Annotated in this window: 59 protein-coding genes, 1 tRNA gene and 4 pseudogenes (1 of these 64 running past the window's edge); 24 read left to right on the forward strand and 40 right to left on the reverse strand. The window is 45.4% G+C overall.

Translation table 11 applies throughout. The features are described 5' to 3' along the window. The 16 genes and pseudogenes from FE392_RS10005 to FE392_RS10080 form a co-directional block, all read right to left on the reverse strand. A pseudogene (locus tag FE392_RS10005) lies at positions 1–715 on the reverse strand (phage tail protein); the annotation flags it as partial. Beyond that, positions 712–1,320 (reverse strand): phage tail protein I, encoded by a 609-nt coding sequence (locus FE392_RS10010; protein WP_319930084.1) that lies wholly within the window; start codon positions 1,318–1,320, stop codon positions 712–714. The pseudogene FE392_RS10005 and the gene FE392_RS10010, both read right to left, overlap by 4 nt. Continuing rightward, positions 1,317–2,222, reverse strand: coding sequence for a baseplate assembly protein (locus FE392_RS10015; RefSeq protein WP_319930085.1), 906 nt, complete (start codon positions 2,220–2,222; stop codon positions 1,317–1,319). Before FE392_RS10015 ends, FE392_RS10010 begins: the two co-directional genes overlap by 4 nt. A gap of 4 nt (positions 2,223–2,226) precedes the next feature. Beyond that, positions 2,227–2,568, reverse strand: a complete 342-nt coding sequence (locus tag FE392_RS10020) for a GPW/gp25 family protein (protein ID WP_319930086.1) — start codon at positions 2,566–2,568, stop codon at positions 2,227–2,229. Further along, positions 2,565–3,197: a phage baseplate assembly protein V gene (locus FE392_RS10025; protein WP_319930087.1), complete on the reverse strand. Its 633-nt coding sequence runs from the start codon at positions 3,195–3,197 to the stop codon at positions 2,565–2,567. The genes FE392_RS10020 and FE392_RS10025 overlap by 4 nt, the downstream gene beginning before the upstream one ends. Further along, positions 3,194–3,643 carry a phage virion morphogenesis protein gene (locus tag FE392_RS10030; protein WP_319930147.1) on the reverse strand — a complete coding sequence of 150 codons (450 nt, stop codon included), beginning with the start codon at positions 3,641–3,643 and terminating at the stop codon, positions 3,194–3,196. The genes FE392_RS10025 and FE392_RS10030 overlap by 4 nt, the downstream gene beginning before the upstream one ends. A gap of 45 nt (positions 3,644–3,688) precedes the next feature. Further along, positions 3,689–3,832, reverse strand: a pseudogene (locus tag FE392_RS10035) (phage virion morphogenesis protein); the annotation flags it as partial. Then, complete coding sequence (locus FE392_RS10040; protein ID WP_319930088.1) at positions 3,829–4,284, reverse strand: phage tail protein; 456 nt, start codon at positions 4,282–4,284, stop codon at positions 3,829–3,831. The gene FE392_RS10040 and the pseudogene FE392_RS10035, both read right to left, overlap by 4 nt. A gap of 8 nt (positions 4,285–4,292) precedes the next feature. Continuing rightward, on the reverse strand, positions 4,293–4,760 hold the full coding sequence (locus tag FE392_RS10045) for a lysis protein (protein WP_319930089.1): 468 nt from the start codon (positions 4,758–4,760) through the stop codon (positions 4,293–4,295). Continuing rightward, positions 4,757–5,152, reverse strand: a complete 396-nt coding sequence (locus FE392_RS10050; RefSeq protein ID WP_319930090.1) for a structural protein — start codon at positions 5,150–5,152, stop codon at positions 4,757–4,759. The genes FE392_RS10045 and FE392_RS10050 overlap by 4 nt, the downstream gene beginning before the upstream one ends. Then, on the reverse strand, positions 5,145–5,468 hold the full coding sequence (locus FE392_RS10055; RefSeq protein WP_319930148.1) for a phage holin, lambda family: 324 nt from the start codon (positions 5,466–5,468) through the stop codon (positions 5,145–5,147). Before FE392_RS10055 ends, FE392_RS10050 begins: the two co-directional genes overlap by 8 nt. Before the next feature lie 8 nt (positions 5,469–5,476). Next, a complete protein-coding gene (locus FE392_RS10060) occupies positions 5,477–5,677 on the reverse strand; it encodes a tail protein X (protein WP_319930091.1) in 201 nt (66 codons plus the stop codon). Continuing rightward, positions 5,677–6,168: a head completion/stabilization protein gene (locus FE392_RS10065; RefSeq protein WP_319930092.1), complete on the reverse strand. Its 492-nt coding sequence runs from the start codon at positions 6,166–6,168 to the stop codon at positions 5,677–5,679. Before FE392_RS10065 ends, FE392_RS10060 begins: the two co-directional genes overlap by 1 nt. 101 nt (positions 6,169–6,269) lie before the next feature. Next, on the reverse strand, positions 6,270–7,058 hold the full coding sequence (gene gpM, locus FE392_RS10070; protein ID WP_319930093.1) for a phage terminase small subunit: 789 nt from the start codon (positions 7,056–7,058) through the stop codon (positions 6,270–6,272). A 44-nt stretch (positions 7,059–7,102) separates the two neighbouring features. Beyond that, on the reverse strand, positions 7,103–8,158 hold the full coding sequence (locus tag FE392_RS10075) for a phage major capsid protein, P2 family (RefSeq protein ID WP_319930094.1): 1,056 nt from the start codon (positions 8,156–8,158) through the stop codon (positions 7,103–7,105). A gap of 20 nt (positions 8,159–8,178) precedes the next feature. After that, positions 8,179–9,018 carry a GPO family capsid scaffolding protein gene (locus tag FE392_RS10080; protein WP_319930095.1) on the reverse strand — a complete coding sequence of 280 codons (840 nt, stop codon included), beginning with the start codon at positions 9,016–9,018 and terminating at the stop codon, positions 8,179–8,181. Between the two features lie 143 nt (positions 9,019–9,161). Here FE392_RS10080 and FE392_RS10085 point away from each other — a divergent pair, with 143 nt between their 5' ends. From FE392_RS10085 to FE392_RS10095, 3 genes are all read left to right on the forward strand, one after another. Next, positions 9,162–10,877, forward strand: coding sequence for a terminase large subunit domain-containing protein (locus tag FE392_RS10085; RefSeq protein WP_319930096.1), 1,716 nt, complete (start codon positions 9,162–9,164; stop codon positions 10,875–10,877). Positions 10,878–10,917: 40 nt separating this feature from the next. Beyond that, positions 10,918–11,934, forward strand: a complete 1,017-nt coding sequence (locus tag FE392_RS10090; RefSeq protein WP_319930149.1) for a phage portal protein — start codon at positions 10,918–10,920, stop codon at positions 11,932–11,934. Positions 11,935–12,396: 462 nt separating this feature from the next. Beyond that, positions 12,397–12,726 carry a hypothetical protein gene (locus FE392_RS10095; RefSeq protein WP_319930097.1) on the forward strand — a complete coding sequence of 110 codons (330 nt, stop codon included), beginning with the start codon at positions 12,397–12,399 and terminating at the stop codon, positions 12,724–12,726. Between the two features lie 94 nt (positions 12,727–12,820). Here the strand turns inward: FE392_RS10095 and FE392_RS10100 are convergent, their stop codons facing one another. The 12 genes and pseudogenes from FE392_RS10100 to FE392_RS10155 form a co-directional block, all read right to left on the reverse strand. After that, entirely contained in the window at positions 12,821–13,153 is a 333-nt protein-coding gene (locus FE392_RS10100) for a hypothetical protein (protein WP_319930098.1), read from the reverse strand. A gap of 5 nt (positions 13,154–13,158) precedes the next feature. Continuing rightward, entirely contained in the window at positions 13,159–13,845 is a 687-nt protein-coding gene (locus tag FE392_RS10105; protein ID WP_319930099.1) for a terminase large subunit domain-containing protein, read from the reverse strand. Continuing rightward, positions 13,842–14,099 (reverse strand): hypothetical protein, encoded by a 258-nt coding sequence (locus FE392_RS10110; RefSeq protein ID WP_319930100.1) that lies wholly within the window; start codon positions 14,097–14,099, stop codon positions 13,842–13,844. The genes FE392_RS10105 and FE392_RS10110 overlap by 4 nt, the downstream gene beginning before the upstream one ends. Continuing rightward, entirely contained in the window at positions 14,099–16,462 is a 2,364-nt protein-coding gene (locus tag FE392_RS10115; RefSeq protein ID WP_319930101.1) for a replication endonuclease, read from the reverse strand. The genes FE392_RS10110 and FE392_RS10115 overlap by 1 nt, the downstream gene beginning before the upstream one ends. Continuing rightward, a complete protein-coding gene (locus FE392_RS10120; RefSeq protein ID WP_319930102.1) occupies positions 16,456–16,779 on the reverse strand; it encodes a DUF5405 family protein in 324 nt (107 codons plus the stop codon). The genes FE392_RS10115 and FE392_RS10120 overlap by 7 nt, the downstream gene beginning before the upstream one ends. After that, a pseudogene (locus FE392_RS10125) lies at positions 16,776–17,781 on the reverse strand (phosphoadenosine phosphosulfate reductase domain-containing protein). Before FE392_RS10125 ends, FE392_RS10120 begins: the two are co-directional and overlap by 4 nt. Further along, entirely contained in the window at positions 17,778–18,596 is an 819-nt protein-coding gene (locus FE392_RS10130) for a DNA adenine methylase (protein ID WP_319930103.1), read from the reverse strand. Before FE392_RS10130 ends, FE392_RS10125 begins: the two are co-directional and overlap by 4 nt. Next, entirely contained in the window at positions 18,589–18,783 is a 195-nt protein-coding gene (locus FE392_RS10135) for a DUF2732 family protein (RefSeq protein WP_319930104.1), read from the reverse strand. The genes FE392_RS10130 and FE392_RS10135 overlap by 8 nt, the downstream gene beginning before the upstream one ends. A gap of 77 nt (positions 18,784–18,860) precedes the next feature. Next, complete coding sequence (locus FE392_RS10140) at positions 18,861–19,196, reverse strand: DUF5347 family protein (RefSeq protein WP_319930105.1); 336 nt, start codon at positions 19,194–19,196, stop codon at positions 18,861–18,863. Between the two features lie 149 nt (positions 19,197–19,345). Beyond that, the gene (locus FE392_RS10145; RefSeq protein WP_319930106.1) at positions 19,346–19,576 is read right to left on the reverse strand and encodes a hypothetical protein; all 231 of its coding nucleotides are present in this window, start codon (positions 19,574–19,576) and stop codon (positions 19,346–19,348) included. Positions 19,577–19,579: 3 nt separating this feature from the next. Continuing rightward, positions 19,580–19,798 carry a hypothetical protein gene (locus FE392_RS10150; RefSeq protein WP_319930107.1) on the reverse strand — a complete coding sequence of 73 codons (219 nt, stop codon included), beginning with the start codon at positions 19,796–19,798 and terminating at the stop codon, positions 19,580–19,582. 31 nt (positions 19,799–19,829) lie between these two features. Next, positions 19,830–20,120 (reverse strand): Cox family DNA-binding protein, encoded by a 291-nt coding sequence (locus FE392_RS10155; RefSeq protein ID WP_319930108.1) that lies wholly within the window; start codon positions 20,118–20,120, stop codon positions 19,830–19,832. Positions 20,121–20,230: 110 nt separating this feature from the next. Here FE392_RS10155 and FE392_RS10160 point away from each other — a divergent pair, with 110 nt between their 5' ends. The 3 genes from FE392_RS10160 (at position 20,231) to FE392_RS10170 (ending at position 22,078) form a co-directional block, all read left to right on the forward strand. Beyond that, complete coding sequence (locus FE392_RS10160; RefSeq protein WP_319930109.1) at positions 20,231–20,530, forward strand: helix-turn-helix domain-containing protein; 300 nt, start codon at positions 20,231–20,233, stop codon at positions 20,528–20,530. 198 nt (positions 20,531–20,728) lie between these two features. Next, positions 20,729–21,028 (forward strand): helix-turn-helix domain-containing protein, encoded by a 300-nt coding sequence (locus tag FE392_RS10165; RefSeq protein WP_319930110.1) that lies wholly within the window; start codon positions 20,729–20,731, stop codon positions 21,026–21,028. 66 nt (positions 21,029–21,094) lie between these two features. Further along, positions 21,095–22,078, forward strand: a complete 984-nt coding sequence (locus FE392_RS10170) for a phage integrase (protein ID WP_319930111.1) — start codon at positions 21,095–21,097, stop codon at positions 22,076–22,078. Between the two features lie 188 nt (positions 22,079–22,266). Here the strand turns inward: FE392_RS10170 and asnS are convergent, their stop codons facing one another. Next, positions 22,267–23,667 (reverse strand): asparagine--tRNA ligase, encoded by a 1,401-nt coding sequence (gene asnS / locus FE392_RS10175; RefSeq protein WP_319930112.1) that lies wholly within the window; start codon positions 23,665–23,667, stop codon positions 22,267–22,269. A 208-nt stretch (positions 23,668–23,875) separates the two neighbouring features. Then, positions 23,876–25,090: a nicotinate phosphoribosyltransferase gene (pncB, locus tag FE392_RS10180; protein WP_319930113.1), complete on the reverse strand. Its 1,215-nt coding sequence runs from the start codon at positions 25,088–25,090 to the stop codon at positions 23,876–23,878. 473 nt (positions 25,091–25,563) lie between these two features. On the opposite strand from pncB, the gene pepN reads away from it, so the two are divergent. The 3 genes from pepN to FE392_RS10195 all read left to right on the forward strand — a co-directional run bounded on the left by pepN (position 25,564) and on the right by FE392_RS10195 (position 30,239). Next, positions 25,564–28,182, forward strand: a complete 2,619-nt coding sequence (pepN, locus tag FE392_RS10185; protein WP_319930114.1) for an aminopeptidase N — start codon at positions 25,564–25,566, stop codon at positions 28,180–28,182. Positions 28,183–28,518: 336 nt separating this feature from the next. Beyond that, complete coding sequence (gene pyrD, locus FE392_RS10190) at positions 28,519–29,529, forward strand: quinone-dependent dihydroorotate dehydrogenase (RefSeq protein WP_319930115.1); 1,011 nt, start codon at positions 28,519–28,521, stop codon at positions 29,527–29,529. 158 nt (positions 29,530–29,687) lie between these two features. Continuing rightward, the gene (locus FE392_RS10195) at positions 29,688–30,239 is read left to right on the forward strand and encodes a cell division protein ZapC (protein ID WP_319930116.1); all 552 of its coding nucleotides are present in this window, start codon (positions 29,688–29,690) and stop codon (positions 30,237–30,239) included. Positions 30,240–30,458: 219 nt separating this feature from the next. On the opposite strand, the gene FE392_RS10200 is transcribed toward FE392_RS10195, so the two are convergent. Beyond that, entirely contained in the window at positions 30,459–31,571 is a 1,113-nt protein-coding gene (locus tag FE392_RS10200) for a YcbX family protein (protein ID WP_319930117.1), read from the reverse strand. A gap of 122 nt (positions 31,572–31,693) precedes the next feature. Here FE392_RS10200 and rlmKL point away from each other — a divergent pair, with 122 nt between their 5' ends. The 6 genes from rlmKL (at position 31,694) to rmf (ending at position 39,712) form a co-directional block, all read left to right on the forward strand. Beyond that, positions 31,694–33,811: a bifunctional 23S rRNA (guanine(2069)-N(7))-methyltransferase RlmK/23S rRNA (guanine(2445)-N(2))-methyltransferase RlmL gene (gene rlmKL, locus FE392_RS10205; RefSeq protein ID WP_319930118.1), complete on the forward strand. Its 2,118-nt coding sequence runs from the start codon at positions 31,694–31,696 to the stop codon at positions 33,809–33,811. 4 nt (positions 33,812–33,815) lie between these two features. Then, positions 33,816–35,726, forward strand: a complete 1,911-nt coding sequence (locus tag FE392_RS10210; RefSeq protein WP_319930119.1) for an ABC transporter ATP-binding protein — start codon at positions 33,816–33,818, stop codon at positions 35,724–35,726. Positions 35,727–35,775: 49 nt separating this feature from the next. After that, positions 35,776–37,059, forward strand: a complete 1,284-nt coding sequence (gene pqiA, locus FE392_RS10215; RefSeq protein WP_319930121.1) for a membrane integrity-associated transporter subunit PqiA — start codon at positions 35,776–35,778, stop codon at positions 37,057–37,059. Then, positions 37,046–38,710: an intermembrane transport protein PqiB gene (gene pqiB, locus FE392_RS10220; RefSeq protein ID WP_319930122.1), complete on the forward strand. Its 1,665-nt coding sequence runs from the start codon at positions 37,046–37,048 to the stop codon at positions 38,708–38,710. The genes pqiA and pqiB overlap by 14 nt, the downstream gene beginning before the upstream one ends. Then, the gene (pqiC, locus tag FE392_RS10225; RefSeq protein WP_319930123.1) at positions 38,710–39,345 is read left to right on the forward strand and encodes a membrane integrity-associated transporter subunit PqiC; all 636 of its coding nucleotides are present in this window, start codon (positions 38,710–38,712) and stop codon (positions 39,343–39,345) included. The genes pqiB and pqiC overlap by 1 nt, the downstream gene beginning before the upstream one ends. A 208-nt stretch (positions 39,346–39,553) precedes the next feature. Further along, positions 39,554–39,712 (forward strand): ribosome modulation factor, encoded by a 159-nt coding sequence (gene rmf / locus FE392_RS10230; RefSeq protein ID WP_319930124.1) that lies wholly within the window; start codon positions 39,554–39,556, stop codon positions 39,710–39,712. Positions 39,713–39,933: 221 nt separating this feature from the next. Here the strand turns inward: rmf and fabA are convergent, their stop codons facing one another. Together fabA and FE392_RS10240 are read right to left on the reverse strand one after the other, a co-directional pair. Next, the gene (gene fabA / locus FE392_RS10235) at positions 39,934–40,452 is read right to left on the reverse strand and encodes a bifunctional 3-hydroxydecanoyl-ACP dehydratase/trans-2-decenoyl-ACP isomerase (RefSeq protein WP_319930125.1); all 519 of its coding nucleotides are present in this window, start codon (positions 40,450–40,452) and stop codon (positions 39,934–39,936) included. 85 nt (positions 40,453–40,537) lie between these two features. Continuing rightward, positions 40,538–42,268, reverse strand: coding sequence for an AAA family ATPase (locus tag FE392_RS10240; RefSeq protein WP_319930126.1), 1,731 nt, complete (start codon positions 42,266–42,268; stop codon positions 40,538–40,540). Between the two features lie 203 nt (positions 42,269–42,471). Between FE392_RS10240 and matP the strand changes: the two genes are divergently transcribed. Continuing rightward, positions 42,472–42,921 (forward strand): macrodomain Ter protein MatP, encoded by a 450-nt coding sequence (matP, locus tag FE392_RS10245; protein ID WP_319930127.1) that lies wholly within the window; start codon positions 42,472–42,474, stop codon positions 42,919–42,921. A gap of 101 nt (positions 42,922–43,022) precedes the next feature. Here the strand turns inward: matP and ompA are convergent, their stop codons facing one another. Then, positions 43,023–44,138, reverse strand: coding sequence for a porin OmpA (gene ompA, locus FE392_RS10250; RefSeq protein WP_319930128.1), 1,116 nt, complete (start codon positions 44,136–44,138; stop codon positions 43,023–43,025). Positions 44,139–44,494: 356 nt separating this feature from the next. Continuing rightward, positions 44,495–45,103, reverse strand: a complete 609-nt coding sequence (gene sulA / locus FE392_RS10255) for an SOS-induced cell division inhibitor SulA (protein ID WP_319930129.1) — start codon at positions 45,101–45,103, stop codon at positions 44,495–44,497. A gap of 239 nt (positions 45,104–45,342) precedes the next feature. On the opposite strand from sulA, the gene FE392_RS10260 reads away from it, so the two are divergent. Next, positions 45,343–45,966 carry a TfoX/Sxy family DNA transformation protein gene (locus FE392_RS10260; RefSeq protein WP_319930130.1) on the forward strand — a complete coding sequence of 208 codons (624 nt, stop codon included), beginning with the start codon at positions 45,343–45,345 and terminating at the stop codon, positions 45,964–45,966. A 43-nt stretch (positions 45,967–46,009) separates the two neighbouring features. Here the strand turns inward: FE392_RS10260 and yccS are convergent, their stop codons facing one another. Further along, positions 46,010–48,199, reverse strand: a complete 2,190-nt coding sequence (gene yccS / locus FE392_RS10265; protein WP_319930131.1) for a YccS family putative transporter — start codon at positions 48,197–48,199, stop codon at positions 46,010–46,012. Between the two features lie 68 nt (positions 48,200–48,267). On the opposite strand from yccS, the gene helD reads away from it, so the two are divergent. Next, entirely contained in the window at positions 48,268–50,322 is a 2,055-nt protein-coding gene (helD, locus tag FE392_RS10270) for a DNA helicase IV (RefSeq protein ID WP_319930150.1), read from the forward strand. A gap of 47 nt (positions 50,323–50,369) precedes the next feature. On the opposite strand, the gene mgsA is transcribed toward helD, so the two are convergent. Next, positions 50,370–50,828 (reverse strand): methylglyoxal synthase, encoded by a 459-nt coding sequence (mgsA, locus tag FE392_RS10275; protein WP_319930132.1) that lies wholly within the window; start codon positions 50,826–50,828, stop codon positions 50,370–50,372. 155 nt (positions 50,829–50,983) lie between these two features. Here mgsA and FE392_RS10280 point away from each other — a divergent pair, with 155 nt between their 5' ends. Continuing rightward, complete coding sequence (locus FE392_RS10280) at positions 50,984–51,397, forward strand: CoA-binding protein (RefSeq protein WP_319930133.1); 414 nt, start codon at positions 50,984–50,986, stop codon at positions 51,395–51,397. Between the two features lie 67 nt (positions 51,398–51,464). Here the strand turns inward: FE392_RS10280 and hspQ are convergent, their stop codons facing one another. Then, the gene (gene hspQ, locus FE392_RS10285; RefSeq protein WP_319930134.1) at positions 51,465–51,785 is read right to left on the reverse strand and encodes a heat shock protein HspQ; all 321 of its coding nucleotides are present in this window, start codon (positions 51,783–51,785) and stop codon (positions 51,465–51,467) included. A gap of 224 nt (positions 51,786–52,009) precedes the next feature. Here hspQ and yccX point away from each other — a divergent pair, with 224 nt between their 5' ends. After that, complete coding sequence (gene yccX / locus FE392_RS10290; protein ID WP_319930135.1) at positions 52,010–52,288, forward strand: acylphosphatase; 279 nt, start codon at positions 52,010–52,012, stop codon at positions 52,286–52,288. A gap of 15 nt (positions 52,289–52,303) precedes the next feature. On the opposite strand, the gene tusE is transcribed toward yccX, so the two are convergent. Further along, entirely contained in the window at positions 52,304–52,693 is a 390-nt protein-coding gene (gene tusE / locus FE392_RS10295) for a sulfurtransferase TusE (protein WP_319930136.1), read from the reverse strand. A gap of 122 nt (positions 52,694–52,815) precedes the next feature. Between tusE and FE392_RS10300 the strand changes: the two genes are divergently transcribed. The 4 genes and pseudogenes from FE392_RS10300 to FE392_RS10320 all read left to right on the forward strand — a co-directional run bounded on the left by FE392_RS10300 (position 52,816) and on the right by FE392_RS10320 (position 56,166). Further along, positions 52,816–52,903, forward strand: a tRNA-Ser gene (locus FE392_RS10300). Between the two features lie 960 nt (positions 52,904–53,863). Continuing rightward, positions 53,864–54,322: pseudogene (locus FE392_RS10310) on the forward strand (Hcp family type VI secretion system effector); the annotation flags it as partial. A gap of 277 nt (positions 54,323–54,599) precedes the next feature. Next, the gene (locus tag FE392_RS10315; protein ID WP_319930137.1) at positions 54,600–55,775 is read left to right on the forward strand and encodes a hypothetical protein; all 1,176 of its coding nucleotides are present in this window, start codon (positions 54,600–54,602) and stop codon (positions 55,773–55,775) included. A gap of 1 nt (position 55,776) precedes the next feature. Further along, positions 55,777–56,166 carry a hypothetical protein gene (locus FE392_RS10320; RefSeq protein ID WP_319930138.1) on the forward strand — a complete coding sequence of 130 codons (390 nt, stop codon included), beginning with the start codon at positions 55,777–55,779 and terminating at the stop codon, positions 56,164–56,166. A 583-nt stretch (positions 56,167–56,749) separates the two neighbouring features. On the opposite strand, the gene FE392_RS10325 is transcribed toward FE392_RS10320, so the two are convergent. Continuing rightward, positions 56,750–57,290 carry the 3' portion of a PhzF family phenazine biosynthesis protein gene (locus FE392_RS10325; RefSeq protein WP_319930139.1) on the reverse strand. 350 nt of this gene lie beyond the right edge of the window, so 541 of the gene's 891 nt are visible here — the last part of the coding sequence; the start codon falls outside the window, past its right edge — the gene reads right to left on this strand; its stop codon occupies positions 56,750–56,752.

Consider the following 57,290-nt stretch of genomic DNA (forward strand, 5'->3'; position numbering starts at 1 on the left):
AAACCGAGGTTTTTCACAAACTCGTTTTTGTTGGGAATATCCGCCCCGTTCTTGGCTTTTTCGAGGGCATTATTGGCGCTTTGGTTGGCCTTGGCGGCCAAATCATACGCCGCTTTGACGGCTTTCGGTGTGGCGGCTTGTGTTTCGCTGTAGCTGTCCACGGCATTACTTAAGACCACAAAGCCTTTTTCCCTTAACGTGGCATCAGGGTGGCGACGGCTTTTTTCATGATCGCTTATCGCATTTTTCACCAACGAATCGGCATACTCCCGCGTTGCCAGTACCACGGACGGATCGATTTTCAACGTCACGGCTTCGGTATGGCTGACTATCAATACCATGCGGATGGTTTGCGTGCGGCCAGACCCTTCTTGTAACTGTGGCTTGTAGGTTTCTGCGCAGTTGCCCACGGCAATTAAAATGCCGTCCTTGTCAAACAAACCGATTTCCCGTATCCACCAACCGCCTTCGCTTTCCGGTATCACCTGCTCGGCAATAATCTGGTTGGTGTTTTTGGGGTCAACACTCAAAACATTAATGGCCGCCCGGCGGCGTTCGTTCACAAGTCGTGTTTGGTTCGTGTCCGGCGTGGGCAAGGTGCCGCCGCCATCCCCACGGCCATGTGGGTAATGTCCAATTTCGTGCCCAGCGCGGCGGCATTTGCCAGTTTGTCCGCCCCTAGCTGAGTGAGCAGGGCGAAGAATTTTGTGGTCATGGGGTGATCCTCATGTTGTCAATCACATGTATCGCCGCGCCGACTACATCAGTGCCGGATACGGTGATTGCTTGCGGTAAATAGGGGTAAACGGTCAACACATCCCCGTCATAGCAGGTTGCGGCGCAATAGACCGAGCCGCCCGTTTCCAATTGAATGGACAGCCCAGCCAAATGACGTGATGCGGGCTTGGCGTCAAAAATCAGCCGTTCCAGTTCAAAATAAGTCTCTTGGGTAATGCCGGTTTCCATCACGCCGATATCCAGCCGGAAGGTGCCGGGCGGGTCTTGATTCTGCCACCATTCCGTGACCCGAATTAAGTAACCAAACGGCTCAACCACGCGACGGATGGCCCCGATGGTGCCCTTGTGCTTGTGCACAAACATCGCCACCTTGATGGCTTCGCGTTTGGTACTTTCCGACCAGTCCATGTCCCAGCGGTCAACCGACCACGCCCACGCCAGATAGGGCAACAATCGCACCGGGCAACGGTCTGGATGCCACAGATCACGGATAGGCACGGGAATATCGGCCAGTGTTGATAAGGCTTCTGCGGCGGCCACTTCCAGCGGGGATGAACCTGTCGGCAGCAGGCGGTTATTCATCTGAGCCCCCCCATGGTGATTTGTGCATGGGTACAGAAACTGGCTTGCGTCTTGCTCAAAATAATGTCTTTTGCGGGTTTTTTCAGTTCAACCCGCTGGACACCGGGCACATGCAGCGCGGCAAAAATGGCACTGCGCACGATATCGCGGCCAAGTCGGTGCTGGGCAGCGGTATAGCGTGCCAGTCGCACGTTGGCATCCTGCAAGATAGGTTCATACTCCGGCGTCGGGTAGAGGTAAAGCACGGCCTCAATGGCATACTCGACAATCTTCGCCGATTGCACGGTCAGGCGATCGGCCACGGGGCGCACGTCCTCATCGTTGAGCGCCCGGCTCACAACCTGAATCAATTCCTCACTGGCGGCGCCGTTCCCGTCACGGGACAAAATACTGACCGTAACATAGGCCGGTGCCGGGCTGATGACGGACGCATCCGCCACCCGGCCGTCGGCACTGAGGGCATGGTATTCATAAGAGGCGACTGGCCCCGCAACACTCAACCCTTCGAATGCCTGCGGGATGCGTACCCGAAAATCGGCGTCGGTTTCCAGTACGGCGGGGACAGGGGGCACGGCCTGATTTTCGGCCGGCTGCAATACCAACCGGCTAACGTTGTTATTGGCGCCCAGTTGGTCGAGATCGGCACCTTGGGCAAAGGCCACCATTGACGCCCGCGCCGCTTCATTGATGCGCTGACGCAATAACAGTTCGCGATAGGCATTTTCCTGCAACAATTTGGTGATGGGTTCCGACTCCAGCGCCAACGTACGGGTAATGGCATCGCGTTGCGCCGGCGGATAAAGGGCAATCAGGGCGGCTTTACGCTCGGCAAACAGGGTTTCAAAATCCAGCGGCTCGACGACATCTGGCGGCGGCAACTGACTTAAATCTATCGTCGGCATCGTGTCACCTCACCGGAATGGACAGGGATAACGGCGCGTCGTTTTGGACATTGACGCCACTGATTTCAACCGACAGCGCCCCTTGGTCGGCATGCTGGTAACGGATGGTTTGCAAGCGGATGCGCGGCTCCCAGCGCAACAGGGCCATGTAGCACGCACTCATGATTTTGAGCCGCAGCGCCGGGTTTTGCGGTTGGTCAATCAGGTTCGGCAACAGGGAACCGTATTCCCGGCGCATGATCCGCGACCCGATGGGCGTCATCAGAATGTCGGCGATACTCTGGCGAATATGGTCGCTGTCTGACAGCGCACGGCCTGTATGGCTGTCCATACCGAGATAATTCATGAAACCGGCCCTCCCGTGGTGCTGTCACCACTGCGCACGCCACTATGGCGGTGCGCATCAACGATAACGCCGTTAGAACTGAACTGGCCGCCGGTATGGGTGATAGTGCCCTGCATCGTGCCGCCTCTTTTTACTTCGAGACTGCCAGTTGTCAGGTGGTGGGTGCAGATCACGGTCGGTGTATCCAACGTAATTTGTTGTCCGGCTGTACAGGTGATTTGCGGTGCGGTGACATGCACTGACACTGCGGCGTTCACAACGGCGGTGTTAATGCCCGTGACGGTTAACGCACTGGTTTGTGGCTCGTATTCCATCACCGCCCCGTCAGGAAAAGTCAGGTGTACCGCCTCCGCCGAGGCTGACGGGGCAGCATGGGCGGCAGAATACAAGGCGCCAACCACAAACGCGGTGGTCAGTTCGCCGCCGATGGCCAGCACCACGACCTGCTCCCCCGGACTGGGTGCCCACCATGTGCGCGACGTGCCGGCACGCTGGGCTGTCCAGCGCAGCCAGTCAGTTTGCAAGCCACTGATGTGCACGCGGCAACGCTGGTTTTGCAGGTCAACGGCGGATACCGTGCCCACACGCACGACATTCATCAGTAATCGGTAAAGTTCGGCCAGTGTCATGGTGCCTCCGCCAAATCGTGATAAATCAGCTCAATCAGTTTTAATTTTTCGTGCTCGCTCAGCCCCAGCAATTCGCGTTGCGGATAGCGCGTCCGCGCCAGTGCGTTGATGCTGCCTTCCAGCCCGTATTGATGCTGTCGGGCAATGGCGGCGGCTTTTCCCTGAAACCCTACGACCGCCGCATCGGCGGATGAGCGCATTTGTAAAAACTTGGCCGTTCTCAGGCGCGGGAACATCGGATCTCGTCGTGACGTGGTTTTGCGGGTTTCGCTGCGGTCTATCGCCAGATAGCGATCAATTTCACTGCGATAAAATGACCGTACCGCGTTTTTATCCTCATCAAAGCCTGTCACCATGCGCCCCCGACGGCCGCGGGTCGCCCGCCAGTTTTTCAGGCTGCGCACGCCCCCGTGATAGATAAACCGGATACTTTGTTGTGATCGCAACACCCGGCGGCGACGCGGGGCATAGCCGGAACCATCGGTATTTTGCTGGCTGCGGATGCGCTTTTGCTGGTCAGTGCGAATCGCCGTGGCCAATTGACGCGCCAACCGACTGCGGTAACCGGGCGTTGTCGTCTTCAGCAGGCGTTGTAATTCGTTTTCCAGTGACAGCAACAGGTGCGATTGACTCATGCGACCCCCTCATCATTTGCCAGCACATCCCAGCCCGCCAGTGACGGTGAGGCCTGCGGCGGTTCGTCAAGATGGGTCAGGCTCAATTGGCCCGCTTCCCGGCTGACGATAACCCGCTCAGACACCGGCAGGGTAAACAGGATGTCCGCCGTGTCGTTATTGAGTAAATCCACTTCAAAGCGAAAGCCGTTTTCGCGGCGGTCAGCATTGAACAACAAATCAGGTTGATGCCGCCGGGCCCATGCCAGGATCGGCAGGCTGAGATTATCGAGCGCATTCGGGTAATCCAGTGCCAGTACCTCCAGTTGGTACTGGTAGAGAAAAGCAGCAGATTTTGTCCCTGTCGCAATCAGGTTGCCCTTGGTGACAAACACTTCCAGCCGATCCGGATTCTGTCTGAAGAAAGGGTCATGACTGACAATCATTTCACGCAATAAATTCGGCTTGAGCATGGTTCACCTTATTGACAGTGTGTTTTGATATAGTCCTGCAACCCCTGCATCATGTGCTCGGAGGTGGCAATGCGATCTCGGAGTAGCCAATAATTTCGGACAGCGGCGTCTGTAGGTCGGGCGGTGGTTGCATCAGCCATGCCGGTGCCGGCGGGGGCGGCGGTTTCAGGCACGGGACATTTGGCCTTGATGTACACCCGCTCAGGATGAGCCAGAGAAGCGGTATGCAAACGTGCAATTTCAGATTTGGCATGCGTCAGCTCCTGAATACGTTTGGCATCTTGCTCAGCGAGATGCCGCAATTGCCCTTGCTGATGGGCAAGCAGGGCGGCTTGTTCGGACAGCGACCGATTCAACGTCGCATTGGCCTGTATTAACCGCCCATTTTCCACATACACGCCATAGAAGGCTTTGACTGACCAACCCAGCAAGGCCACGCCAACCATCACCCCAATCACTTTCACTCTCCACGTCATAGCAATTCAAATGCGCGGGCAATGAGGGCATCGGAATACGGCTGCTGGCCGTTCTCCATCTGGATAATGGCTTTCACCACTTTGCGCATCGTGGGTTCGTTGTCCACATCAATCACCACACTGCTGGCGATGCCCACTTTCCCGCACACGTAGGCGATGTAGCCTTCGGTATCGTTTTCATTGGGCGGCGCCCAGCGGGCAATCATCTGGCGTATCGTGTTATAGCCGTACTTGCGTTCGTAATTGCGCAGAATTTTCAGCATGGCGCGAATGCCCCATTCCGGCGCGATAAATTGGCAAAAATCGGGGTCGGTCTGGGTGTCACGCAACCCTTGCCATTGGTCGCCGTGGCGAATATTGCCCGGATTGTGGTTACGGATACCTTTACTCATGCGGTTTGTCTCCCAAACGTTTATTGATGGCGCGAACGGCAAACTCACGCAGTTTTTCCACGCCGATAAAGCCAATGGCGCCCCCCAGTGCCGGTGATACCGTGCCGGGGATGCCGAACACTTCCAGCCCGCTGGTGATGCCCCATGACAACGCCCCGCACAACAGCGGTTCAACCCAACGGTTGCGGCGCTCTACGCCGTCGTAAATCAGCCGGCCATAGCAAATCAGAACCGCCAGTCCGGCGCCGGAAATCTGTGGCCATGCATTCTTCAGGCCATTTACCATCTCGACCCATAAATCAGGTTGGTCTTTCATTGTCCGTGTCAGTCCCATAATTGAATGATGTCCTGATGGGGCGGTGGGGTGATGTCCGGCAGCACGACCCATTGGCCGGCGGCCAACTGGGTACTCAGGCAGAGACCGGGATTGGCGTCGAGCACCTGCTCTACCACGCCTTGCGTGCGGCCATAGTGACGCCAGCACAGCAAATCCACCGTATCCCCCTGAAATGCCCTGACGCGCATCAGACCAACTCCGCAACCATGCGACTTTTGCCGAGCATGTCCCGGATGGCGTTCTGGCCATCCCGTCGCAGGTCATCAATTTGTGTACTCAGTGCCTCGGCGTGCTTTTCCCCGTCACGTGTCGTGTCAATGTCACGGTAATTTTCAATCAGCAGGGCTTTGGTAAAGCTGTACACCGCATGGTGATAGCGAAACACCTGTGCTGTGGTGTCATTGATGGTCGGTGAGGGCACGGCATCCAGTGAAGCAAAGCCGTGTTGTTCCTGTACCTGCTGCCATGTGGCCAATTGTTGATTGACAGTCAGCACCGCCTCGGTGGTCATGTGCATCAGGCGGGCAGTGGTCACTGCGCCGTTTAAACGCATGGCGTTACGCAGGTCAACCAGCCGTATCACCGGCCAAAAGTCGCCTGATTTCACCTCGGCGCCCCCGTCATTGATATCGACTGGTGAAGCCATTGGGTGGGCTTGTTTGGTGGCCACTAAGCTCATCATTTCCCCTTTTTGAAAGAAAAACGGCGGTGAACGGCATAACAATGCCATCAATACAGAACTGTGATGCCGTGCCGCCGTGGCACGCGGGGTGCATTCGGTTAGCGGGAAGCCTTAGTCTTCGCCGCGGTTGTCTTGGTTTTGCCCTGAGTCGGTTTTTTCCCGGTCTTGGTCGGTGCCGTCTTTGGGGGCGAGGTCGCCGGGTTTTCCTGTCCCTCCGGGGATTTTTTCAGCGCCCGCTTCAGCGTTTCAATGTCTTTTTTCACCCCGATATTGGCAAACAGCAGCAAGGCTTGTTGCATCAGGGACAGGGCGCGCTCTTTGTCGGCCTGTTGTTCGCTGTGGCGCAGGGTATACGCCAGTGCCTTGAACAACTTGGCCCTGACCTGATTCGGCATGTCCAGCGGCTCAACCAATTCGGCCAATTGTTCCAATATGACCAGCGGCACACGCTCAATAGCCGCATCGCCAGCGGAAAGCAGGGGCAATGCCTTGTCACAAATCTCGTCCACCAATAACGTCCCGACCGTGCGACGGTAGCGATCCGGTAACGGCAGGTTATGGCGGATAACATACTCAGCCAACGTCAGCGCGCGCGCATAATCGCCTGTGTCGATGCGCCAAATCATGATATGCGCCAGCACCTCATCCGCCTGTCCGGTATCCGCGGCCAGTACGCCGTCAATCCAACTGTCATAAAAGGGCATCACCTCGCGCTTGTAATCCGCTTTGCGCTCCGTGGATTGCAGATCAGACAAACGGGCCTTATCAATGCGCAGACGGTGTAACATTTGCTCATAGGCCGTCAGCGTTTCCGCCAAAAAATTGTCATCGCCACGGCGGGAGGCCATGACTTGTTGCCAGTGTTCTTGTGCCGGTGTCAGCATCATTCCCCCTCGTGCTGTGCCGGATACACCGGCACGTGCTCAATCAGTTATTCGTTGCTGCCTTCTGCGCCCGCAAAGGAAATATCTTCAATCAGGCAACTCAGGCCGAAATCTTCAATGGCATAGCCGTCATTGCTTTGGGCATAGGTGGCGATGCGGTTGTATTCCGGTTCATTTTTGACGTAACGGTTGTATTTCCCTTTCTGCCAGTAAAGTGACAGGTTTTTCAGGGTGGTGATAAAAATCGCCCCGTCAGGGAAAAACGGCACGCGGAAGACTGGCAACCCGCCCAGCGTGCTGAGCTTCATCAGTTCATTGCCCGCCAGCAGTTCCATGTTGGGGTTCTGCTGACTGTGCTGGTTCAGAATTTTGAAATTCTTCTGCGTCGTCAGGCGTGCGCCAGTGATTGCAATCAAGCCGGGGGCATTTTGGTGCCACGGATCGAGCAATGAGTTCACCGCGTCGTACACCATCGCATCATAATTGCCGTATTGGCCTTTCTTGATGATTTTCCCGTCTTCATCGCGGCTGGTCAGGGTAATGCCCTTCATCACCCGATGCGGGGCGGCGTTGCGCAGATGCTGCAACCAACCAATATTGATGTCCTGTAACAGCGGGTTTTGCTCCCGATCAGACTTCACAGCCACCGACGTGCCGTTAAAGCCAATCATCAAACGGTCATTGGCTTCTTGCTGAACAATTTGCTGGCTGATCAGCTGTTGAAATTCCGGGTGTCCGGCCCACGCATCAATTTGCGTATAGCTGATCGCGGTATCAAAGTTCGTTTGCTCGCAGCGGTAGCGGTTCGCCTTTAAATCATGCACGTCAACCGGTTCCCGGCGCTCGGTGGTTGAGGTATTGCGACTGGCAATCGTGCGACGGATACCGACCCCGACTTTTTCCCCTTCCTGCTCGTTTACCCCGAATGAATTGATTTCTTTCAAAAAGGGGCTGGACTCCATCTTGGCTTTTTCCAGACGCTGCTGAACCGCCGGATCGACCGAGAGCTGAATGCTGTCGCCTTCACGCTTCACCCCGTTTAATTTGCCCTGCTGGTCGAGGTAGGACAGGTATTGTTGACGCCCTTCGTTACTGAGTGACATGGGTAATTTCCTGTAATCAATTAATAATCGGCCAACATCTGGGTTGAACCGTCCGCCTGTGGTCGCTGGGATGATGAGCTGTCCTGCTGGCTGAGCTGGCTTTTCAGCGTGGACAACTCATTTTTCAGTGCCGTGATGTGTTCTGACTGTTTGGTGATTTGTGCTTCCAACGCAGACAGTTTTTGCCCCTGATTGAGGGCTTCACCGCATTTTTCTGCCGTTAACTGCACCATGTCACGCAAGGTATTCAGTTCCGCACTGTGATGTTCGCGGTGCATGCCCAGCGCCTTCTTCACGGACAGCACAAACTTCTCCCCAAGGGATTTATCCGTGGCCGCGTGTTGTTCCGTGCCTGCCAACGATTCAATCATGGTTTCCAATGACGCTGACAAATAGCGATCCCCACTGGCAGGCAGGCCGCGTTCCTGCACACTCAACTTGATTAATTCCGTCCCGACAGCCGCCGGGGTATCCGTCAGCGCAATGCCGGTCAGATAAGCGCTCTGGGTCTCAGGAAAACGCGAATAAAACTCAATGCTGGAAAAAATCTTCTGCCCGCTCTGGTTCAGCCTGATGAGATCCGCGTCTTTCTCTTCATCCAGTTCAACCGTTGCCTCCAGCGCCAGCTTGCCCTGTAACGGGCCGTCTTGAATTTCGTAAGCGCGGGCGGACTGCACCAGCGCAAACTGGCGAAATGTACTGTCCGGGTACGGGCTTTTGATGTGTTCCAGATTTAAACGGGCGGCATACAGACGCGGGTTATAGCTCTCCGCCATCTGTTGAATTTGCTCACGGGTGACGGCAAATCCGTTCAGGGTCATGCCCTCGGTACAGACCGTCAATTTAATGTTTTTTGGCATGGTGCTCTCCAACGCCGTGCTGTTGAGTTGATGCCGTTATCTTCGCAATCCCTTGCGGCTGACTCAAAGCATTGGGTCTGTCGCGGGCGGGCGACAACGGGCAGTCATGGCAGTTCGCGCGCGGGCTGTGGGAAAGTAGCGGCATGATGACGACAGAACACGACCTCCGACAAACCGCCAAAAGTTTATATTGGCAGGCCTACAGCGTTGCGCAGATAGCAAAACGGCTGGGCATCAGTGTGAACACCCTTTATTCATGGCGCCGGCGGGATAAATGGGATGAAGCCAACCCGATTGAACGGGTCAGTGGCGAGCTGCACGTCAAAATCCTGCAGATGCAGGCCAAGGACACGCTGACCCCGCACGACTTTAAAACACTGGATTTTCTTTATCGCCAATTGGAACGCTTCGACAAACTCGACACCAAGAAGGCTGAAAAGAAAAAGGCCAAGACGCCAAAGAACCACTTTAGCGAAGAGCAAATCCGCGACCTGCGGGCGTTGGTGCTGGATTCCCTGTATGAGTACCAGCAACGCTGGTACAAGCAGAAAGAACGCCGTAACCGCATGATCCTGAAATCGCGGCAGATTGGTGCAACATGGTACTTTGCCCGCGAAGCGCTGATCACGGCACTGGAAACCGGCAATAATCAGATATTCCTGTCGGCCAGCCGTTCACAGGCGTACCAGTTCAAGAAGTTTATCCAGATAGTGGCGCGACAGGTCGGGGTTGAACTCAAGGGCGGCGATGAAATTATGCTGTCCAACGGGGCGACACTCTATTTTCTCGGCACGTCGGCCGCCTCCGCGCAGTCCTATACCGGCGATCTCTATTTTGATGAATTTTTCTGGGTCAGCAACTTTATGAACCTGCGTAGAGTGGCGGCCGGGATGGCAACCCATATTGGCCTTCGACGCACCTATTTTTCCACGCCTTCCAGTGAAGAGCATGAGGCTTACCCGTTCTGGACAGGCGAGTTTTTCAATCAGTCCCGTCCCCACAAAAAACAGATTACGATTGATACCCGCCATGAAGCCTTGCAGTCCGGCGCGTTGTGTGGGGATAACATCTGGCGACAAATTGTCACTATCCATGATGCCCTTGACTTGGGGCTGGATCGGGTCGATTTGGCCGAAATCGAGAGTGAAAATAGCCCGGCGGATTTTGACAACCTGTACCGCTGCCACTTTGTGAAAAAGGGAGAGCGGGCCTTTGATTACAACGAATTGATCCGCTGCGGGGTTGACGGCTATAACGAAGACGTCTGGCCAGACTGGAAACCCTACGCCTTATGGCCATTGGGTCATAAGCCTGTCCATATCGGGGCTGACCCCACCGGCACCGGCGGCAACGGGGACGGACTGGGGCTGGCCGTACTGGCACCGCCGTCGATCAAAGGAGGCAAGTGGCGGGTGATTGAAGCGCTGCAATTTCGCGGCATGGCCTTTGAAAAACAGGCCGAGGAAATCCGCAAGCTGACCGAACGCTATCACGTGCAAAGCATCACCATTGACGGCACCGGCGGCACCGGTGAAGCCGTACACGAACTGGTCTGCCACTTCTTCCCGGCTGCAACTTTATTGAAATATTCCGCGCCGCTTAAGCGCATGCTGGTCATGAAAGCCCAAATGCTGATCCGTGCCGGGCGGCTTGAATATGACGCCGGCATGCAACAGGTGGCCACCTCGTTTATGTCCATCAAGAAAGTTATTACCCAAGGCGGTGTCGTGACCTATGCCGCTGACCGCGTGCGCGGCATTGATCACGGTGATATCGCATGGTCAGTGATGAATGTCCTTCATGATGAACCGATAGCCAGTGATGCCGGCGGGCACGAATCCTTTGTGACGGAGTTTTAAATATATGCACACTTTTTTGCCGGCTGAATCCCAGCCTGACATGACGAACACAGCGAACCTTCCTGACGGCGCGGCCCAGTGCGCGGCGTTTACCTTTGACAACCCCACGCCGATTATCTCCGGCTGGGATTTGTTGGATTGCATGGAGTGCGCCAAAAATGGCCGCTGGTATGAAACCCCGATTGATTTTTTCGGGCTGGCGCGGGCGTTTTCGTCAGCGGTCTATCATCAGTCACCTCTGTATTTTAAACGCAATGTCATCATGAGCTGCTTTCAACCGCACCCGCTGCTATCCCGGCGGGACATGGCCGCCTATGTACTGGATTATCTGGTCTTTGGTAATGCCTATCTGGAACGACGTACCCATCGGCTGGGCGGCTTGCTGGCCCTGAAACATGCCCCGGCCAAATACACCCGACGAGGCGAACAGGCCGGTCAATACTGGTTTGTTGAAAGCTGGCTCAAGGAATTTGAGTTTAGGCCAAACAGCATCTTTCATCTGATCAACCCCGATATCCATCAGGAAATTTACGGCTTGCCGGAATATCTGGCGGGGCTGCTGTCGGCCAACCTGAATCGCTCCGCAACGGCGTTTCGCATGAACTACTACGATAACGGCAGCCATGCCGGGGTCATTGTCTACCTGACCGACCCGCTCACGGACACCAAGGGCGTGGAGAACCTGAAAAACGCCCTGCAAAAATCCCGCCGGGATGGGGCGTTTAAGAACCTGTTTGTGTATGCGGCCAAAGGCAAGAAAGACGGCTTGCAAATCCTGCCGTTCAGCCAAATCAGTGCCAAGGATGAATTCAGCAACGTCAAGGAAGCGACCCGCGACGATCTGCTGGCCATGCATCGGGTGCCGCCGCAACTGATGAGCGTGATGCCATCGGGCAATGGCAACTACGGGGACGTTGAGAAAGCGGCGAAAGTGTTTGCCATCAATGAACTCAATCCGATTATGGAAAGCCTGAAATCCGTCAATGACTGGGCAGGGGAGGAAGTGGTGCGTTTTGCTCCCTATGCCTTGCTGGATGCCCTGACCGGTACGTCATAACACCATCAAATCCACATCCGCCAAGCCTGCATCGCCGATTAGTGTCATTCAATCGCGCGGTGCGGGTTTTTCTTCGTTAACCGTTTCCATCCTGACTCACACGCCAAACGGGCGGCTGCGTGCTGTTTACCGTGGTATGAAAACCTCTTTTGTGATGGTCGCCATTCTTCCCGGAAAGCTGACCGATCATCACCCGTTGCGCGCGCTTGCTCCCCCGCCTCGCCCGCACACAAAAGGGGGGCGTTTTTGTGCAGTTATGCAGGGGCAGGGAAACCTTATCCGTGCTGGTCTTGCGTGGGGCTAGAATGTCAAGAAAAACTGTGCAAATTTGTGAGGAATTGTCTGGTGTTTTTTGGCAAAAACATGGTATTAAAATGGAGAGTTCGATTGACAGTTATATTTCGGTTGACATTTTTTCAGATATTATTTTTATTTTAATCATATCTGTCATGAGGAGTATTTATGTCTGGGCCAATTACCGTTCATGACCGCATCAGAAATTTTGTTAATAAGGAAAAGACTGAGGGAAGGCACTGGATACAAGGCTATCATGGGCTTGTTTTGGCTTACGATGGCTCTACAACCTTTGGAATCTCTGGCCGTAGTTTGTCTCTTCCTTGTTTGTACGTATTATTTGATATGCGTAGCTTCATAAAAAATATTGCTTATCATCCTGTTTCAGGCCCGCCGCTGATGTTATATGAAAACTCCAATTGGAATAACGCCAATTTAGCAACTATTCCCCCTGATATGCGTGACATCGCTAGAATAAGGGTATTCGACAGTTGGTAGCTGACATAGATAGCACTAATATTTATGTATTAAATCATTATCCATCCCGTCTATCCAAGACGGGATGGGGCTAGTGGTGTGACATGTCACGCCATCACAATTTTATCTCATGCCAGCCCAGCGTATTCCAACAAGCTGCCTCACCAGAGAAACAACATTCCGCAACAGGAAGCGTATCTCCACACTTTTCACATTGCCGCGTTGATAACATCTGCATTTGGTTCTTTAACTCAGCATCATCTTTACGAATAAGCAACGTCATATATTCAACCACATCATACGGATCACGGCCCGGTCGCCTTAACTCACAATTGCGTTTTAACATATCCAGTTCTTGATTATCGAGCAGCAATTCTATTTTGGTCACGCCAGAATTTCTCTGGCGTTGACGCTGGGCGGCTTTACGTTCTGCGGGAGATTTAGCCATTGGATTTACCACCGCTCATGAGGAAAACGGCACAAAAACAGTTCTTCAAAATCCTTGCGTGACCATGCCTCCTTCAGATTTTCTTCATCCAAAAAATTATCACTATTAAACAATGTCACCGTATCGGAAAAAGTGGGCGCACCCATAATACGATCCCGAGTAAAAAATTTTTTATAAGCCTCCTCACCGTTATCCCCTGAACCTCGGGAAGAATAAAACGTTCTCTTCCATTTATCATGCATTGATAGGCTTAATGCCAGTTGCACCAACCGAACGGGATTATCCGACCATGCCCACTCGGACACATAGACATCACCACAAAGAGCTGCAACATGGCTGTTCTCATGTACAAAGCGGATTTCAGCGCCATTACTGAGTGTCAGTAATCGAATTTCTTCGGCATTTTCGATTAAATATTCTTGTTGCTGTAGGAAATACTGCGCAACGTAGTGAACAAAAATCGGCAGCAATTCCTTATTAGACATAAAAAACTTATTCCGACCCGTCCGGCAGGCATCATTTAACGCTTCCAGCACGAAATAATAATCAGCACCTGCCTGTCTGCATTTATGCAAAAAGCGATTACGGTGATGTTGATTGTCTTTCCAGCGTTCTTGCCAGAGAAATAAACCCGAATCGAATTTATTTGTGATATTACTAATGACTTCTGGGGTTAAATTTAAGACGATCATCCGGCTACCCTCGTGGCAAAATCTGCCGCAATTTCTTCGATTCGTTCACTGAGTTGCTGCAATGTTTTTATATCATTGCTATCTAAGCCCATCCTGATCACGTCTCGAACTAAATGTGATAACTGGGTGTAATATCTAAATGGCGTCAAACTCTCGCGGCCTGCATTTTCACCCTTCAGTGATATTGTCTTTTTATTCAGTGTGTATGCCCTGTTGTCCGATGTAATGACATATTTACCTAAATCAATTCTCATTATTTCCTCACTTCACTAAGTTTCATAATCCGCTGCCGCAACGCATCGCGGCGCGCCTTTTTCTGGGCATCAAATTCGCGCAACCTTTGCACCCGCCCGTCCTCTGTCTCCATCAACCGGACTTCACCATCAACAAACCGCATAATCTGGTCATCAAAACTGATGCTCATACCTTTCATAAACATCATGCCGACCGTTCTGCGTTCGATGGGGTAGCCGGTTACCGCTGTAAATTTCATGATTTCCGGCAACATCGCTTCTTCTTGCCGGCTTAATGCAATGCGGGAGATAACCCGCTGACCTGAAACACCGATTTCCGCGTCTTGTACGTCATTCTCAGCCGCGTCTAAATTTGTTGAAGCGCCCCATTCCAAGATATCCGATAGCGCCTTGGTGCTGAGATTTGGCGGTAAAAAGGCGCTGTCCTTGATACCCTGCCAATGACCTGATCCACAGTTATTGACAGGACTCCGAGGCGCGCCGAAGGCGCTTTTTAAAAGATCAAAACCCGCGCCTGATTGTTCAGGCGTTGTGCTGTGGCTCTCGCGTTTTTTGACGATGCGATACTCGCGCTCGCGTGTTTTCAACACGCCGGCGCGGGGATTGAGTTGGGCGTAAATGCCGACCACTTTTGAAACGGCTTCGTCATAGGGATTAGGTTCGTCGGCCAGTTCACGGGCGACGCGAATAGTCTGCTGGTCACGCGGGGTACACGGGCCACCTTGTGACAGAATGTACTGTTCAAAGTCACCGACATCGGCGGCTGCCCGCACCTTCTCCGCAATCTCGCCCATCTGTTCAGCAATGTTGATGCTGCGCAAACGACGGCATTCGCGATACGCGCCTTTGGAGGGCAAGTTATAAAAATGAAACTGCGGAATGCGCCACGTTGACGCCCATGCAGTGACTGCTGCCGCTGCATCGGTTAAAGGTCTGCCCGTTTCATTATCGATTTGCCCCGCCAGTGCATAACCGTCGATATTCTTGGCAATGTACTTTGCGATATACCCCACGGCACCGCCGTGGTTCATGTGCTTACATTCAAAACGGTACTTTTTGGCGCCGCGTTCGTCGCCGTCTTCCTGCAAGGCTTTTTTTCGCATGATTTCGACTGCTTCCGCGCGGCTGGCCTTGTCGGTGAATAACAACAGATGCCAGTGGGGCGTACCATCATGATGAGGCTCAACAACACGGACACCGTAAACATTCAGCCCCGCATCCTTAAATGCCGTGCGGATTTTTGCCCAGACCCGTACCAGATAGCGTTGGCCGTCTTTCGGGGTATAGGCTTCATTGGCCCAGTTGCTATTCAGCACCGCGATTTTGTCTTCACCTTTTCGGGTGAGACGGGTCGGATGATATTTTGACGGTGTGGTAATGGTGATAAACATGCCAATGTCACCGCGTGCTAAAGCCACCTTCTGAATCCCGGCAACTTGCGCCATCAATTCCATCCGGCGGATCTCCGGGTTGGCAATGCTTTGCATCACCTTATCAACCAAATTAAAACGCTCGCCGGTTTCCACGTCCTCAATATCCATCGCTTGCAGATATTGCAGGTTGGACAGACGTTGTGATTTCACATCTTGTATGGCCTGACGGCTGGCATAAGGAGAACGATTTTTATTGACCGCCATCGCCGCAATCAACAGGGCTTCACGCCAGCGAGTGCGATGCGCCTTAAGCCGGCGATACCAAAAATCATCACTGACCAGACGCGAGACGGCAGAAACCACATGCTCCGTTCTCAGTAGCCCTTTGCAGTAGCGTTGGTAATAGACAGGCGTGACATGCAAACCTTGGGCAATCTTTGCCAATGCGCCATAAATCGGGTGCAGGTTGCGCATTTTGTACAACGCGGTTTTATCGCCGTTCTCACGGGCAATGCACTGATCGCCATATTGCTCAAACAGATTGAAGAACCCGGCTGCGATTTGCGTCGCCAGCGTTTTGAGTTGTTTGTTATGGAGATCGGGCAACCGGTTAAACTGGCTGATATCGGTTGATATTCTGGTTGTTGCGGTCAAGGTGGATTGAGCATCCATTTCAAAACGACGGGTCACCGAGACAATGCGCGGCCAAAGTTCATGATGAAAACGAAAATAAAGAAAATCCTGGGCCTTATGGATACCTTGCTCTTTGAGTAGCGTTTCATAACGCTTGCGGTAGGGATAACGCAGGAGTCGGGGTAGGGCTTCAATATCGGCCAAAATCGCTTGCCCCTGAAGCATTCTTTCACGGGTAAGCGGTCTTTCAAAACCGGCAACGGCCTGATGGCGCGGCGCATTCCACCAATAGGCATACTGCCCATTGGCGGGTTCAGTTTCGGGCAGGACACTGAAATCAATCGGGCGGTTCAGCATGCGACAGCACCGCCGTAGGTTTCAGGGTTCAGCAGATTAAGCGCGGTCTGGCAGCGTTTGCCTATCACATTGACAGTATCCAGATAATCTTGAACAGTGTTCATCCGGTGCTTGATATGTGACACATGCAGGCTCACCAGTTCAGTGACCAATGAGATACCGTTATCATGCCAGCTTACCAGTGAATAACCGTAGCGCTTGCTGGCTCCCAACAACGCCAGCTTGCCGGGATGTTTCTCATGGGTCGCAATGGCGAAACGTGTTCCGGTCACATAAACCCCATTGCGGGGATCGAGCCTTATTGCTTCATTATTCATTCGCAAACTCCCGCATATACAGAGCTGCACGCCTCATGTGAATTTTCTTCGGCCAATAAGTCAAACTGACGCCCCCCCCCTAGAAGTTAGCGCCCAATCGCGATAAGTTTCGATGCCGTGTGTTTCTAAGGTCACACAGTCGATACGACGTTCCCGTTTCATTGGGTCTTGATGGGAAGGGAAAAAAGTGGAGTTGCCATGGCGGGAGCACGCAGCAACCATTCTTTCCCAACGGGCAACGCGGGCGATTTCTTCAGGGAAGCGCGAGTATATTTCGGCCAGTTCAGATTTACGGGCATGAATGCAGGGCATACAACCGACGCGTGAACAACCTTGCTGATAAAGAGGGTTAGGTTTGATACCGTGCCTTTTCGCCAAGGCAAAAACTTGCTCATGTGTCCATGACAGGATAGGGCGATAAACGGATAATCCGGCAGTATTATCAACATCGGATTCCCATTCAGGCAACTTCGCCCGTGCTGGTGATTCTTGCGCTCTGACACCTTGCCATAAAATCACATCATCAAACTCGGTTAACAGAGGTTGGATAACCTGCTCAGCAATAGGTTTATGTTTAAGCTCGAAAGTACAAAACCGTGCTTTTGTTGATGGAAAACGGCCCTTTAACATGCATAAGTCTAAGAATGGATTATCCGTAGGGAATAAAGTCTTGAGTGCCGAAATAGTGCGTTTTTGTGCTTGGATTTCTGTCATGCCACATTCGTTAACCAGACTGATCGGCCAACGGGTTTTGATAAACTCACGTTTGTTTTTAATCTGGCTGGCAAAGTCCGCTTTAACCCGCTGAATCTTGCCTAGCCGATTTTCCAAATAATCCAGATATTCCATTGTTTGCGGATGTTCATGGCCGGTATCAGCAAAGGCAACTGTGTGCTTTACGCCGTTCTCGATGGCTAATAGCCAATCCGCCAAGCTATCTTTTCCACCGGAAACAGAAATTACGTTGATGGTGTTTTCTGCATGACATCTGATATCAATCATGCTTGCCCCCTCAGCGTAGCAATAATCTCTTTCGCCGGCTGACGGTTGCCATTGGCGGCAATGGAACGCGGGGCGTATATTTCGTGAATGGTGAAGCCAAGATCGGCATACAACTCTTTGGCTTCGATAGAATTAGATACAGTAACCGGCACACCGATATCGGCGTTCAGGGTGTGTAAAATCACCGCCAACAATTCATGATCAGCCGAGGTGAAATTAGTTTGATGATATTGGGTAAATGCCCCGTCCCAAGTCAGGTAAGGTGGATCGCAATAAACCACGTCGCCATAGTCAACGAGGGTTAATGTGTCCTGCCATTCCAAATGCAATAGTTCAGCTTTCTTTGCTTTTTCTGAAAATGCCGTGATTTCAGCTTTGGGAAAATAGACGCTTTTATAGTCTCCATAAGGCACATTAAATTCGCCTTTTGAGTTATAACGGCATAACCCTCTAAACCCGTGGCGATTCAAATAAAGAAACAAATGTGCTTTATCAGCACTACTGATGGCAACATGACGCTCATTGAAAATGTCTCTGTAGCTGTAATAATCCTCTTCAAGATTGTGACAATTAAACCAATCGTCGGCTTCACAAAGAAATAATCCGACGGGCACGGAATTAATTTCTTTGTACAAATTAATCAAATCTAGATTCACATCTGCAATTAAATACGACTCATAATCCGTATTCATCATTACCGCACAGGAACCGGCAAACGGTTCAACCAGCCGTTTACCGGCTGGCAAATGAGGTAGTAACTTATCCATGATGCGGACTTTTGAACCGGCCCATTTCAGAATAGTTTTGTTAGACATGATCCAGCTCCTGCGCTTCGTGTTCGTACTTTTCTGCTTCAGCGACCAACAGCGCAGCGGATGCGGCATAATCCAGTTTGTGATTCAGGATATGTGCCGCGAGACTGTCCAAACGAGATGCAGAACGAAACGCCAGTGTCTTGCGTTCGTCTTCCCGGTTTTGTTTTATCAGTTGCTCTGTATTCATTTATCTATTTCCTGTTTTTAGGTAATAAAAAGCCCTGACGGTCTAACGTCATAAAAATGTTTTTTTGTGTTTTTTAATTAAAAGGCGATGCTTTCAGGCATATAAGACACAGCAGCTTTAAACTGAAACATGGCCTCTATAAATGCTTTTTTTTCATCGTAGGTGAAACTTTCATAGGGTGTATCGTATTTTGATTTAGGAAAACCGGCCAAATGAAAAATGTAATGCAAAACTCTTTCATTGTTTCGAGTGCGGTTATTGGTGCGGTCGCGCATGTTTTTAATAAATTCAGTAATCGCTTTATCACTATCTCGCTTAAAAACATGGCTTTTTACATGCGCTGTATGCAGCATACCGTCGATTTTCTCATCCAACGTTAAAATAACAGCGCGATATGGTTCAGTATTTGCCATTGCTTTACCCTCATAATAAGGACAATAACGGGGTTAATATTGTTGTTGCTAAACCCAGTGAAACCAACGTCATTAATAAAGGCTTTTCTTTCTTACTATTTGTACCAGTGGCTTTAATATTTAAAAAATCAGCACTGGTAACTTTATATTTATGTTGCATCCTCTTTAGATTGTTCATGAATTTTTATCCTGTAGAGTTGTCGGCAATGCATTAATGCTTGTTCACGAGAAGCAAATTTACCGTAGCAATATTCGCTGTCTTCAACCTGATAACGTGTAAGTGGACAAACAATGTTTTGACGTAATGGGCGAATTAATAACGTCCCGAATTTAATTCGCCCTTTATTTAATTCCTCTGGTATTGGCAGCACATTTCGCATGTTTTATTCAACCCCTTGTTTTAAATCCCCATCACCAATACGAACAGATTTAGAAAGATAGTAACTATCACCCGTTGCCAATTGCATATATTGTTCCAACGTGTTCTGAATAAATGCCGGGGTGATTTCAATATCGTTTTTCACATCGTCAAAAACATCTTGAAGACGGGAAAACATTGTTAATTGCAGTTTTGAACGTTCCAGAGATATTAATTGTTTCATTTCATTACTCCGTAATAGTTTTTATTGATTGTTATTGTGTTGCTGGTTCACCTAAACCCAACCATGTTAGCCATCCATCACGAATCTCTTTAGGTCTGGATTCGTAAGCTAGCTTCAATCCTTCATTCCAAGCAGGTAAGTAGATCCAGTTTTCTGAGCGAGGAGAATCAGGCTTCTCTTTCATTTCAATAACTGGAAGTTTTCCTTTCTGAATCATTCCCTTTACTGCTTCAGGTGTTTTCCCAATTTCCCGCGCAAACTCCTGATAAGGGATTGCGTCTGAAATACGCGTTATCTGTTGTATTTGTTTATGTTTCAACATTTGCTAACCTCCCATCGGATACTCATTAATTTCTTACAGCATCTATCAGTTTTTTGTAGATATTGAGTTGAGATACCAAATACTTAATAAATCATTGAGGACTCGTTAATATGCCATCTGCAATTGGTGAAAAAATTAAACTCATCCGTGAATCTGAACGACTTAACAGGAGACAATTATCTGAATTAGTGGATATTCCATATTCATCATTGACTTATTATGAGTCAGGGAGAACTGTTCCTGATGTCACTGTTGTAATGAAAATTTTCAATCAACCAAGGTTTAAAAAATACACAATGTGGTTCATGGTTGACGAAATTTCACCTGAAGCTGGGCAAGTTGCTCCGGCTCTTGCATGCATTAAATTAGAGGACATAAGCTCTACCTGCTCAGAGCAGGAAATTGGTTGATACTGCCTCTGATAAAGGGGGGTGTCTGAAATAAGAGTTATCTGTATTCGCTGTTTTATTTGTTTATGTTTCAACATTTGTTAATCTCTTATCTAGATCTAGTTAATTTTCTACAGTGTCTTGTGGGTACTTGTAGGTAAGTTATCTTGATCATTTATTTATCTCTACATAATTTATAAATTAAAGGATCTAGATAAAATGTCAAGTTTAATAAGTGAAAAATTATCTTTGATGAGAGAATCCGAACGTTTGAACAAAAAGCAATTCGCTGAAATAACAGGAGTTCCTTATACATCGCTCACATATTATGAGAGCGGAAGAACAACTCCTCCTACAGATGTCACTATGAAAATTTTGAGCCATCCCCGGTTTAGTAAATACACTATGTGGTTTATGACTGACCAAATCGCACCGGAAGCTGGCCAAATTGCACCAGCTCTCGCACACATTGGGCAAGAGCCAACAAATTATACCCGCTCAGATCAGGAAACTGGCTAACGCTTCATTTAGCGTTTTGTCAATTTATTGATTCTCAAAGTCTTTGTGCCGTTGGAGGGCTGTCTTATGACAATTAAGAAGCTCGAAGATGGTCGATATGAAGTGGACATTAGACCGACTGGCCGTAACGGAAAGCGGATTAGGCGGAAGTTTAGCAAGAAGCATGAAGCAGTAGCATTTGAAAGGCATATTGCCGCAAATCATACTTCAGAAGAATGGTTGTCAAAACCTAAGGATATACGCCCGTTATCGGAGTTAGCTGCATTATGGTGGAAATATCATGGGATAAATAATTCACATGGACACCATAGGCAGAATGAACTAAACCGAGTTATTAGGCATATGAATGACCCTGTACCATTCCAGATAACAAATACTTCATTGACATACTATTGCAATGAACGATTAGCATCCGGAGTAAAGGCGTCAACGATAAATCGTGAATTAGCTCAACTTAGCGGAATGTTTACTGTTCTGGCAAAAGCCGGGCTATTTTTAGATGTTAATCCATTGGCGGGATTCTCATGGTTACGGGAGGAAAACGCAGAAATGTCCTACCTGACCAGAACTGAGATAGATGATTTGCTATCAACGTTAACAGGGGATAATCATCTAATTGCGATTCTATGTTTAAGCACGGGCGCGCGTTGGGGAGAAGCACTGAAGCTGAAAGCAGAGCACATAATTCACAACCGTGTCACATTTGTAAAAACAAAAAACAGTAAATTGCGGACTGTTCCCATTTCCTCGGAGACTAACGAATTTCTGGTTAGTGGAAAATCCGGCTTTTTGTTTCCAAATGTTGAATACACAGAGTTTCGAAAAATTCTGAAGGAAGTGAAACCCAACTTACCGCACGGTCAATCTACTCATGTGATGAGACATACTTTTGCGACTCATTTCATGATTAACGGCGGCAATATACTGACACTGCAACGTATATTGGGTCACTCAAAAATAGAACAAACGATGAAGTATGCTCACTTTGCGCCTGACTTCTTGAATGATGCAATTAGGCTAAACCCAATCACATACAGGGGAGGGAATTAGAAGGTTTTAAACGTCCACATAGTGTCCACACATAAGACGCTATAGGGCGCTTATAATGCCTTTCAGTTATTGCCATATCTTAGACTATCAATAAGTTAGCTGAAAACAGGCTCACTGAAAGGCTGAAAAAGCCAACTTTCGCTGGCTTTTCATTAGTTCAACTATAGCTCATATTTTGAGCTGATTCATTAGAAACTTGCGTTTCTTGGTGTCCGTGGGAATGGAATAACATCACGAACATTGGGCACACCAGTAACATAGGCCACCAGACGTTCGAAGCCCAAACCAAAACCGGAATGAGGAACGGTGCCATAGCGACGTAAATCACGGTACCACCAATAATCTTCTTTTTTCAGGCCCATCTCTTCCAGACGCATATCCAGCATATCCAAGCGTTCTTCACGCTGAGAACCACCGATAATTTCACCGATACCCGGAGCCAGAACATCCATCGCAGCAACGGTTTTGCCGTCTTCATTTATACGCATATAGAATGCTTTGATGTCTTTTGGATAGTTTTTCATGATAACCGGCGCTTCGAAATGTTTTTCTGCCAGATAGCGCTCATGCTCTGATGACAAATCAACACCCCAGAAAACCGGGTTCTCAAATTTCTGACCGCAATTTTCCAGAATTTCTATCGCATCGGTGTAATCCAACTGAATGAAGTCAGAATCGACGAATTTTTCCAGACGCGTGATAACGTTGCTATCAACACGTTCTGCAAAGAATGCCAAATCATCTGCACGCTCTTCCAACGCTGCCTTGAACACATATTTCAGCATTTCTTCGGAAAGCTTGGCGATATCATTCAGATCAGCAAATGCGACTTCTGGTTCAACCATCCAAAACTCGGCCAAGTGGCGGCTGGTATTGGAGTTTTCTGCGCGGAAAGTTGGGCCGAAGGTATAAATTTTGCTCAATGCAGAAACGTAGGCTTCCCCGTTTAACTGGCCAGATACGGTCAGATATGCTTCACGACCGAAGAAATCTTGGCTGAAATCAACTTCACCTTTATCAGTGCGTGGCAGGTTTTGCAGATCCAGCGTAGAAACGCGGAACATTTCGCCCGCACCTTCGGTATCTGATGCAGTGATCAGTGGCGTTGAAACCCAGAAGAAACCTTTTTCATGGAAGAAACGGTGCAGGGCTTGAGCCAATGTGTGACGAACACGTGCCACTGCGCCGATCAGGTTGGTGCGTGGACGAAGGTGTGCGACTTCACGCAGGTATTCGATACTGTGGCGTTTAGCTGCCATTGGGTAAGTATCAGGGTCATCAACCAAGCCAACCACAACAACTTTAGTGGCTTGCAATTCGAATGACTGGCCTTTGCCTTGTGATTCAACCACTGTACCAGTGACTTCCACAGAACAGCCGGTGGTTAAATGTAATACTTCATCCTGATAATTAGGTAAATCATTATTAACGACGGCCTGTAATGGATTAAAGCAGGAACCGTCATGGACGGCGAGGAACGAGATACCAGCTTTAGAATCTCTCCTTGTACGTATCCAACCGCGAACGGTGACTTCACTGCCAACCGGAACACGGCCTTGCAGTACATCGACTACAGGCGCTACGCTCATAAATTTCTCTCTCTTTATATTAGTGAATTAGGTTTTTAGATAGATTTACCATAACTGTCCCCCCATCAGGGGCAGATCCTCTATCTTACTTGTCATCTCTCAGGAAACAAGAAGAAATTTCAGGTCTTAGCGGGGAAATAGGGAGAAAAATCGCTTTTTACTCGCGTAACCAGCATAGAGCTGGTTACGCAAGGGTTAATCAGTAGAATTATACCGCTTTTTCTATGTAGGGAATGTCAAATGCACGACGCAGCCTATCGATGAATTCATCATCTTCACAGATAGTTTTTCCGGGGCTGTCTGAGAGTTTTGCAACGGGTTTACCATTGCACTCAACCAGTTTTATAACGATATTGAGCGGTTTCACGCCCGGAATATTACAGGTCAATCGTGTACCAATGCCGAAAAGGACATTAATTCTTTTGTGGAAATGGCGATATAGCGCTAATGCTTTTTGCAAATCCAAACTGTCAGAGAAGACCAATGTTTTTGTCATTGGATCGATACCCAAAGATTGGTAATGCGCTATCGCTTTTTCTCCCCAGTCAATGGGATCACCGGAGTCATGGCGCAGGCCTTGGTAAGCGGTAGCAAATGGTTTATCGAAATCCCGCAGGAAAGCATCCATAGAGATGCAATCTGTCAGGGCAATGCCCAGTTGATTGGGATATTCGTCCAGCCAAGTTTGCAAGGCTGCTCGCTGACTATTCGCCAGCTCAGGGCTTATTTGCTGATGCGCCTGAAACCACTCATGTGCCTGAGTACCCAGAGGAGGAAGGTCAAGCTGCTCTGCCAGTTGGTAATTGCTGGTTCCAATTAAATAAGGAAAACTGTTTTTCAGTTCGTTGATAATGGCGTATTGTACTTCGTGTGAAAAACGACGACGGGTACCAAAATCCATTAATTTAAAGCCAGACAGATCAATATGTTCTTCCGCAGCATCTTTGTAAAACAGCTCAATGAGTTTTCTAAGCTGAATAACTGCATCTTCTGGCGTGATTTCTGGGGTATGATGGCGATGAACCAGTTCGCTTATCAAGGCAAGTAAAGGAACTTCCCACAAGATAACTTCATGCCACAAACCAGAAATACGGATAGCTAATTGCCCTTCATCAGTAACAGAGACTTCCACTTGTTCAGGATTGAAGCGGAATGTTTTACACCAATTCAGGTAATCCTCTTTAAAGAACGGAAGGCTTGAAAGATAGTCTGCTTCACGTTCTGTCAATGCAAGATCAGCCATCATGTTAATTTGATGGCGCAATGTCTCGGCGTATTCTCCGAGCAACTCATCACCACGGCAACGGAATTCCGCAACGACAGGAATGTTTCTGTAATGGTGGTACACCGCTTGCTGCATATGAAACTTATAGGCATCAGTATCAAGCAGTGATTTGATAATCGGGGTAGCGTCTAAAGTCATGGCGCGTAGGCATCCTCACGGAGCGTATTCATATCTGCTAAATCGATAAAGTTGGGAGAGTATACCGTGAATATTGGGTTATTGAAGCCATATCCAAATATATTTTCCCGGCCTTAAAGATTAAGGTTAATCCATTTGTAGATAATATCATGTTAAATGAGATATGAGATGACAATTAGCACGAAAGTACTAATATATCGGCTACATTCTTTATACCTTTATTTAATAACTTATTAACATGAGGAAAAAGGATTTACTGATTGAAAGGATGATTGCTCTATGGCAGCGTTAGCAGTTTGAATGTTTCTATAGAAACGCAATATGCTAGGCATTTTGTTAGTACTTGTCATCACGCTTCTAAAAATGGGTTATATAGATGTTATTAACGGTAACTAGGGCTACTAACTATATCAATTGTTACTGATTGTACCCATCAAAACATACCTGTTAAAAGTAATGGAAAAGGTTCACTTATGACACAACAGAGACTCGTTAAGCACCGTCTGGATTATAAAACGCCAGATTATACAATTACGGATATTGATCTTGATTTCGATCTGAATGCTGATAAAACAACAGTAACAGCTACCAGTCAGATAAAACGTTTGGCCAATGACATAACTCCACTGGTTTTGGATGGCGAAAATCTCACTTTAAAAAGTATCTATATAGATGATAAATCGTGGGAACATTATCGTGAGCAAGATGGAAAGTTATGGATTGAGCAGCTTCCAGCCCAGTTCACTTTGAAAATTGTGAATGAAATCAATCCGTCGGCAAATACAGCACTTGAAGGGTTGTATGTATCTGGCGATGCTTTATGTACTCAATGTGAAGCTGAAGGTTTCCGTCACATCACTTATTATTTGGATCGCCCGGATGTACTGGCGCGCTATACGACCCGCATTACCGCGGATAAATCCAAATATCCATTCTTGCTCTCCAATGGTAATCGCATTGAACAAGGCGAGTTGAGCGATGGACGTCACTGGGTGAAATGGCAGGATCCATTCCCAAAACCTTCTTATCTCTTTGCACTGGTTGCCGGTGATTTTGATGTTTTATACGACAAATTTGTAACGCGCAGTGGCCGTGAGGTTGCACTGGAGCTGTTTGTTGACCGTGGTAATTTGGATCGTGCTGGCTGGGCTATGACATCCCTGAAGAATTCGATGAAATGGGATGAAAATCGCTTTGGTCTGGAATATGACCTCGATATCTATATGATCGTTGCCGTTGACTTCTTCAATATGGGGGCAATGGAGAACAAAGGTCTAAATGTTTTCAACTCCAAATATGTGCTGGCAAAAACGGAAACAGCGACAGATAAAGATTATCTTGCCATTGAAGCTGTTATTGGCCACGAATACTTCCATAACTGGACAGGAAACCGCATTACATGCCGTGACTGGTTCCAATTGAGTCTGAAAGAAGGGCTGACAGTATTCCGCGATCAGGAATTCAGTTCTGACTTGGGTTCACGTTCCGTTAATCGCATCAATAACGTACGTGTCATGCGTGCAGCACAGTTTGCTGAAGATGCCAGCCCAATGGCCCACCCAATCCGTCCTGACCATGTGATGGAAATGAATAACTTCTACACGTTGACCGTTTATGAAAAAGGTGCGGAAGTGATTCGAATGATCCACACATTATTGGGAGAAGAACAATTTCAGGCAGGTATCCAGCTTTATGTCCATCGCCACGATGGCAGCGCGGCAACCTGTGATGATTTTGTTCAGGCAATGGAAGATGCATCAAACGTCGATTTGACACTATTCCGCCGTTGGTACAGCCAATCAGGGACACCTGTACTGACTGTCCGCGACGAATACGATGCAGAAAAACAACAATATACTTTGCATGTCAGCCAAATGACGCCAGCGACGGCAGATCAGAAAGAAAAGCAGCCACTGCACATTCCATTGGATATCGAGCTTTATGATGAAGATGGCAATATCATACCGCTGCATCGTGATGGTCAGCCTGTGCATCATATTTTGAATATCATCAATACAGAGCAATCATTTGTCTTTGATGATGTCCCATCACAGCCGGTTCCTTCTTTACTGCGTGAATTCTCTGCGCCAGTCAAATTAGATTACCCATACAGCGATGAGCAGCTTTCATTCTTGATGAAACATGCGCGCAATGAATTCTCACGTTGGGATGCGGCCCAGTCATTGCTGACTAATTATGTGAAATTAAATGTTGTCCGTAACCAAAAATCTCAGCCACTGGAATTGCCAATGCATGTCATTGATGCCTTCCGCGCGGTGTTACTGGATAAAAACATTGATCCGGCCTTGGCTGCATTGATTCTAACGTTGCCATCTGAAAACGAGATAGCAGAACTGTTCACCGTGGTTGATCCTAAAGCTATCCACGATGTCATTGGAGATATGACCCGGAAGTTGGCCAATGAAATGGCGGACGAGTTTTCTGCGGTTTATCACAGCCTTCATACCGGCGCATATCGTGTGGATCATCAGGACATTGCAAAACGTGATTTACGCAATACCTGCCTTTACTATCTGGCTTTCCTTGATGATCAAGAGCAGGCGGATAAATTAGTGGCTGCACAATATTATCAGGCAGATAATATGACGGATAACATCGCTGCATTGCTTGCATCTGTGTCCGCTGAATTGCCTTGCAGTTATCAATTAATGGATGAATTTGATCAACGCTGGCATCAAGATGGCTTGGTCATGGATAAATGGTTCAGATTGCAAGCGACTAATCCGGCCTTTGACGCACTGGATAAAGTACGTGGCTTGATGAAGCACCGCTCATTCAGCCTGAACAATCCAAACCGAGTTTATTCGTTGCTGAGAACATTCTTTACCAGCAACCCAGTGGCTTTCCATGCTGAAGATGGTAGCGGCTACCAATTCCTGGTGGAAGTTCTGACGGATTTGAACAGTAGAAACCCACAGGTGGCATCCAGCTTGATTGATCCCTTGATCCGTTTGAAACGCTACGATGAAAAACGTCAGGGATTGATGAGAGCAGCGTTGGAACAGTTAAAAGGATTGGAAAACTTGTCTGGTGATCTGTTCGAAAAAATCACTAAAGGGCTTGAAAGTTAATCGACATTGCCTTTATGGGTTTCAGCATACAGCCAATAAAGAGGCAGTTTGCAAGACGAAGTGTATAGTAGGTGTAATATATCCTCCGGCTATGGCTGGGGGATATTCAACCGCCATTTTTGATTATCGCTTTTGATGAATTCAACTTTATGCCATTTCCTCAGTCCTGCCGTGAGAATACTTTTTTGTTCACTCATATAATGATAAATTAGCGCTCTTTTCCCATATATCAAAGCAGCGAACATAAATTACATCGTATGGGATTGTGCATATTTCGAGATGCACAACCGACAACGCTCACGAATAAACAAGCATAAAAACAATAGGTTAATCTAAATGTGTTATTCTCTAGTACGGAAGGCATTGTTCCAGCTTGATCCAGAACAGGCCCATGAGCTTACTTTCAATCAGCTCAAACGTATCACCGGTACTCCTTTCGAATTTCTCATCCGCCAATCAGTTGCCACTAAGCCCGTTACATGCATGGGGCTGTCCTTCAAAAATCCGCTAGGTTTAGCTGCTGGTCTTGATAAAAACGGCGAATGCATTGATGCATTTGGTGCAATGGGCTTTGGTTTTGTTGAAATAGGTACAGTGACACCTCGCCCACAGGCAGGAAATGATAAACCAAGATTATTTCGTGTCGTTGAAGCTGAAGGCATTATCAATCGAATGGGTTTCAATAACCTTGGCGTAGATAATCTGGTTGAAAATGTTAAGCGGGCAAAATACGACGGGATTATTGGCATCAATATTGGTAAAAATAAAGATACTCCGGTTGAGAATGGAAAAGACGATTATTTAATTTGCATGGATAAGGTTTATCCCCACGCAGGTTATATCACGATTAATATTTCTTCGCCTAATACTCCGGGTCTGAGAACATTACAATATGGCGATGCATTGGATGATCTTTTATCCGCGATTAAAAATAAACAAAATGAGCTACAACAAAAGTTCCAAAAATATGTTCCTGTTGCTGTAAAAATTTCCCCGGATCTTTCTGAAGAAGAATTAATAAAAATTGCTGATAGTTTAATTCGCCATCATATTGATGGAGTTATCGCAACTAATACAACTTTGGATAGAAAAATTATTGAAGGGCTTAATCACAGTCAGCAGGCTGGTGGGTTAAGTGGTCGCCCTGTTCAATTGCGTAGCACCGAAATTATCCGCCTGCTTGCGCAAGAATTAAAAGGCGAAATACCCATTATTGGCGTGGGTGGAATTGATTCACTTGTTGCTGCCAGAGAAAAAATGGAAGCAGGTGCATCATTGGTTCAAATATATTCTGGTTTTATCTATAAAGGGCCAAAACTCGTCAAAGATATTATTAATCATATCTGATTATTTGCTGCAATTTGTGGTTGGGGGTTTATTTCTGCCCCCAACTCGACTATATTTTGTTAGATAGATTAATTTTTATCATTTTTTTTGATTTTTTATTTTGGTGGTGATGTTTATTTTCAACCAAAGAAGCTATTTTGAGCATAAAAGGGTAATCAATGAAAATTAGACCTGATGATCAGTGGCGCTGGTATTTTGATTTCGAGCATAGTCGAGTAATGCTCGATCTCGCTAATGGTATGGTTTTTCGTTCCCGTTTTCCTGCCAAAATGTTGACCGATTATGCCATGACAATGACAGAAATGTCTTTCTCTGTTGACGATGCTGCACTTTATTATGCCTTTGAAGAGCAAGCCCGTCGCATTAATATTGCCTCGGCGCTCAGGGCTGAATTAGCTTTGAATGGCGTGGTTGCATTCCGTTTTATAAAACCACAGATGCCTAAGAGCTGGTATTTTTCCAATTTTTCTTTGGTAGAGAAACCAGAACATGGCGAAATTGTTCAAGTTCGCTTACAAGACAGTGGAATAGAGGCGCTGTTTATGGTGGCAGAGGTTGGCGACAATGCAAGTTTATGCCTTCTGGCGCAACAAAAATTAGAATTGAATGATCGTGTGATGAGCTTTTGTGATCCTATTAAGGTAATGAACGATCGTTTTATGCCCTATACAGAATCAAACCAAGCACCTTTATATGACAGAGCGATTTAATACGGCTAAATGCTATTTAGTGAATCCATGCTATTGAGTTCACGCTCGCTTACGTTCCTCATTAATTAACCTGACAGTGCTCAGTCAAACACCTTTTGCTTCTGAACATTTTTTATCTGAAAAATATCTGGGAATGAATAACAAATATGGATATAAGAATCAGACGGGTATATTGTTATTTATACTACCTGATCCTTATGAAAGCGTTACTGCTACGGCTTATTTTAATTCAATAACTAAGTTATTTTTGGGGATACAACTACACGCCAGAATTTTTCCGTTATCTTTTATTGCTGCCGAATTCAGAGGCATGACTTCACCTTCAATCAACGATATCTTACAAGAACCACAAATACCGGCACGGCATGAATAAGGAATTTTAATACCTTGGCTTTCGAGCTGCTCTAAAATAATGTGCTGATTATTCCCAATAAAACTCTTCCCATTGAACTCAATAGAAACAAATTTCTCAGTTGCTTTCTGTATATTTAAATTCTCTGTTTTCTCTCCGCAACGATATTCCCGTGGTGTTTTCTTTTCTAAAACAGTGACTCTGTCTCCGACGCGAATAATACCGCTATTGCGGGCAATGGCATTTTGACCGAAATCAACGTCATTACTTTCTTTGGCTGTTCTGAACGATTGCAAAGTAGCCAGTGGCTCACCTTTCGGATTTTTACGCCCTTTTTCCGGGCTGACGGTTGTCAAAATACAACGGCTGCATGGTTTTGGCAGATCAAAAATAATATCGCCGATCTGTATAACCTGCCAGCTATCCTCTTCAAAAGGTTCTGCACCAGTGACAATTATATTGGCGCGAAATTGTTCTATTTTAATACTGGCGGGGCAACGTTTTTGCAAGGAATGAAAAGAAGCTTCATTGATAATTAAATAAGGATAGCCATCCGCGAATGACAGCGAGATTTCAGGGAATTTTTTTACTCTCCGGGTTAATTCTTCACTGAGCCAACGAAGCTGTACCGGCGTTTCAAAGAAACCACTTAACCAAGTATTTATCCATTCAGGGGCGACTAACGCAGTGAAATGATTGCCCCAAACTTCGGTAGGGAAGCGTTCTTCTTGAAAATCAGTGTAAAGAATTGTTGCACTTTCTCCGTTTGGGGCCCGCAAATACAAGCCGTTATTGAGCATGGTTGGGGTAAATAACAACATTTGCGGGTATTGGCGGCCGGTAATAAATGTCCCGTCCAACGTGGTTATCATAAAATTGCGATCAAACATGAGGCCGCTTTCATTGACAAGAGAATGTGAAAGTTGAAGACCTCGCATGGATTTGACTGGGTAAGTGAAGAGGCGAGACAGAGTTATCATCCATTAATCTCCAGAATATTTTTATTTTTGGGATCGTATCAGCAACTTTAGGATATGTCGTTGGTATTGGCTATAATGTGCAACAATTTTTTTGGTGGTGGATTTTTGTGGTGATTAATAATATGAATGCTCTCTTTGCCAGTACAGCTCGTGGACTGGAAGAACTGTTAAAAAATGAACTGGAAATGTTGGGAGCGCAATCCTGCAAGATCGCGCAGGGTGGGGTTCATTTTCAAGGTGACGATCGGGTTATGTATAAAAGCTTGCTATGGAGCAGGCTAGCATCTCGCATCATGATGCCGCTTAACGAATTCAAGGTTTATAGCGATCTGGATCTATATCTTGGTGTCCAATCAATTGATTGGAGCGAAATTTTTTCAATCGACAGCACGTTCTCCGTTCATTTCAGTGGCACAAATGAAGAGATCAGAAATACGCAATATGGTGCATTGAAAGTCAAGGATGCGATAGTTGACAGCTTCATGCGTAAGTTAAATCAACGTCCAGATGTTGCCAAGCAGCAGCCTGATGTCCGCATTAATGTGTTTTTGAATAAAGAGAAAGCCACAGTTTCACTCGATTTGAGTGGGGACAGCCTGCATATCCGAGGCTACCGTGATTTGGCCGGGCAGGCACCACTTAAAGAAAACCTTGCGGCGGCGGTGATCTTACGTTCTGGCTGGTGCGCTGAAACACCTATGGTTGACCCAATGTGCGGTTCAGGGACTCTATTAATAGAAGCCGCCATGATGGCAGCCGACTGCGCTCCTGGTTTGCACCGTACACACTGGGGATTTAAGTCATGGTTGAAATTTGATGAACATATCTGGCGCGAAGTGACAACAGAAGCACAAGTGCGTTTCCGTAAAGGGTTACAGGAAACGACTTCTCGCTTTTTCGGCACAGATATTGATCGCCGCGTTATGGACATGGCACGTTCGAATGCGCGCAGGGCAGGTGTTGCACAATTAATCCAATTCCAGCAGGGGGATGCAAGTAAGCTGGAAAACCCACTGCCGGAAGGTGTGGTGGGAACGATATTGAGCAATCCGCCTTATGGTGAGCGTCTTGAAAGTGAGCCGGCGCTGATCGCACTGCATAGCGTATTCGGGCGTGTGGTTAAAAGTCGTTTTCCTGGCTGGCGGTTGTCCCTGTTCAGTGCTTCACCAGAATTATTGAGTTGTCTGCAATTGCGGGCAGAGCGTGAATTCAAGGCCAAAAACGGCCCGTTGGATTGCGTTCAGAAAAATTATCAATTGTCAGATAAGCCACAGTTGATGGATACCGGCATTGCTGATGATTATGCCAATCGTCTGCGTAAAAATGAGAAGAAATTCAGTAAATGGGCAAAACAGCAGGGCATTGATTGCTATCGCTTATATGATGCTGATTTACCAGAATATAATGTTGCTGTTGATCGCTACGCGGATAAAGTCATTGTTCAAGAATATGCCCCGCCTAAATCCGTGGATGCCAACAAAGCCCGTCAGCGTTTGTTTGACGTCATCAGTGCAACAATGAATGTTTTGGGTTTAACATCTAACCAACTGATTTTGAAAACCCGTCAGCGCCAGAAAGGCAAAAGCCAATATGAAAAAATGGCTGAAAAGAAAGAATTCTTTTTGGTAAATGAATACGGCGCGAAATTCTGGGTTAACCTGACGGATTATCTGGACACCGGGTTATTTTTGGATCACCGCATTGCCCGTAAAAAACTGGGTGAACTGAGCCGAGGCAAAGATTTCCTCAACTTATTTGCCTATACCGGTTCAGCAACCGTTCATGCTGGCTTGGGCGGCGCTCGTTCTACCACCACAGTAGATATGTCCAGAACTTATCTAGAATGGGCAGAGAAAAACCTACAGGTAAACGGCCTAACCGGGCGTCAACATCGTTTAATTCAGGCAGATTGTTTGGGATGGCTAGCACAGACCCGCGAGCAATTTGATCTGATCTTTATCGACCCCCCAACATTCTCGAATTCCAAGAGAATGGAAAATACTTTTGATGTTCAGCGTGATCATATTGAATTGATGAAGCAACTGAAATGCTTGCTGCGTCGTGGCGGGATCTTGATGTTCTCGAATAATAAAAGAGGCTTCAAAATGGATTTTGCTGAATTAGAGAGAATAGGACTGGTTGCTGAAGAAATAACAGAAAAAACATTATCTCAGGATTTCATGCGTAACCGTCAGATCCATAACTGCTGGCTACTTCGTCACGCTGGCGAGGAAAAATAATATTATGTCATTGATTAATCTATCTGGAGCCTATCTGTCTTTCAGTGATGCGCCGTTGCTGGACGATACAGAACTGCATATTGAAGAAAATGAAAGAGTCTGTTTGGTAGGTCGCAATGGAGCGGGGAAATCCACTCTGTTGCGTGTGCTGGCAAAAGAGCAACCATTGGATGATGGCTCGGTTATTTATGAGCAAGATCTGATTGTTGCGCGCTTACAGCAAGATCCTCCGCGCGATGTAGAAGGTACTGTATTTGACTTCGTTGCGGAAGGAGTTCAAGAGCAGGCTGAATATATTAAAGCATTCCACCACACTTCACAGTTGGTAGAAACGGATCCAAGTGAGAAGAATCTCAACCGTCTTGCTGAATTGCAGGAAGTCTTGGATAACCGTGGTCTTTGGTTATTAGATAGCCGAATCAGTGATGTATTGAAAAAATTATCCCTGCCCGCAGAAGCAAAACTGTCTTCCCTTTCTGGTGGTTGGCTGCGCAAGGCAGCATTGGGCCGAGCGCTGGTTTGTGCACCTAAGGTATTGTTCCTTGATGAACCTACCAACCACCTTGATATCAGTACCATCGAATGGTTGGAAAATTTCCTGAAAGACTTCAATGGAAGCCTTGTCTTTATTTCCCATGATCGTTCTTTCATTCGCAACATGGCGACACGCATCATCGATTTGGATCGTGGAAAGCTGACATCCTGGCCGGGAAGTTACGATAAATATCTTGAAGGGAAAGAAGAGGCATTGCGGGTTGAAGAAATGCAGAATGCCGAATTTGATAAAAAACTGGCTCAGGAAGAGGTTTGGATCCGCCAAGGCATTAAAGCACGACGCACTCGTAACGAAGGGCGGGTAAGGGCATTGAAAGCACTGCGGGTAGAACGCTCTGAGCGCCGCAATGTGATGGGCGCGGCGAAAATGCAGGTCGAAGAAGCATCCCGCTCCGGCAAAATTGTGTTTGAAATGGAAAACGTGAATTACCAAATTGGTGATAAAACATTAGTCAAAAACTTTTCGGCGCAAGTTCAGCGTGGTGACAAAATTGCACTGGTCGGGCCAAATGGCTGCGGAAAAACAACATTATTGAAACTGATGTTGGGAGATTTGTCGGCAGACAGCGGGCGCATTCATTGTGGTACAAAACTTGAAGTCGCCTACTTTGACCAACACCGCCTTGCATTGGATCCCAATAAAACCGTCATGGATAACCTTGCTGAAGGTAAGCAAGAAGTCATGGTCAATGGGCGCTCCCGCCATGTTTTGGGGTATTTGCAAGATTTCCTTTTCCATCCCAAGCGAGCGATGACGCCTGTACGGGCGCTGTCTGGCGGAGAACGCAACCGTTTATTGCTGGCGCGCTTATTCCTGAAACCAAGCAATTTACTTATTCTCGATGAACCGACCAACGATCTTGATGTTGAAACATTGGAATTGCTGGAAGAGCTGGTCGATAGTTATACAGGAACAGTGATTTTGGTGAGCCATGATCGTCAATTTGTTGACAATTCAGTGACTGAGTGCTGGATTTTTAACGGTGATGGTGAAATCAACAATTATGTCGGGGGATATTACGATGCTCAGCAGCAACGAGAGCAGAGTATCTCCTTGCAGCGTGACTCAGAGAAGAAAAGTAAGGTCGAAACCAAGGCAGCTAAGCCGAAAGAGGCCGCTAAACGGGCAAACAATAAGATAAGTTACCATTTACTGCGTGAGTTGGAACAACTACCATCATTATTGGAAAAATTGGAAGAAGAGATTGAGAAATTGCAATCTCAGGTCAGCGACTCTGAATTCTTTAACCAATCACACGAAATCACACAAAATGTTCTGAATGAACTGGCAAATAAAGAGCAAGAATTAGAAAAAGCTTTCGATCGTTGGCAGGAATTGGAAATGATGAAAAATGGATGATAGCTGCCTCATCAAAGAGACTTGTGAGTTCTGCTAAAGGAGAGACACTTTGTGTTCCAATAACCATCAGCATGACCAGTTGGTTCTGTGTCACCAGTGCGACATGCTGGTGGCTGTTCCTGATTTGGAGCAGGGAAAGAAAGCCGTTTGCCCTCGCTGTAGCACGGTTCTGACAGCAAAGTGGCAAGAACCGCGCCACCAGCCCACGGGTTATGCCGTAAGTGCATTGGCCATGCTTTTTCTTGCCTGTCTGTTTCCATTCATCAGCATGAGTGTTGCGGGGATTGTCAGCGAAATTACGTTGCCTCAAATCCCCAAAGTGATGTTCAGTGAAGATTACTCCAGTATGGCAGTGTTTTTCCTGGTTTTTGTTCAACTTGTGCCTGCCTTTTGCATGGTTGCCATCATTCTCTTGTGCCAGAAGGTCAAAATGGCGCGCCGGCTGAAAGTAGAATTGGCGCGCATTTTGTTCAAAATGAAAACCTGGTGCATGGCAGAGATTTTCCTTGCGGGGGTGCTGGTCAGCTTTGTCAAACTCATGGCATATGGTGAAATCAGTTTGGGTTTGAGTTTCTTGCCTTATTGTTTATTTTGCTTATTTCAGGTGAGAGCTTTTCAATGCCTTGACCGTCATTGGTTCTGGAATGAAATCGAACCCGCACCAAAAATTTGTCATTTATTACCAGCCGGAAAATTGCAGGCCGGAAAACCAGGCTTGGTACAAGGAGTCAGATTGTGTCAGTGCTGTACCGCCATTTTACCCGCCAATCAATCTTCATGCCCACGTTGTCACACAAAAGGCCATGCCCGCCGCCGCCATAGCCTACAGCTCACAATGGCGTTATTAATAACATCAGTCATACTTTATATTCCGGCGAATGTGTTACCCATCATGGTTACGCAGGCACTGGGAAGCCATATAAACTCTACCATTCTGGAAGGTGTCATTTTACTTTGGGGTTCTGGCTCTTATCCTGTAGCTATGGTCATTTTTATCGCCAGTGTCATGGTACCTTTGCTGAAAATGCTGGCTATCAGTTGGTTATGCTGGGATGCAAAAAAACAGAGCAGCAATGAGTCTGAAAAGATGCACTTTATTTATGAAATGGTGGAGTTCGTTGGCCGTTGGTCAATGATTGATGTGTTCGTTATTGCCGTTTTATCGGCACTGGTTCGCATGGGGCAACTCATGAGCATTTATCCTGCTACTGGAGCCATACTGTTTGCTCTGGTTGTCATCTTGACAATGTTTGCGTCAATGACATTTGATCCTCGCTTAACCTGGGATAAAGCCAACAGTAAATTTGCATTGAATGAAAATGAGGAGCCGTAAGGTGACGGATAAAGAAGAAGATCTTACTCAGGCTAGGATCAGTAAACTCAAAAGTTGGTCACCTGTATGGATTGTGCCAATTATCACGGTACTCATTGGAGCCTGGATACTATTTTATCATTTCAGCCACCAAGGCCCTGAAGTGACATTGGTAACGTCTAATGCTGAAGGTATTGAAGCCGGAAAAACTAAAATTAAAAGCCGCAGCGTTGACGTTGGTGTTGTTGAATCAGTGTCATTAAGCGATAACTTGGGGCAGGTTATTATCAGGGCGCGCCTGAAAGATGGCATGGGACGATTGTTGCACAAAGACAGCGCGTTTTGGGTGGTAAAACCCCAAGTCGGTCGTGAAGGGGTTTCTGGCCTGAGCACACTATTGTCAGGCGCATTTATCGAATTACAACCAGGCTCACAAGGGGAAGAGGAGCGACATTTTTCCTTGCTTGACTCCCCGCCACTTGCTTCTCCTGACGCAAAAGGTCTTCGCCTTATCTTATCCAGCGAAAAAGCAGGGCAGTTAACGCCCGGTGATCCGGTGCTATTTCGAGGGTATCGTGTTGGTTCGGTTGAAACGAGTACTTTTGATCCTAAATCTCGCCTGATTAGCTATCAGGTTTTTATCAATGCTCCCTACGACGGTTTATTAACCACCAATGTCAGATTTTGGAAAGACAGCGGGATCGCTTTTGATATGTCATCACAGGGCCTGCGGGTTGAAATGGCTTCACTATCAACTCTGTTTGGCGGTGGCGTTAGTTTTGATATACCGAAAGGCTGGGACTTAGGCAGCCCAATCAAAGAAAAAGAAGTGTTCAAGCTTTATGACAGTGAGAAGAGCATCCAAGATTCACTGTATACAGAATACAAAGATTTTTTATTGTTTTTCTCCGATTCAGTACGCGGCCTGCAACCTGGAGCTCCTGTCGAATTCCGTGGTATCCGGATGGGAACCGTGGCAAAAGTGCCTTTCTATACCGAAGGTGTCAAACAACGCCTTGATAACGATTTTCGCATTCCAGTACTAATCCATGTGGAGCCTGAACGTTTTAAGAAAGAATTAGGTAATGAGTTCTACACAGACAAGGAATTGACAGCCATTATTAACCGGGGCCTGAGAGCGACTTTGAAACCGGGCAACATACTGACAGGATCACTGTTTATTGATCTGGACTTTTATCCTAATGAGAAAGCATGGGAAGGGCCATACAGTATTTCTGGTTATGAAATTTTACCTACAGTCAGTGGTGGCCTGACGCAAATTCAACAAAAAGTGATCGCTGCTTTGGATAAAATTAATGGCATGCCGATTGAACCGGTATTTATTCAGGCAACACGAACACTTGAAGAGAGCCAGAAAACAATTAAGACAGCACAGAAAACGATGGATGAATTAAATCGGATTCTGGCGAGCAAAGAAGCACAAGGTCTGCCAAAAGATATACAAAATACATTGAACGAGCTAAATCGCAGTATGCAGGGCATTCAGCCCGGCTCGCCGGCCTATAATAAATTAGTCGATAATATGCAGCGATTGGATCAAGTTCTGCGTGAATTACAACCGGTTTTGAAAACCCTCAATAATAAGAGCAATGCATTGGTATTTGAGGCTGAAGCAACAAAAGATCCGGAACCTAAAAAGGCGTCTGAATAATGAAAAAAGTGATTGCAAGATTAGCATTTTTTATTCCTGTCAGCATTTTTATTGTCGGAAGTGTATTTATTTCGGGGTGTAGCAGCCAGCCAACAAAAACATATTATCAGTTGCCGACGTTAGCTAAGCTGCCACCAGAAAAACAGGCTTCAACGGAAAGTTTAGCGCCACAAGAGGGAAAATTAGGCGCTAGACATGAACCACAGCTTTGGGTGAAAAGTGTCAATCTTTCTGATTATCTTGCTGCACCCGGCATTGTGTATCAAACCGGGGATGTGAGTTATACCAATGCTTCTAATCACTTATGGGCTAGCCCTTTGCAGCAACAATTGAAGCAGGTATTAATTTCTGAATTGAGTGCTGCATTTCCAAATCGTTTGGTTTCTGAGCAAGAGTTAGAAGAAGATGCAGATGCGTTGGATATCACAATAACGGCTTTTCATGGGCGATATGATGGGCGCGTACTGATCGAGGGGTATTGGATACTGTCTAACCCGGAAAATGTAATGAAGCGGCCATTCAGCATTGAGCTGAAGCAGAAAAAAGACGGTTATGCGGAATTAGTACACACTTTGGCAAGGGGTTACAATCAATTGGCTCAATCGATTGCCCGACAAATTGCTTCTCGGCGTTAGTGCTGACATAGCCAATACATTTCAAGTCATTGCTTTTCTGGCCGCAATTTGAAAAGGCCCAAAAGCGTAAGAATTGTAAACAGGTATTATGACAATTTTATGAATATCTTTGCTTGATATTCACACTATATAAGGGTATCACTAGTTCGAATCGAATAAGAAACGATCACCATTTTTATCTTCATGGTAACAAGTGAGGAAGTAAGGCATGAAAAGACAAAAAAGAGACCGTTTAGAAAGAGCGCTTTCCAGAGGCTATCAGGCTGGCATTTTGGGACGGTCGCGGGAGAATTGCCCTTATCAGTCATTGGATGCTCGTTCGTATTGGTTAGGAGGGTGGCGTCAGGCTAGGGCAGCACGTGCCTGATGCTATTTGTTTATTAAACCATTTGTTTATTAAGCCATTTGGTTATTAAACTATCGGTTTATCAGTCATTGTTTCATGAGTTATTGGTTCGTCGAATCTTTTGTTATTGAACCGCTTACTCATCAAATGGGAGAATCACCTCCGCAATGGCGGAGGTGTTCAGTATAAGGGATATCGGTTAACAAGCTTGTTCATCACCAAGTTAGTCCCGGCATGAAAAATCAAAAGGTGCTGGTATCTTTAAATAAACCGACTTTCAAATCAGTTGCAGCGTAGATCAGCTTCCCATCGACTAAAACTTCACCATCAGCCAGCCCCATAATTAACTTACGGTTAATGACACGTTTAAAGTTAATCCGGTAAGTCACTTTTTTTGCCGTTGGCAATATTTGACCTGTAAATTTCACTTCGCCAACGCCAAGTGCCCGACCTTTACCTTCACCGCCAAGCCAGCCAAGAAAGAAGCCAACAAGTTGCCACATTGCATCAAGGCCAAGGCAACCCGGCATCACAGGGTCATTGACGAAATGGCAATCGAAAAACCACAACTCAGGGTTGATATCGAATTCAGCTTCAACATACCCCTTATCATAGGCTCCGCCGGCTTCTGTCATTTTTATGATGCGATCCATCATTAACATATTGCCGGAAGGTAACGGTGGTCCATTTTCACCAAACAATTTACCTTGCCCAGAGGCTTGAAGTTCTTCTTTCGTGTAGGACGCTTGTTGTTTAAACATATTCTTAGGTAGCCTTATTATCATGTAGGGCTAGAGAATAGCGTACGCTTGTACGCTGAACAACTCCGATCAGATGATATCTGAACTAATTCAACCAGCGAAGGAACCAAGGAAGCCTAGGACGCTCTTGATTGTTAGCCTGTGTAATTCGTTCATATATAATAGCTAACAAGTGTTCTTTTTCTGGATCATAATAAGGCACACCCGTCAGCAACGATGCAGCTTCAGAAACATGTTCAACAGCCCAAATGTGGAATTGACCGCTTTTTACTGCATCAATAACATCTTGGTTCAGGCACAAATGTTGAATATTAGAGGTTGGAATAATGACACCTTGGTGGCCTGTTAACCCTCGGTAATGGCATATGCGGAAGAAACCTTCAATCTTCTCATTAACACCGCCAATCGGTTGTACATAACCAAATTGATCTACGGCACCAGTAACGGCAATTTGCTGATCAATGGGGTGTTGTGACAGGGCACTGATAAGGGCACATAATTCAGCCAATGACGCGCTATCACCGTCAACTTCACCGTAAGATTGCTCGAATACAATGGAAGCAGAGAATGGTTGCGGCTGATCCAGTTTTAATTCAGAAATTAAATAGGCTTGCATGATCATCATGCCTTTCGCATGAATGTTGCCACCCAACTCTACTTTGCGTTCCACATCAATAAATTCCCCGTCTCCCAGATGGGCGACGCAACTGATACGGGATGGTTCTCCCATTGGTTCCGGATGACCAGGATATTCGAGTACAGACAGCCCATTGATTTGTCCGATAACTGAACCTTCAGTACGTACCAATATCTGCCCTTTCAGAATTTCGTCCATACTGCGTTCAGCTAAATAGCTATGGCGCCAAATACGATTTTCTTCTGCTTGCTGGAGTGCGTATGCAGTTATCTGGTTTTGCTGCTGATGATTCGCACTTGTTTTCAATTTTTGTTGCAACCATTGAATATCCAGTGGCAAACGAAATTGATCTTCAGTATAGCGAGTCGCTTGCCTGATGAGTTCCGGCCAGGCATCGGCACTTAATGAAGGCAGGTTTTGTTGCTGGCCAATTCCATTGATAAAGCGGCACCAAGTGGTTAAATCATCTTCGTCAAGGAAGGTCATATCCAGTTCATATTCGCCATACAGCGCATTATTCGCCAGCTCAGGTTCGATCGTTTGTAGCTCTTCAAGGCTTAACCTGTCTCCGACTAAAAGCAGGCGAAGATCTAATTCCATTGACGGTACAGGAAATGGCAATGAGCGAGTTTCATCATGAGACAGCCAGTCAAAGCGGCGCTGAGTAATCATCTGCTTGAGGCGAACCCACATTAAGGGCTGAGAAAGCAAAGTACGCAAAGGCAGGATCAAAATACCGCCATTGACTTGATGAATAAGCCCCGGCTGCAATTGGATTGTGTCTTTATGTGTATAGATGTTACCGAATAGTTGTTCTGGTTCAATCCACTCACGATAAGCAACGCGCTCAGTTGGTGCAAAAGCACCTTCTCCTGAGGGATGCCAAGTAATAGTTTGGTGTTCTACCTGATAATAGCCACCAACTTTGGGATATTTTGGGGGCAATAAAGAAGAGACTGCATCAGATAAAAGAGACAGATAGGCATCACTCTCTTCTGCTTTTAGCAGCATAAAGGATTGACTCAGATCGGTCTGACAGAATAGGGATAAGCCACTGTACAATCTGGGTTGAACCACATCCATTGTAATGGATGGCAATTCAGTAACAGAATTAAAGAGTGCTTCATAAGGCGCATTATTTGGCTGTAGTGCCTGCCAGTCTAGTTTTATATTCGTCAAAGTGATAGCTACATATAGTGAAGAGGAAACATTTATTATACAAGATTAGGCAATGAACCAACATGCAAGAATCCTGAAAGAGACGACATTTGAGTTAACGCATTTATTGCTTGTAAAATACACCAATATTCTGTGTTGCAATGAGCAATCTTAAGAAATAATTGCTATGCTTAATTTAAGTTACGCTGTCACTGAGAGATAAAATGAAATATCAACAATTGGAAAATCTGGAATGTGGCTGGAAATGGGCATATTTGGTAAAAAAACACCGCGAAAATGAGCCGATTACTAAATACATTGAAAAAAGTGCAGCGCAGGATGCAGTTGATGAATTAATAAAGTTGGAGCGAGAACCCATCAAGGTATTGAAATGGATTTCGCGGCATATGAATCCAGATTTAACTAACCGAATGAAGCAAACTATTCGGGCACGACGTAAACGTCATTTTAATGCAGAGCACCAACACTCACGCAAAAAATCCATCGATTTGGATTTCCACGTTTGGCAGCGCCTTTCTGCCCTTTCCCGGCGTCGTGGCAATACGTTATCTGAAACAATCGTACAATTGCTGGAAGATGCAGAATATAGGGAAAAATACGCTCATCAGATGTCGAGTTTGAAACAAGATTTGGAAGCCATACTAGGGAAGTAACACTTTGCCCATTAACGGTTTTTATCTATTGGCGAAACAGCGAACCGCAAAATAAAACCCCATTTAAAAATGGGGTTTTTGATAATTCTATCAGGATAATATTACTGTGCTACTTTTGGTTGAGTTTCAACTCGTTTAGTACCCTGAATATTGATAATTACGCGACGGTCTGGTGCCAGACATTCGATAAGTTTAGCGCGAACTTTAACGTTGTCACAGGTAGAACCTGTTACTGGGCTATCCTTACCGCGGCCTTCAGCTTGGATGCTGCCTGCTGGAATGCCTTTAGAAACCAAGTAATCTACAACGGACTGTGCACGTTTGTGAGACAGTGGCAGGTTGTATTTCTGGCTACCGATACGGTCAGTGTAACCAACTACCAATACGTTGCCCTGAGTTGGGTCAATCTTGGCCAGTTGATTGTAAAGATTATTCAGTTCTTGTTTACCTTCTTCTTTCAACGTTGATTTGTTGAAATTGAACAGGACATCAGAGCGCAAAGTGAAGCTCTTGTTTTCAACGGAAGGAGCTGGAGTCACTGGAGCTACAGGTGCAACCACTGGTGCAGCTTCATCTTGACCGAAACGGTAAGATACGCCAAGGCTCAGCATGCCGTTATCTGGACGGGCACCAACAGTCGTTGCATCGCCAATGTTATTAACCCATTGATAATCCAGACGAGTTGCCAGATTTTTGGTCAGTGCGTATTCAACACCGATCGCAGCCAGAGGGGAAACACCGGTATCATGGTCTTTCAGTCTGCGTTGATTTGTTTCACCAGTTCCACCAAGTGCATTCGCATTGTAAGTTGCGGAGGAATCTGCACGCCATACCATACCACCCAAACGAGTATAGACATCCAGATTATCCATTACTGGATAGCTCAATTTGGTTGCCAGTTGAACGCCTTGAGCACGGAAAGCACCATTATTGATGCTGCCCTTATAAGGCATGCGTCCCAGCCAATCGTAACCCAGTTCAAAACCCAGGTATGGATTTGCTTGATAACCGACATAAGCACCAGCACCTAACTGGCTTTTATGGGTAGAACCATTGCCAATTCGGTTATCGTAACCATTACCGTAGAAATTCACGTCATGGTATTGAGACCAACCTAACTTAGCACCAGTATACCAGGTATTGTCCTTTGGAGCTGCTTGGGCAGCAGTTGTGAAAGCTGCCACTGCCACTGCTACTGCGATAGCTGTCTTCTTCATTTTACGCCTCGTTATCATCCAAATAGGCAATTGGCTTTGAAAGCCTTATTATTAGCCATTGGTTAAAATGTTTTGTCAGGTACCCCTACTTCGGTCAGGATATATCTCCTGAAATATAAGGGTGAAGAGTACAAGTACCTAAACTCTGTAAAGTCTACAACGAACTTAAAAAGTTACAAGTACACTGTGACTCATGACACAAAATTTTTATTTTTGAGGCTACAAAACTTATATATTTTTGACGAACATTTACATTAATAGAGATATTAATGTGTTGATTTTTATTATGAATAAGAGTAGCTATCATTTAGTAGCTGATTTTTTATAAAAAATATTGAGATAATTCCTAATATCGGTCAATGATAGTAATTAGAGTAAATTTGTAACCTATTTGGTTCAGACATAAATTGGCGTACCAAATTTTGCGGGCGCATAATAAAACCGACAGAAGTTCCTTTCTGTGCAGCCTGATGCAATTTATTTATTTCCTGTTGAGACAATTCAGGCAGCCAACCCAATACGACACTATAGTTACCACTTGCCAATGCTTTTTCCATCGCATCAATTGAGGCGATAGGGCGGATTTGATTCAGCTGTATAACTTTATTTAAAGGAAGCCCAGAACTTATTAACCACTGGCGGCTTAGCTTTTTATTAGGAGTAACCCAAAGTAGCCACCTATCTTCCTTACCAGATTGGCGCAATAAAGGAAGCAGAACGTGATTAATGCCAGGTTGAAATTCATTGTAAATCAATTCACTAACCATCCCTTTTGCTACATGTGAAAGGCATAGAGATGATTCGCTAAAAGACAGTTTCTTCATGGTTATCCCAACCATTGTTTGATCTGTTTTATTTTCTTTTACTGCTTCATTGTCACCTGTACGGATAATCGTATTGGTATCTGCATTAGTCGCTGTTGTTTTCTTTCGGGTGGAATATTCCCACAATGATTGAATGCTCATAATGTTCCTCATTACCTATACTGTATTTTTATACAGTATAACGCTATTTGATTAAAAGCAAGTTTCTTTTTTTCAAAGCGCTTCGCAAAATTTCACAGAAATTAGGATTTTTCTGACTTAACGATTGGCAGTTGGAAATAGATTGCGTATGGTTTTAATTAATTGTTCTTGTTATCTATTTTATTAATAGCTGATTTGAATAAACATTACTTTGGAATGTAATTCATGGAGTGATAAAGATGTTTTTATCGGGAGCTCGTTTTGCTCAATTGCAACACGGTGTATCTTCACTGGGGAATCTTAAGAAGAAGTCTCAATTTGGTGGCATTGGTTTGCTAATTGATGGTGTGTTATTTGCCATTAGTTCTGATGGGGAACTTTATTTGCGAGGAAATAGTAACGCAGAATTATTATTTAAGGCCAGAGGTATGGAAAAATTTGTTTATTCGAAAAGGGGGATACCTGTGACCTTGCGCTATTACCGAGTCAATGAATCACTCTGGCAAGATCAAAAACAATTATCTGAATATGCACATTTGGCTTATCGATATACCATGGAAGAAATTATCGATAGACAAAATGTCCCTCTCAGGCTCAAAGATCTCCCTAATTTAGGGATAGCATTAGAGAGGCAATTATGGAAAGTTGGTATCTCTAAAGTAGAAGAGCTACGAATGTTAGGGGCAAAAGTGGCTTACCTTAAGCTACAACAGCACAGAAAAAAATCCAGTATCAGTTTATTGCTTGCGTTAGCAGGAGCGATAGAAGGGTGCCACGTTGCAGTGTTGCCGGAGCAATTACGTGAAGAGCTTATCAACTGGCATAGCGAACTGGTTCACCAAAATCCAGATTATCATTCATAGTCAGTGATATTGGGTGAGTAGGGGCATAGCCCCTATTTTTAATTTAAAGGCTTTCTAGTTCGTTAATTTGCTTTGTTAAGCTAACTAATTCAGGCAACAATTCAGCCAATAAGGTTATTTGTTGGAATATTATCTGATGTAATGCAGCTTGCTGTAATATAGGGGAGGTCTTGGCGCTGCTTTCAAAAGATAACAGATTAATTTTTTCAATTAAATCATTCACTGTCAGTTGCAAAGCCTCAGTATTCATTTGGCCTTGTATGGATTCAACATGATGAATGACATCATTAAGAATATTCAGGATGGTGGTATCATTAAGCTTCTCTCGATGAGCTCCCAATGCTGAAATATAACTCAGCATTGTATGATTAAGGCACAATAAGCGAAAAGCAGCCTCTTGGGATATACGGTAATTTTTCGGTTCTGATGCCATATTCGAAATAACGGATGCCAGCTCTGCATCACAATTATGGGCATCACGGCGGGCGATTCGATAATCGAGGCTATTATTCTTGCCTTGATGGTATTGCACTAAAATTGCATTAAGATAACGGCAATTGGCGTTTAGTGTCCGGTTAATAACTTGAGGTAATTGGCGAAATTTCCAATCTGGCCAGATGAAGCTGACGGCAAGTAGAGCAATTCCACACCCTATTAATGTATCGATAATTCTTGGCAATGCGACTTCAAAGCCTTCACCCAATAAGTTGAAACTCAGTAATACCAGCAAAGTGATAAATAATGTTGCGTGTGCATATTGGCTATTGCGAAAAGCAAAGAATAAAACGCCTGAGATAACAATTAACACTAACTGCCCTTCAATGGAAGGCACGAAATAAAGGATGGGCAGGCCAAGTAAAATGCCTGCTAAAGTACCAATGACACGTAGGGCCAAACGGCGGCGAGTAGCACTGTAATTGGGTTGACAGACAAATAAACTTGTCAGCAAGATCCAATATCCACGCTGTATATCAAACAGTTGAATAATGGCATAACCAGTACACAGAAGGGCAGACATTCGGATCGCATGGCGAAATAAGGCAGATTTTGGTGTTAAATTACTTCTGATCCTAAACCATATATCACGCCAGCCAGTTAAATCTTCATCAGATAATTGGATGTCTTCTGATTTATCGATTGGTGAAGTATTTTGGGAGAGTACATACTGATCAGAGCTTAATCCGGATAATTGAGTATCAATTGCGCGTAGATTTTTTAGCAAATTATCAAATGCCATTATCTTAGCGCTATTGACTTGATTGTGATTCAAACGTTCAAGGGAGCTTTCAAGATAGTTAAATGCATTCTCAAAGCGTGGATCATGCTGATATGGTTTATGCAGGATGATGGATTGAGAAATTTGTTCACATGCCCGGGCTTGCATAGAAAGTAATCGTTGAAAACGGAACATAATATCGCTGTGGCGAAAAATTTCTCTTAATTTCTGATACTGGAAATGCGATGAACTGGCCCGTTCATGAATATCTTGTGCTACAAAATAATAATGTAATGTACGGCGGGTGCCCCTTTGCCCTCGGTCACCCTTTAATCGAGTGAGTAAAGACATTTTTGCCTGATTAAGTGTCGTGACTAACGCACTGTTCGCCATAGCAACATCAAACATGGACTGTTTATATTCCTCGGCGTCTGAATCGGGGTCAAAAAGGCTGGTTTTTGCATAGAGATAAGATGAAAGCTGTTGGTAACAACGCGCCAAATTTTCCTGCAAAGGGCGGATTGGGAAAAGCAAATGTCCTGTTAATGTCAGCAAGTTATACCAAATGGCGCCAATAAGCAGCAATACTGGTTGTTGATACCAGAGAGGAAATATTGATGAACCAAGCATGGTATAAATGGCAATTAACAACGCGCCAAAGGCAATGGTTGCGTAGCGTTGCCCCAATGCGCCAAGCAGGATAAAACCACAAGTGGATATCGCCAATCCAATAATGAACAGCCAGGGGTAGGGAAACAATAACGTGATCGAGGCTGAAGCAGCAAAGAAAGAAATTAAGGTAATGATAAGATTGCGCAAGCGCCCCACTAAACGATCATCTAAATCTGTCAACGCTGCTGCGACCACACCCAATAACAGAGGAATTGTTATTTTAAGTTCTTCCCCCAATAGCCAGGGCAAGAGGGTAGTTCCTGTTAGTGCAATGAATATACGGATATAATAGAGGACATGACTGTTATACAGAAAATGACGGGAGTTGGATAAAACCGTTCGCACAAAATACCCCTAACAACATTTACGTGATGAAGTAGTTCAACAACTTTCAGGTATGGTGCCCCATGACAATGGAACTAAAATCAACGCAAATTGGCCAACGCCTCGCACAGCATCCTTATAACCGGGTGCGCTTACTTAATGCTGGCATCGAAGTCAGCGGTGACAAACACCAATACCTTATTCCATTTAATCAACTAATTGGTATTCAGTGTAAGCGAGGGATTGTTTGGGGGGAACTGGAATTTGAATTACCTGAAGGAAAAGTGGTTCGTCTGCATGGTACAGAATGGCAACAAACTCAGGGTTTTTATCATTACTTGCTGAGAGAGTGGCAAAAATGGAGCACTGATATGAGTGATGTCAGTGCTGATGTTTTAGCTTCACAAGTGAATGAAATCAATAAAATAGAACAACAAGACCGTTGGCTAAAAAGTTCTGACTTAGTGTTATTGCAGCAACAAATTCAAGAAACATTTCAGGCTCTGCCTTTACCATTACAGCGCGTTGAACAATTTGAAAATTGCCGCGAGAATTATCAAATTTGCCTGAGTTGGCTGAATGAAGGCAAAAAAATACTTCAAGCCAGCAATCAGCAATGGGTTGATCGCACTTTGGCACAATATGACGAATTTTTCCGAACCGTAGAAACCTCACCGCTTAATCGTTCCCAGTGTCAGGCGGTGATTAACGGCGAGAAAAATGTTCTGGTTTTGGCTGGGGCGGGGAGTGGAAAAACATCTGTTTTGGTTGCTCGTGCCGGATGGCTGCTATTGCGTCAACAAGCACTTCCTGAACAAATTCTGCTACTGGCTTTTGGCCGTCAGGCCGCCGATGAAATGAATGAGCGCATTCAAGCCCGCTTAGGAACAGACGAGATAAAAGCAAAAACATTTCATGCCTTAGCATTGTATATAATCCAACAAGGCAGCAATAAAATTCCTAAAATTAGTGAGTTGGAAACAGATACCCAAAAGCGCCGGGATTTTCTTATTCAAGAATGGCAAAAGCAGTGTGGAGAAAAAAAAGCACAGGCAAAAGGCTGGCGGGAGTGGTTGGATGAAGAACTGGATTGGCAAGTACCAGAAGGTGAATACTGGCACGATAAGCAATTGGCAACTCGCTTGTCTGTTCGCCTGGAACGTTGGTTGGGGTTGATACGCATGCACGGCGGCAGCCAGAAAGAAATGGCTGAGCAGGCACCAGCTGCTTATGCCGATATTTTTCAGAAACGCTTACGGCTGATGGCTCCTTTGTTGAAGGCTTGGAAATCAGCCTTAAAGTCTGAAGGGGCGGTTGATTTTTCGGGTTTAATCCATCAGGCTGTGAATATTCTGCAAAAAGGGCGCTTTATCAGCCCTTGGAAACATATATTAGTGGACGAATTTCAGGATATTTCACCACTTAGAGCCAATTTATTAACGGCATTAAAAGCCCAAAATAAACAGAGTCATCTATTTGCGGTGGGAGATGATTGGCAGGCCATTTATCGTTTCAGTGGTGCTGAATTAACATTAACGACAGCATTTTCAGCTTATTTTGGCGAAGGTGCAGAATGTGCACTGGATACGACTTATCGTTTTAATGATCGTATAGGCGAAATTGCTAACCGATTTATCCAACAAAACCCGAATCAATTATCTAAGCCACTAAATAGCCTGATAAAAGGCAATAAAAAGTCAATTGTGATTTTACCGGAAGAACAGCTGGAAGCCTTGCTTAATAAAATGAGTGGTTATGTCACTAAACAGGAAACTATTTTACTGCTGGCGCGTTATCACCATTTGAAGCCTGAATTATTGAAAAAAGCGTCGACCCGTTGGCCGAATTTGAACATTGAATTTATGACAATTCATGCATCTAAGGGGCAACAAGCAGATTATGTGGTGATTTTGGGGTTACAACAGGGAAAAGATGGGTTTCCTGCGCCTGAACGGGAATCCACAATGGAGCGAGTTTTGCTGCCTCAGCCTGAAGATTTTCCTGACGCAGAAGAACGTCGCTTGTTGTATGTAGCCCTGACAAGAGCAAAAAAGCAGCTTTGGTTGCTGCAGGAGCCGAAAAACCCTTCGGTGTTTATTCATCAATTAACGCAGTTGGGTGTGCCCGTTCAGCGTAAACCATAAACCACTGTGCAATTTCAATGGGGAGAATTTGGCTCTCCCCGTTCTGGCTACTTTAATCTTTCATTGAGATAGCGTTGATAATCAGGTACGCAAATATCTATCTTGGTCGAAAAAAGTGTCGAATGGATAAGAAAATCAGCTGTTGAACGATTTGTTGCAACGGGAATATTCCAAACTGTTGCGAGACGTAGCAGAGCTTTGACATCGGGATCATGGGGCACTGCATTCAAAGGATCCCAAAAAAAGATTAAAACATCGATTTTACCTTCAGAAATCAAAGCCCCAATTTGTTGGTCCCCACCCATTGGCCCACTCAACATATTAGTCATGGGCAATCCCGTTTCTTGTTGAATTAAATGCCCCGTCGTGCCCGTCGCAAATAAAACATGTTTTCCTAATAAATCTTTATGGGCATTGACCCAGGCCAGAAGGGATTTTTTGCAATGGTCATGTGCTACAAGTGCGATTTTTTTTGATTCTGTCAAGGAGCGAACCGTTGATTCCATGGTGATACCTTTATTCGAATAAATTATTTACCATTTTTTTAAATGGCAAGATAATAAAAAAAGAACCGTGATTATCATAAACACTGTAGCAGATAAACCAAATGAAAATCTCTGTTACATCATGGAGTAATGGTTAAGAGCAATATGGAGTTCCAATGAAAGATCAACAGATAGCGGATATTTTGGGAAAGGTCAGAACCATTGCATTAGTAGGGGCAAGCGAGAAAACAAATCGCCCAAGCCACGAGGTGATGCAATACCTGCTGAGCCAAGGATATCAAGTTATTCCTGTCAGCCCGAAATTAGCGGGAAAAAAATTGTTGGGTCAATTGGTCGTCAGTCAATTGGCCGATATAGAACAGGCAGTTGATATGGTTGATGTATTCCGCAATGCAACCGCGGCTTATGGTGTTGCTGAAGAAGCAATCGCAATCGGTGCAAAAGTGCTTTGGTTACAAAAAGGCGTCATTAATGAAAAAGCAAAATTATTGGCAGAGAGTAAAGGATTGCAAGTTGTGATGGATTGTTGCCCAAAAATAGAAATCCCGCGCTTGGGGATGGAGAAATAAATAAGGCGATGACAGTTTATATTCATCACCTTACTGGAATGATTGATGTATAAGATATAAAAAATGTTTAATTTCGCAGCCGTGGAGCTAACAACTGACTACGGATAGATTCAGCCAACTCATCCAGAGAAGGTTGTTCCGGATGATCATCTGATGTTTCGTAAGTCAATTGAGCTTCGGCCAGATAAGTGTGGACAGGTTGTCCATCATCATCTTCCATTACAACGTGATACCACGGCGCTGAACGCAAGGTGGCATTTGATGCGATATCGTTGTCCTGTGGTTGTTCTAAAGAATATTCAGCATCAATATCTACAATAACACCTAAATAACCCAGCAATCTATGTCGTACTTGCTGGCCGATACCGAATTTGCTGGCGATCATCATAGTCACCTCCTGAGAAACCTTGCAATGATTCTTATATGAGGACAGTAAGATAAATTTCAAGCGCACACCCGGTAGCCGGAATTTCTGCATGATTTTTGAAACCGAGGTGGCATGTGATCTCCACCCCATATTTTCAGGTTAGCTGTTGCGTATATAAAATACAATACCAAAAGTGGGATCAACGTTTCAAAGATCTTACTATCTCATTTGGGGAGGAAACGGCTATGACTCAATACAGCATTACTATTTATGTTTACGGTCGAGTTCAAGGAGTTGGATTTCGTTATCAAACATATCATTGGGCAAAGAAAAATAAGCTGGTTGGATATGTTCGTAATATGGATGATGGCAGCGTTAAAATTGTTGCCAGTGGTAATGACGGACAAATCAAAATGTTAACTCATTGGTTGGAACAGGGAGGCCCGCCGGGTTCCCGAATCGATCATTTTCAATCTCAGTTTTGTGAAATAGAAGAAATGAATGATTTTAGCATCCGCCATTAATGACGGATGAATGAATCAAATACATTTAACTGGTTTTGGAAGGCCAGCAATTTTTGTGGCTTGTTTTGCCGGCCCTTTTGGAAATAGTCGGTAGAGATAGCGGCTATTTCCTTTTTCCTCTCCATATTTTTGCGAGATGGCTTTAACTAACATTCGAATAGCAGGGGAAGTATTAAATTCTTCGTAGAATTCACGAACAAAACGTATAACTTCCCAATGCTGCTCGGTTAAAGTAATTGCTTCCTGCTTGGCAAGGAGGGGAGCCATTTCTTCTTGCCAGTCACGGCTGTTTTTTAAATAACCTTGAGCATCCGTCTCGATCTCACGACCTTGAAATACCAACATAACTTTCTGACCATCTAATAACGATGAGCGCAATTTAGCAAAAATTGCCGCTATTCCCAAGAAGGATTGCCAAACATGCTGAATAAATAAACCAATAGATAATAATATGAGTAAATTAACGACAGTTGAACAGATAAGTACTTTACAACGAGAACCGTGATGTTTATAGTGCTCGACATCGCGGAGGGGTGGCCGAGCGGCTGAAGGCAGCGGTCTTGAAAACCGCCGATGGGAAACCATCCGAGAGTTCGAATCTCTCCTCCTCCGCCATCTACACTTATACTAGCGTCTCCTAAAGTCTACTTTTCCCAGTAAAATCAAAGAAAATTCCCAAATTAAGCTCTACTTACGTCTACTAGCATCTATCGCAATGTACCCCAATCAGGGGATATATATAGGGATATATTTTTGTACCCCCTAAAAAAATACCCCCATTACTGTGAGGGGTGAGGATGCTAGAAACATGAAACTAACAGCTCGGCAGGTAGAAACAGTAAAACCCCAAGACAAAATATTACAGGATCACTCGGAATGGTAAAAGGGGTTGAGGCTCCGCGCGCAAGTGGAGCTTTTCAGGCGAAATTTAATACTATTGATTGGGCGGGGCATAACTCCGGATCATTTCCTACGAACGGCGATTGGAGCTTTGATGCATCTAGGGTCGCTAGAACCGCATCAGAAACCCGTCCCCACAACGTTGCATTCAATTACATAGTAAGAGCAGCTTAATTCTAACCTAATGCAATCTGAATAATTTCAACCCGCCGAAAGTTGCGGGTTGAATTTGATATCATCTTCCCCTGCGCACAATTCCACACCGAACCCTCTGGCATCTGAACACGGACAACCAAGCGACATCCCTCGGGAATATCACAGGGTTCACCATTCGCATAGAATCTCACTATACTCCAATGGAGGATGGGATATACCTGCCTAGGTAGATATATCCCATATGTAAAAGAACAGGATTCAAGCTATATTTATGCCTATATTTTTAGGGGGGGGCTGGTAAATAAAATAAACCGGATAAAGCAAATATAGGACGTAATTCGGTTTTTATTTTTTTGTACTATCTGAAATTCACACTAGGTAATTATCTGATTTTATTTAAGAGTAGAAGTTAATCACAATTTCATTGATAGGCTTTTATTCATGCTGGAATAGATAAATAATTCTGTTGTATCTTGTTTCACTGAGCATTTATCGAAAGTGCTGTTACAGGAGACAAGAATGTCACACATCATTTACCTGTCGTTAAAAGGCAAGAAGCAAGGGCTTATTTCAGCGGGCTGTTCCACTCCGGAATCTATTGGTAATCGTTATCAGGCAGGGCGAGAAGATGAAATCCAGGTACTGGGTGTGAATCACTCGGTGAGCCGTGACCAAAACGCGCATCATCATCCTGTTAGTTTTACTAAGCCTATTGATAAATCCTCACCGCTGTTAGCGATGGCAATTGACGGTAACGAATTGTTAGAAGCTGCTTTTTTATGTTACCGGACAAGCCCGTTGGGACAGTTGGAAGCCTTTTATGAAATCAAGCTAACAGGCGCAACTATTGTTGATTTTACCTGTCATTACCCTCACTCAATAAACAGTAATGACCAGATACCGTATGAAACGGTACAGCTCGATTACAAATCCATTTCATGTAACCATATCGCCGCAGGGACTTCGGGTTACAGCATTACACAATTAGCCGGGCGTGAAGAAGGCAAACCACTTTTATCCGGATTCTCGAATATTAAGCCGCTGGTTAATGAAGAATCGGTGAAAGATTCACGTCATCATGCGCGCTATCGTTGTACGGATGATGAAGGAAATCTTTTCATTGGGTGTAAATATCGGGTTTGCCTGCCGGATGGTCAGATAAAAACAGGGACGACTGATAAGCAGGGTTTTACCCAATGGCATCTCACGGATGACAAGAAGAACCTGAGTTTTCACATTTTAAAGGATTAATACCATGCCAACCTATACGGTTCAGACCAAAATAGAATCCAACGTACCTGTTGAAAATCTGCTTTACGATTTAGCCATTTATCGGCAGGATGCTAAAGGCAGTTTCCATATATTGCTTGATGTTTTTCAGGAGAAATTACAGAGTAATTATGAAACGCAACAGCATATCACGCAGGAAACAGACGACGATCTTTCCGTGATTTATATCATGCAGATTATGCTGCACCGCAAACATGGCTCAAATATATTTCCGGCACTGCAAACCCATTTTAAGAAAATGTATACCCTTGGTGAATTAACCTCCGGTAAAGCCTGTTCAGAGAAAAAATGGGAAAATGCCTGTTATTTTGAAAGTACGGTTGAAACAAAACCTGTCAGCGACGGAGATAATACCGTCGAATTAAAAATCACCATTCCTGAACGGCCTTTTATTGCTAAAGAATATCCCATTGGTCATCCTGATGATCCCTTTGAGAAGAATAAAGTAGAATCACAAATTCAAAATAGGCTATCTAAAAGAACTTATCCAAGTCAAGGGTGGGCTAGTTTGTGTGGCCCAGCTGCTTTTTTCTATTGTTTGCAAATAGACAGGCCTGATATTTATGAGCAGGTTTCCCGTGAATTATGGCAATATGGGAGAACTAAAATAGGCCAGTTGGAAATTAAACCGGGTGACGGTTGCCGACATCCTAAAGGGACATTTTATGATGGCAAGGACGAAAAGATTTCGGGTTTGGATTGGATAACGTTAGCAAGCTTAAGAGATTCAGAAAATATAATTTTTAGTTATGATGAGGTAAGTGCTCCAGCAGCGGGAATTACTATGTGGAATATGTTATCAGAATGGTTTGAAAAAGCAGGATATGAAAAGGTTTTTGATAATATAAGCCTATCGCATTGTAATATAGATGATTTTAATACACTGAATGATTATGTGCTAAAAGGCTATAAAGTAATAACATTGATATCTGATACTGTGTTAGGCAGGGGAAGAACAGATGGCTTAACATATAAAAGCCATTGGGTTGTATGGAAAGATGCTGCGGAAGAAGTTAATGGAAATATTGAACTAAATTTGTTCTCATGGGGAGATGTTTATCAACAAGTAAGAGAAAATACTACAGTCGACTCATTTTTAAATCAATTATTTGGAGGGTTGGTATTTAAGCCAATGAAATAAAATGTATAAATACACTTTAATTGTTTGTGTTTTTTTTCTTACGGCTTGTGGTAGTAATGTTTCTTTTTCACCTAAGGGTGATTATTTACCTGATGCTCAGGTTGGGAAACCATATTATAGCGTTGTAAATATAAGTGGAGGTGGTGTTATAACACCGAATAACAACATCACTCCTGATGACTTTGGATTGTATATTCAACAATGCGAGCGATCTAAAAATATAATAACGGAAGATACAGTATCAAGAAAAGATTTTAATTGTTTTATAGTAAAAGGCATTCCTACCAAAACGGGTTATTTGAAAGTCAATGTATCCGGAGCAGTTTATGGTCATATGTTTAAAAGCCCTACTAAATTTCATAAGACCTACAATATAAAAGCAAAGGAATAATATAGTTACAGGAATGGCGATTGAGTTCGCCATTTTTATATTTTTGTATGCTCGAACAACATGGAAATTATTCTTTGTTATTGTTTTTTATGCTATTAAATATATTTCTTTGAAAACAAATAGAAATAAAAAACACCATGAAAAAACTATTTGAATTAAGTCAGCAAAAGGCAATCCTTATCGAGCAGATGCATTCATTGCACACTCAAGCTGAAAACGAAAAGCACTCACTCAATACCTGAAAAGGCAAGCAATTCGTCGAACTGCGCAGCCAGTCCAATACTTGAATACTGAAATCACCCGTTATGATGAGCCACTGGCTGATGAAGAACACAGTCAGGCTAGAACTCTGCCAGTCAGTTAAAGAAGATCCGCCCGCATTGCGGAGAGTATGGAAGTACACAATCATTACTGGCAGGGCAGGGAATAATCCTGCGCCAGACCTAGTTGGTGTCTTTGTATCTCATAGATGCGAGCATGATATTATGCCCACATTTACGTTAACGAATTTCTCAGTTTTTCTTACTAGAACCTTTCTTCTGGCTGACAGCCATGTTTATGCAGAAAGTTTTCATTTATCTTTTTAAAGCCTAACCATTTTTGTGCCGATCATGGTTGCTTCTCCACCGACTCTAACGCGGCTAATCGTCTGCGCTTGTGTATCAATCGTCACTTGGATCAGGGAGGAGCATCCCATAGCCCGGCCTTGCTCTAACAGGAAATGAGATTCGCCGGGTAGAACATGATTGACCAGATAACACCCCAGAGCGCCGCTGGCACTGCCGGTTGCGGATTCTTCATTTATGCCATACAGCGGTGCGAAATTTCGGCAATGGGCTGTGATGGATGCATCGCGGCTTAGCTCAAATACGTGAAAGCCGATAGTGCCGAATGTGCGGCTCAGGTTTGCGATAGCTTCATAATCGGGTCGCAGGGTGTCTAACTGGCCGGGTTGCACGGGAATAAGGATATCCGGTAATCCAGTTGAGATAATCTCGATGGGCAAGCCGGTTCTCGTAATGACCTCGCGGTGTACTCCGAGAGCAATTGCGATATCTTCGACATCAGGCCCTTTCCGCGTGATAGGCAGGGGCTGTTCCATGACGACATTGTGGGGGCTTACG

Origin of the sequence: Xenorhabdus santafensis, from assembly GCF_033949405.1 — a bacterium.
Classification (GTDB): Bacteria; Pseudomonadota; Gammaproteobacteria; order Enterobacterales; family Enterobacteriaceae; genus Xenorhabdus; species Xenorhabdus santafensis.

Coding starts and splice junctions, on each gene's coding strand:
- FE392_RS10010 (WP_319930084.1), bottom strand. CDS start 1,320: ATGAATAACCGCCTGCTGCCGACAGGTTCATCCCCGCTGGAAGTGGCC.
- FE392_RS10015 (WP_319930085.1), bottom strand. CDS start 2,222: ATGCCGACGATAGATTTAAGTCAGTTGCCGCCGCCAGATGTCGTCGAG.
- FE392_RS10020 (WP_319930086.1), bottom strand. CDS start 2,568: ATGAATTATCTCGGTATGGACAGCCATACAGGCCGTGCGCTGTCAGAC.
- FE392_RS10025 (WP_319930087.1), bottom strand. CDS start 3,197: ATGACACTGGCCGAACTTTACCGATTACTGATGAATGTCGTGCGTGTG.
- FE392_RS10040 (WP_319930088.1), bottom strand. CDS start 4,284: ATGCTCAAGCCGAATTTATTGCGTGAAATGATTGTCAGTCATGACCCT.
- FE392_RS10045 (WP_319930089.1), bottom strand. CDS start 4,760: ATGACGTGGAGAGTGAAAGTGATTGGGGTGATGGTTGGCGTGGCCTTG.
- FE392_RS10050 (WP_319930090.1), bottom strand. CDS start 5,152: ATGAGTAAAGGTATCCGTAACCACAATCCGGGCAATATTCGCCACGGC.
- FE392_RS10055 (WP_319930148.1), bottom strand. CDS start 5,468: ATGAAAGACCAACCTGATTTATGGGTCGAGATGGTAAATGGCCTGAAG.
- FE392_RS10060 (WP_319930091.1), bottom strand. CDS start 5,677: ATGCGCGTCAGGGCATTTCAGGGGGATACGGTGGATTTGCTGTGCTGG.
- FE392_RS10065 (WP_319930092.1), bottom strand. CDS start 6,168: ATGAGCTTAGTGGCCACCAAACAAGCCCACCCAATGGCTTCACCAGTC.
- gpM (WP_319930093.1), bottom strand. CDS start 7,058: ATGATGCTGACACCGGCACAAGAACACTGGCAACAAGTCATGGCCTCC.
- FE392_RS10075 (WP_319930094.1), bottom strand. CDS start 8,158: ATGTCACTCAGTAACGAAGGGCGTCAACAATACCTGTCCTACCTCGAC.
- FE392_RS10080 (WP_319930095.1), bottom strand. CDS start 9,018: ATGCCAAAAAACATTAAATTGACGGTCTGTACCGAGGGCATGACCCTG.
- FE392_RS10085 (WP_319930096.1), top strand. CDS start 9,162: ATGATGACGACAGAACACGACCTCCGACAAACCGCCAAAAGTTTATAT.
- FE392_RS10090 (WP_319930149.1), top strand. CDS start 10,918: ATGACGAACACAGCGAACCTTCCTGACGGCGCGGCCCAGTGCGCGGCG.
- FE392_RS10095 (WP_319930097.1), top strand. CDS start 12,397: ATGTCTGGGCCAATTACCGTTCATGACCGCATCAGAAATTTTGTTAAT.
- FE392_RS10100 (WP_319930098.1), bottom strand. CDS start 13,153: ATGGCTAAATCTCCCGCAGAACGTAAAGCCGCCCAGCGTCAACGCCAG.
- FE392_RS10105 (WP_319930099.1), bottom strand. CDS start 13,845: ATGATCGTCTTAAATTTAACCCCAGAAGTCATTAGTAATATCACAAAT.
- FE392_RS10110 (WP_319930100.1), bottom strand. CDS start 14,099: ATGAGAATTGATTTAGGTAAATATGTCATTACATCGGACAACAGGGCA.
- FE392_RS10115 (WP_319930101.1), bottom strand. CDS start 16,462: ATGCTGAACCGCCCGATTGATTTCAGTGTCCTGCCCGAAACTGAACCC.
- FE392_RS10120 (WP_319930102.1), bottom strand. CDS start 16,779: ATGAATAATGAAGCAATAAGGCTCGATCCCCGCAATGGGGTTTATGTG.
- FE392_RS10130 (WP_319930103.1), bottom strand. CDS start 18,596: ATGTCTAACAAAACTATTCTGAAATGGGCCGGTTCAAAAGTCCGCATC.
- FE392_RS10135 (WP_319930104.1), bottom strand. CDS start 18,783: ATGAATACAGAGCAACTGATAAAACAAAACCGGGAAGACGAACGCAAG.
- FE392_RS10140 (WP_319930105.1), bottom strand. CDS start 19,196: ATGGCAAATACTGAACCATATCGCGCTGTTATTTTAACGTTGGATGAG.
- FE392_RS10145 (WP_319930106.1), bottom strand. CDS start 19,576: ATGCGAAATGTGCTGCCAATACCAGAGGAATTAAATAAAGGGCGAATT.
- FE392_RS10150 (WP_319930107.1), bottom strand. CDS start 19,798: ATGAAACAATTAATATCTCTGGAACGTTCAAAACTGCAATTAACAATG.
- FE392_RS10155 (WP_319930108.1), bottom strand. CDS start 20,120: ATGTTGAAACATAAACAAATACAACAGATAACGCGTATTTCAGACGCA.
- FE392_RS10160 (WP_319930109.1), top strand. CDS start 20,231: ATGCCATCTGCAATTGGTGAAAAAATTAAACTCATCCGTGAATCTGAA.
- FE392_RS10165 (WP_319930110.1), top strand. CDS start 20,729: ATGTCAAGTTTAATAAGTGAAAAATTATCTTTGATGAGAGAATCCGAA.
- FE392_RS10170 (WP_319930111.1), top strand. CDS start 21,095: ATGACAATTAAGAAGCTCGAAGATGGTCGATATGAAGTGGACATTAGA.
- asnS (WP_319930112.1), bottom strand. CDS start 23,667: ATGAGCGTAGCGCCTGTAGTCGATGTACTGCAAGGCCGTGTTCCGGTT.
- pncB (WP_319930113.1), bottom strand. CDS start 25,090: ATGACTTTAGACGCTACCCCGATTATCAAATCACTGCTTGATACTGAT.
- pepN (WP_319930114.1), top strand. CDS start 25,564: ATGACACAACAGAGACTCGTTAAGCACCGTCTGGATTATAAAACGCCA.
- pyrD (WP_319930115.1), top strand. CDS start 28,519: ATGTGTTATTCTCTAGTACGGAAGGCATTGTTCCAGCTTGATCCAGAA.
- FE392_RS10195 (WP_319930116.1), top strand. CDS start 29,688: ATGAAAATTAGACCTGATGATCAGTGGCGCTGGTATTTTGATTTCGAG.
- FE392_RS10200 (WP_319930117.1), bottom strand. CDS start 31,571: ATGATAACTCTGTCTCGCCTCTTCACTTACCCAGTCAAATCCATGCGA.
- rlmKL (WP_319930118.1), top strand. CDS start 31,694: ATGAATGCTCTCTTTGCCAGTACAGCTCGTGGACTGGAAGAACTGTTA.
- FE392_RS10210 (WP_319930119.1), top strand. CDS start 33,816: ATGTCATTGATTAATCTATCTGGAGCCTATCTGTCTTTCAGTGATGCG.
- pqiB (WP_319930122.1), top strand. CDS start 37,046: ATGAGGAGCCGTAAGGTGACGGATAAAGAAGAAGATCTTACTCAGGCT.
- pqiC (WP_319930123.1), top strand. CDS start 38,710: ATGAAAAAAGTGATTGCAAGATTAGCATTTTTTATTCCTGTCAGCATT.
- rmf (WP_319930124.1), top strand. CDS start 39,554: ATGAAAAGACAAAAAAGAGACCGTTTAGAAAGAGCGCTTTCCAGAGGC.
- fabA (WP_319930125.1), bottom strand. CDS start 40,452: ATGTTTAAACAACAAGCGTCCTACACGAAAGAAGAACTTCAAGCCTCT.
- matP (WP_319930127.1), top strand. CDS start 42,472: ATGAAATATCAACAATTGGAAAATCTGGAATGTGGCTGGAAATGGGCA.
- ompA (WP_319930128.1), bottom strand. CDS start 44,138: ATGAAGAAGACAGCTATCGCAGTAGCAGTGGCAGTGGCAGCTTTCACA.
- sulA (WP_319930129.1), bottom strand. CDS start 45,103: ATGAGCATTCAATCATTGTGGGAATATTCCACCCGAAAGAAAACAACA.
- FE392_RS10260 (WP_319930130.1), top strand. CDS start 45,343: ATGTTTTTATCGGGAGCTCGTTTTGCTCAATTGCAACACGGTGTATCT.
- helD (WP_319930150.1), top strand. CDS start 48,268: ATGGAACTAAAATCAACGCAAATTGGCCAACGCCTCGCACAGCATCCT.
- mgsA (WP_319930132.1), bottom strand. CDS start 50,828: ATGGAATCAACGGTTCGCTCCTTGACAGAATCAAAAAAAATCGCACTT.
- FE392_RS10280 (WP_319930133.1), top strand. CDS start 50,984: ATGAAAGATCAACAGATAGCGGATATTTTGGGAAAGGTCAGAACCATT.
- hspQ (WP_319930134.1), bottom strand. CDS start 51,785: ATGATGATCGCCAGCAAATTCGGTATCGGCCAGCAAGTACGACATAGA.
- yccX (WP_319930135.1), top strand. CDS start 52,010: ATGACTCAATACAGCATTACTATTTATGTTTACGGTCGAGTTCAAGGA.
- FE392_RS10315 (WP_319930137.1), top strand. CDS start 54,600: ATGCCAACCTATACGGTTCAGACCAAAATAGAATCCAACGTACCTGTT.
- FE392_RS10320 (WP_319930138.1), top strand. CDS start 55,777: ATGTATAAATACACTTTAATTGTTTGTGTTTTTTTTCTTACGGCTTGT.